The organism is Paraburkholderia piptadeniae (assembly GCF_900007165.1).
GTDB lineage: Bacteria > Pseudomonadota > Gammaproteobacteria > Burkholderiales > Burkholderiaceae > Paraburkholderia > Paraburkholderia piptadeniae.
On the sequence record NZ_CYGY02000002.1, the window covers coordinates 1 to 57,121 of the forward strand.

General features: G+C 64.2%; 53 protein-coding genes (1 of these 53 cut by a window edge). 42 read left to right on the forward strand and 11 right to left on the reverse strand.

Going from position 1 to position 57,121, the window contains the following annotated elements; translation table 11 throughout:
* The first annotated feature begins 459 nt into the window (after positions 1-459).
* The 17 genes from BN2476_RS00350 to BN2476_RS00430 all read left to right on the forward strand — a co-directional run bounded on the left by BN2476_RS00350 (position 460) and on the right by BN2476_RS00430 (position 18,546).
* The gene (locus BN2476_RS00350) at positions 460-2,025 is read left to right on the forward strand and encodes a sugar ABC transporter ATP-binding protein (RefSeq protein ID WP_162849219.1); all 1,566 of its coding nucleotides are present in this window, start codon (positions 460-462) and stop codon (positions 2,023-2,025) included.
* Positions 2,015-3,037, forward strand: a complete 1,023-nt coding sequence (locus BN2476_RS00355) for an ABC transporter permease (protein ID WP_087732180.1) — start codon at positions 2,015-2,017, stop codon at positions 3,035-3,037. Before BN2476_RS00350 ends, BN2476_RS00355 begins: the two co-directional genes overlap by 11 nt.
* A gap of 34 nt (positions 3,038-3,071) precedes the next feature.
* Positions 3,072-4,064, forward strand: a complete 993-nt coding sequence (locus BN2476_RS00360) for an ABC transporter permease (RefSeq protein WP_087732181.1) — start codon at positions 3,072-3,074, stop codon at positions 4,062-4,064.
* A 100-nt stretch (positions 4,065-4,164) separates the two neighbouring features.
* Complete coding sequence (locus BN2476_RS00365; protein WP_087732282.1) at positions 4,165-4,806, forward strand: LysE family translocator; 642 nt, start codon at positions 4,165-4,167, stop codon at positions 4,804-4,806.
* A gap of 495 nt (positions 4,807-5,301) precedes the next feature.
* A complete protein-coding gene (locus BN2476_RS00370; RefSeq protein ID WP_087732182.1) occupies positions 5,302-6,072 on the forward strand; it encodes a ferredoxin--NADP reductase in 771 nt (256 codons plus the stop codon).
* 514 nt (positions 6,073-6,586) lie between these two features.
* Positions 6,587-7,480 (forward strand): sensor histidine kinase, encoded by an 894-nt coding sequence (locus BN2476_RS00375; protein ID WP_087732183.1) that lies wholly within the window; start codon positions 6,587-6,589, stop codon positions 7,478-7,480.
* Positions 7,481-7,496: 16 nt separating this feature from the next.
* Positions 7,497-8,153 carry a response regulator transcription factor RqpR gene (gene rqpR, locus BN2476_RS00380; RefSeq protein ID WP_087732184.1) on the forward strand — a complete coding sequence of 219 codons (657 nt, stop codon included), beginning with the start codon at positions 7,497-7,499 and terminating at the stop codon, positions 8,151-8,153.
* A gap of 160 nt (positions 8,154-8,313) precedes the next feature.
* The gene (gene bcaP, locus BN2476_RS00385; protein WP_087732185.1) at positions 8,314-9,711 is read left to right on the forward strand and encodes a branched-chain amino acid transporter BcaP; all 1,398 of its coding nucleotides are present in this window, start codon (positions 8,314-8,316) and stop codon (positions 9,709-9,711) included.
* Positions 9,712-10,089: 378 nt separating this feature from the next.
* A complete protein-coding gene (locus tag BN2476_RS00390) occupies positions 10,090-10,590 on the forward strand; it encodes a (2Fe-2S)-binding protein (RefSeq protein ID WP_087732186.1) in 501 nt (166 codons plus the stop codon).
* 10 nt (positions 10,591-10,600) lie between these two features.
* Positions 10,601-12,994 (forward strand): xanthine dehydrogenase family protein molybdopterin-binding subunit, encoded by a 2,394-nt coding sequence (locus BN2476_RS00395; RefSeq protein WP_087732187.1) that lies wholly within the window; start codon positions 10,601-10,603, stop codon positions 12,992-12,994.
* Positions 12,995-13,007: 13 nt separating this feature from the next.
* Positions 13,008-13,805: an FAD binding domain-containing protein gene (locus BN2476_RS00400; protein ID WP_087732188.1), complete on the forward strand. Its 798-nt coding sequence runs from the start codon at positions 13,008-13,010 to the stop codon at positions 13,803-13,805.
* A 115-nt stretch (positions 13,806-13,920) separates the two neighbouring features.
* Positions 13,921-14,808, forward strand: coding sequence for an AAA family ATPase (locus tag BN2476_RS00405; protein ID WP_087732189.1), 888 nt, complete (start codon positions 13,921-13,923; stop codon positions 14,806-14,808).
* A 5-nt stretch (positions 14,809-14,813) separates the two neighbouring features.
* Positions 14,814-16,055 carry a vWA domain-containing protein gene (locus BN2476_RS00410; RefSeq protein ID WP_087732190.1) on the forward strand — a complete coding sequence of 414 codons (1,242 nt, stop codon included), beginning with the start codon at positions 14,814-14,816 and terminating at the stop codon, positions 16,053-16,055.
* A complete protein-coding gene (locus BN2476_RS00415) occupies positions 16,046-16,633 on the forward strand; it encodes an SRPBCC family protein (protein WP_087732191.1) in 588 nt (195 codons plus the stop codon). The genes BN2476_RS00410 and BN2476_RS00415 overlap by 10 nt, the downstream gene beginning before the upstream one ends.
* Positions 16,606-17,634 carry an XdhC family protein gene (locus BN2476_RS00420; protein WP_087732192.1) on the forward strand — a complete coding sequence of 343 codons (1,029 nt, stop codon included), beginning with the start codon at positions 16,606-16,608 and terminating at the stop codon, positions 17,632-17,634. Before BN2476_RS00415 ends, BN2476_RS00420 begins: the two co-directional genes overlap by 28 nt.
* A 212-nt stretch (positions 17,635-17,846) precedes the next feature.
* Positions 17,847-18,221: a type II toxin-antitoxin system RelE/ParE family toxin gene (locus BN2476_RS00425; RefSeq protein WP_087732193.1), complete on the forward strand. Its 375-nt coding sequence runs from the start codon at positions 17,847-17,849 to the stop codon at positions 18,219-18,221.
* Entirely contained in the window at positions 18,205-18,546 is a 342-nt protein-coding gene (locus BN2476_RS00430) for an XRE family transcriptional regulator (protein WP_087732194.1), read from the forward strand. Before BN2476_RS00425 ends, BN2476_RS00430 begins: the two co-directional genes overlap by 17 nt.
* Before the next feature lie 28 nt (positions 18,547-18,574).
* Here the strand turns inward: BN2476_RS00430 and BN2476_RS00435 are convergent, their stop codons facing one another.
* A complete protein-coding gene (locus BN2476_RS00435; RefSeq protein WP_087732195.1) occupies positions 18,575-19,297 on the reverse strand; it encodes a PepSY-associated TM helix domain-containing protein in 723 nt (240 codons plus the stop codon).
* 93 nt (positions 19,298-19,390) lie between these two features.
* Between BN2476_RS00435 and BN2476_RS49240 the strand changes: the two genes are divergently transcribed.
* Positions 19,391-19,525 carry a hypothetical protein gene (locus tag BN2476_RS49240; protein WP_268957842.1) on the forward strand — a complete coding sequence of 45 codons (135 nt, stop codon included), beginning with the start codon at positions 19,391-19,393 and terminating at the stop codon, positions 19,523-19,525.
* 62 nt (positions 19,526-19,587) lie between these two features.
* Here the strand turns inward: BN2476_RS49240 and BN2476_RS00440 are convergent, their stop codons facing one another.
* Together BN2476_RS00440 and BN2476_RS00445 are read right to left on the reverse strand one after the other, a co-directional pair.
* The gene (locus BN2476_RS00440; protein ID WP_087732283.1) at positions 19,588-20,610 is read right to left on the reverse strand and encodes a serine/threonine protein kinase; all 1,023 of its coding nucleotides are present in this window, start codon (positions 20,608-20,610) and stop codon (positions 19,588-19,590) included.
* Between the two features lie 133 nt (positions 20,611-20,743).
* Entirely contained in the window at positions 20,744-20,956 is a 213-nt protein-coding gene (locus tag BN2476_RS00445; RefSeq protein ID WP_087732196.1) for a hypothetical protein, read from the reverse strand.
* Between the two features lie 431 nt (positions 20,957-21,387).
* On the opposite strand from BN2476_RS00445, the gene BN2476_RS00450 reads away from it, so the two are divergent.
* The 5 genes from BN2476_RS00450 to BN2476_RS00470 all read left to right on the forward strand — a co-directional run bounded on the left by BN2476_RS00450 (position 21,388) and on the right by BN2476_RS00470 (position 29,417).
* Positions 21,388-24,567, forward strand: coding sequence for an efflux RND transporter permease subunit (locus tag BN2476_RS00450; protein WP_087732197.1), 3,180 nt, complete (start codon positions 21,388-21,390; stop codon positions 24,565-24,567).
* A gap of 50 nt (positions 24,568-24,617) precedes the next feature.
* Positions 24,618-25,895: an efflux RND transporter periplasmic adaptor subunit gene (locus BN2476_RS00455; protein WP_087732198.1), complete on the forward strand. Its 1,278-nt coding sequence runs from the start codon at positions 24,618-24,620 to the stop codon at positions 25,893-25,895.
* Positions 25,892-27,406, forward strand: a complete 1,515-nt coding sequence (locus tag BN2476_RS00460) for an efflux transporter outer membrane subunit (protein ID WP_087732199.1) — start codon at positions 25,892-25,894, stop codon at positions 27,404-27,406. The genes BN2476_RS00455 and BN2476_RS00460 overlap by 4 nt, the downstream gene beginning before the upstream one ends.
* A gap of 129 nt (positions 27,407-27,535) precedes the next feature.
* Positions 27,536-28,807, forward strand: coding sequence for an MFS transporter (locus tag BN2476_RS00465; protein ID WP_087732200.1), 1,272 nt, complete (start codon positions 27,536-27,538; stop codon positions 28,805-28,807).
* A 427-nt stretch (positions 28,808-29,234) separates the two neighbouring features.
* A complete protein-coding gene (locus BN2476_RS00470) occupies positions 29,235-29,417 on the forward strand; it encodes a hypothetical protein (RefSeq protein WP_007582094.1) in 183 nt (60 codons plus the stop codon).
* A gap of 135 nt (positions 29,418-29,552) precedes the next feature.
* Here the strand turns inward: BN2476_RS00470 and mgrA are convergent, their stop codons facing one another.
* The gene (gene mgrA, locus BN2476_RS00475; RefSeq protein WP_087732201.1) at positions 29,553-30,596 is read right to left on the reverse strand and encodes an L-glyceraldehyde 3-phosphate reductase; all 1,044 of its coding nucleotides are present in this window, start codon (positions 30,594-30,596) and stop codon (positions 29,553-29,555) included.
* A gap of 330 nt (positions 30,597-30,926) precedes the next feature.
* Here mgrA and BN2476_RS00480 point away from each other — a divergent pair, with 330 nt between their 5' ends.
* Positions 30,927-31,127 (forward strand): DUF3185 family protein, encoded by a 201-nt coding sequence (locus BN2476_RS00480; RefSeq protein ID WP_087732202.1) that lies wholly within the window; start codon positions 30,927-30,929, stop codon positions 31,125-31,127.
* A gap of 41 nt (positions 31,128-31,168) precedes the next feature.
* On the opposite strand, the gene BN2476_RS00485 is transcribed toward BN2476_RS00480, so the two are convergent.
* Positions 31,169-31,930 (reverse strand): phytanoyl-CoA dioxygenase family protein, encoded by a 762-nt coding sequence (locus tag BN2476_RS00485; RefSeq protein ID WP_087732203.1) that lies wholly within the window; start codon positions 31,928-31,930, stop codon positions 31,169-31,171.
* Positions 31,931-32,332: 402 nt separating this feature from the next.
* Here BN2476_RS00485 and BN2476_RS00490 point away from each other — a divergent pair, with 402 nt between their 5' ends.
* A complete protein-coding gene (locus BN2476_RS00490; protein WP_087732284.1) occupies positions 32,333-32,722 on the forward strand; it encodes a hypothetical protein in 390 nt (129 codons plus the stop codon).
* A gap of 295 nt (positions 32,723-33,017) precedes the next feature.
* On the opposite strand, the gene metK is transcribed toward BN2476_RS00490, so the two are convergent.
* Positions 33,018-34,205 carry a methionine adenosyltransferase gene (gene metK / locus BN2476_RS00495; RefSeq protein WP_087732204.1) on the reverse strand — a complete coding sequence of 396 codons (1,188 nt, stop codon included), beginning with the start codon at positions 34,203-34,205 and terminating at the stop codon, positions 33,018-33,020.
* A gap of 273 nt (positions 34,206-34,478) precedes the next feature.
* On the opposite strand from metK, the gene BN2476_RS00500 reads away from it, so the two are divergent.
* The 9 genes from BN2476_RS00500 to hslU all read left to right on the forward strand — a co-directional run bounded on the left by BN2476_RS00500 (position 34,479) and on the right by hslU (position 43,959).
* The gene (locus tag BN2476_RS00500; RefSeq protein ID WP_087732205.1) at positions 34,479-35,363 is read left to right on the forward strand and encodes a lipid A biosynthesis lauroyl acyltransferase; all 885 of its coding nucleotides are present in this window, start codon (positions 34,479-34,481) and stop codon (positions 35,361-35,363) included.
* A 53-nt stretch (positions 35,364-35,416) separates the two neighbouring features.
* Positions 35,417-36,277 carry a diaminopimelate epimerase gene (gene dapF, locus BN2476_RS00505; protein WP_087732206.1) on the forward strand — a complete coding sequence of 287 codons (861 nt, stop codon included), beginning with the start codon at positions 35,417-35,419 and terminating at the stop codon, positions 36,275-36,277.
* A gap of 92 nt (positions 36,278-36,369) precedes the next feature.
* Positions 36,370-37,092 carry a DUF484 family protein gene (locus BN2476_RS00510; protein WP_087732207.1) on the forward strand — a complete coding sequence of 241 codons (723 nt, stop codon included), beginning with the start codon at positions 36,370-36,372 and terminating at the stop codon, positions 37,090-37,092.
* A gap of 11 nt (positions 37,093-37,103) precedes the next feature.
* A complete protein-coding gene (gene xerC / locus BN2476_RS00515) occupies positions 37,104-38,027 on the forward strand; it encodes a tyrosine recombinase XerC (RefSeq protein ID WP_087732208.1) in 924 nt (307 codons plus the stop codon).
* 85 nt (positions 38,028-38,112) lie between these two features.
* Positions 38,113-39,342, forward strand: coding sequence for a class I SAM-dependent rRNA methyltransferase (locus BN2476_RS00520; protein WP_087732209.1), 1,230 nt, complete (start codon positions 38,113-38,115; stop codon positions 39,340-39,342).
* Positions 39,343-39,511: 169 nt separating this feature from the next.
* Entirely contained in the window at positions 39,512-40,591 is a 1,080-nt protein-coding gene (locus BN2476_RS00525) for a CobW family GTP-binding protein (protein WP_173819569.1), read from the forward strand.
* A gap of 610 nt (positions 40,592-41,201) precedes the next feature.
* Positions 41,202-41,621, forward strand: coding sequence for an RNA polymerase-binding protein DksA (dksA, locus tag BN2476_RS00530; RefSeq protein ID WP_085228454.1), 420 nt, complete (start codon positions 41,202-41,204; stop codon positions 41,619-41,621).
* Between the two features lie 451 nt (positions 41,622-42,072).
* Complete coding sequence (gene hslV / locus BN2476_RS00535) at positions 42,073-42,609, forward strand: ATP-dependent protease subunit HslV (protein WP_087732211.1); 537 nt, start codon at positions 42,073-42,075, stop codon at positions 42,607-42,609.
* Between the two features lie 9 nt (positions 42,610-42,618).
* On the forward strand, positions 42,619-43,959 hold the full coding sequence (hslU, locus tag BN2476_RS00540; protein ID WP_087732212.1) for an ATP-dependent protease ATPase subunit HslU: 1,341 nt from the start codon (positions 42,619-42,621) through the stop codon (positions 43,957-43,959).
* 129 nt (positions 43,960-44,088) lie between these two features.
* On the opposite strand, the gene BN2476_RS00545 is transcribed toward hslU, so the two are convergent.
* Both BN2476_RS00545 and BN2476_RS00550 read right to left on the reverse strand, forming a co-directional pair.
* Complete coding sequence (locus BN2476_RS00545) at positions 44,089-44,631, reverse strand: response regulator transcription factor (RefSeq protein WP_087732213.1); 543 nt, start codon at positions 44,629-44,631, stop codon at positions 44,089-44,091.
* A complete protein-coding gene (locus BN2476_RS00550) occupies positions 44,628-45,932 on the reverse strand; it encodes an ATP-binding protein (protein WP_087732214.1) in 1,305 nt (434 codons plus the stop codon). The genes BN2476_RS00545 and BN2476_RS00550 overlap by 4 nt, the downstream gene beginning before the upstream one ends.
* A 102-nt stretch (positions 45,933-46,034) precedes the next feature.
* Between BN2476_RS00550 and BN2476_RS00555 the strand changes: the two genes are divergently transcribed.
* Positions 46,035-47,669 (forward strand): tetratricopeptide repeat-containing glycosyltransferase family protein, encoded by a 1,635-nt coding sequence (locus BN2476_RS00555; RefSeq protein ID WP_087732215.1) that lies wholly within the window; start codon positions 46,035-46,037, stop codon positions 47,667-47,669.
* 5 nt (positions 47,670-47,674) lie between these two features.
* Here the strand turns inward: BN2476_RS00555 and BN2476_RS00560 are convergent, their stop codons facing one another.
* Positions 47,675-47,920: a cysteine-rich CWC family protein gene (locus BN2476_RS00560; RefSeq protein WP_087732216.1), complete on the reverse strand. Its 246-nt coding sequence runs from the start codon at positions 47,918-47,920 to the stop codon at positions 47,675-47,677.
* A gap of 347 nt (positions 47,921-48,267) precedes the next feature.
* Here BN2476_RS00560 and argB point away from each other — a divergent pair, with 347 nt between their 5' ends.
* The 7 genes from argB (at position 48,268) to BN2476_RS00595 (ending at position 55,518) form a co-directional block, all read left to right on the forward strand.
* Positions 48,268-49,167, forward strand: coding sequence for an acetylglutamate kinase (gene argB, locus BN2476_RS00565; RefSeq protein ID WP_087732217.1), 900 nt, complete (start codon positions 48,268-48,270; stop codon positions 49,165-49,167).
* A 243-nt stretch (positions 49,168-49,410) separates the two neighbouring features.
* Positions 49,411-50,214 (forward strand): pyrimidine 5'-nucleotidase, encoded by an 804-nt coding sequence (locus BN2476_RS00570; protein WP_087732218.1) that lies wholly within the window; start codon positions 49,411-49,413, stop codon positions 50,212-50,214.
* Positions 50,181-50,846, forward strand: a complete 666-nt coding sequence (gene slmA / locus BN2476_RS00575) for a nucleoid occlusion factor SlmA (RefSeq protein WP_087732219.1) — start codon at positions 50,181-50,183, stop codon at positions 50,844-50,846. The genes BN2476_RS00570 and slmA overlap by 34 nt, the downstream gene beginning before the upstream one ends.
* Positions 50,847-51,154: 308 nt before the next feature.
* Positions 51,155-52,300 (forward strand): homoserine O-succinyltransferase MetX, encoded by a 1,146-nt coding sequence (metX, locus tag BN2476_RS00580; RefSeq protein WP_087732220.1) that lies wholly within the window; start codon positions 51,155-51,157, stop codon positions 52,298-52,300.
* A complete protein-coding gene (gene metW / locus BN2476_RS00585; protein WP_087732221.1) occupies positions 52,297-52,905 on the forward strand; it encodes a methionine biosynthesis protein MetW in 609 nt (202 codons plus the stop codon). The genes metX and metW overlap by 4 nt, the downstream gene beginning before the upstream one ends.
* A gap of 13 nt (positions 52,906-52,918) precedes the next feature.
* Positions 52,919-54,313: an AmpG family muropeptide MFS transporter gene (locus BN2476_RS00590; protein ID WP_087732222.1), complete on the forward strand. Its 1,395-nt coding sequence runs from the start codon at positions 52,919-52,921 to the stop codon at positions 54,311-54,313.
* On the forward strand, positions 54,313-55,518 hold the full coding sequence (locus tag BN2476_RS00595; protein WP_087732223.1) for a M48 family metallopeptidase: 1,206 nt from the start codon (positions 54,313-54,315) through the stop codon (positions 55,516-55,518). Before BN2476_RS00590 ends, BN2476_RS00595 begins: the two co-directional genes overlap by 1 nt.
* An 11-nt stretch (positions 55,519-55,529) precedes the next feature.
* Here the strand turns inward: BN2476_RS00595 and BN2476_RS00600 are convergent, their stop codons facing one another.
* Positions 55,530-56,309: an exodeoxyribonuclease III gene (locus tag BN2476_RS00600; RefSeq protein WP_087732224.1), complete on the reverse strand. Its 780-nt coding sequence runs from the start codon at positions 56,307-56,309 to the stop codon at positions 55,530-55,532.
* Positions 56,310-56,352: 43 nt separating this feature from the next.
* Positions 56,353-57,121, reverse strand: partial view of a PPK2 family polyphosphate kinase gene (locus tag BN2476_RS00605; RefSeq protein ID WP_087732285.1) — the 3' portion only. It continues 68 nt past the right edge of the window; 769 of the gene's 837 nt are visible here — the last part of the coding sequence; its start codon lies off the right edge, out of view; its stop codon occupies positions 56,353-56,355.

Below are 57,121 nucleotides of genomic sequence, written 5' to 3' on the forward strand. Positions count from 1 at the left end.
GGGAGGAACTTCGGGTTAATGAGCGGCTGGCGCTTATTGAGCAGTGACCCGGCCGCGCGTGCCTCGATCCATGCAGCGAGAGACGCACAGCAAGGCCGGACAGGCAGGGCCTCATCGAGGCGCACGCGCGCCCCGCTGACGGGAAGGGTTCGAAGCGACGTGTCCGTTGCGCGCGTTTTCGCGGTCGACGGGCCGTCGCTTCGCTTTGTCGGGCGTACCATGGACGTCGCGGCCTGACGGGCGGCCGTTCATCGACGCGCGCGCCGCCGTTCGTCGCCGGTACATCGAAGCCCTGGGCAACATATCAGTCGACACGCCAACTCCCGTCGACCGCTCTGCATGGGATGAGAGTAGGTGCTCAAGCGCCAACTCCCGTCGACACATAAGGAGACATATGTGACGCAAGCCGACGCGCATTCCAACGCTCAACAGTCTTCCGCCCGCGCCCCCCTGCTCGACATGCAGGGCATCGACATTTCGTTCGGCGGCGTGCCCGCGTTGCGCGGCGCGACTCTCACCGTCGCGGCGGGCGAAGTGCACGCGCTGATCGGCCAGAACGGCGCAGGCAAATCGACGATGATCAAGATCCTCACGGGCGCCTATCGGCGCTCGGGCGGCAGCGTGCGCTTCGAAGGCCGCGAGATCGACTTCCGCACGCCGAAGGAAGCGCGCGAAGCGGGCATCAGCACGATCTATCAGGAGATTAACCTGGTGCCGTTCCGCTCGGTCGCCGAAAACATCTTTCTCGGACGCGAGCCACGCCGCTTCGGTCTGATCGACTGGCGCGAAGTGCAGCGGCGCGCGTCGGCGCTGCTCGAATCGTTCGGCTTGCAGATCGACGTGAGAAAACCCGCGGGCAGCTATTCGACGGCGATTCAGCAGATGGTCGCGCTCGCGCGCGCCGTTTCGTCGGACGCGAAGATGGTCATCATGGACGAATCGACTTCGTCGCTCGACGAACGTGAAGTCGAGCTGCTGTTCAGCGTCGTGCGCAAGCTGCGCGACGACGGACGCGCGGTGATCTTCGTGTCGCATCGTCTCGACGAGCTGTACGCGCTGTGCGACCGCGTAACGGTGATGCGCGACGGTCAAACAGTCGCGCAAAGCACGATGAAGGACATCGACAAGCGCCAACTCGTCACGACGATGCTCGGCCGCACGCTCGCCGCCGTCGTGCAGGACGACAGCGCCGCGCGCGAAGCGAATCTCGCGCGTCGCGGCGACAAGGCGATCTCCGCGCACCATCTCGCCGCGCATCCGAAAGTGAGCGACGTGTCGCTCGACGTGCACGCGGGCGAAGCGGTCGGCCTCGCCGGCCTGCTCGGCTCCGGCCGCACGGAAACGATGCGCCTGCTGTTCGGCGCTGACCCGGCGGAACGCGGCGCGCTGTCGATCAACGGCGAAACGGTCGCGCTGAAGTCGCCACGGGACGCGATCGCGCGCGGTCTCGCCTACCTCACGGAAGACCGCAAGGCGGAAGGCATCGTGCCGGACCTGTCGGTGCGCGACAACCTCACGCTCGTCTGTTTGCGCACGCTATCGAAGCACGGCGTCGTCGATGTGAAGAAGCAGCAGGCGATCGTCGAGCGCTTCATCGCGTCGCTCGGCATCAAGCTGCGCTCGCCCGATCAGCCGATCCGCGAGCTGTCGGGCGGCAATCAGCAAAAGGTGCTGCTCGCGCGCTGGCTCGCCGCGCAGCCGTCGCTGCTGCTGCTCGACGAACCGACGCGCGGCATCGACGTCGGCGCGAAGGCAGATGTCGCGAAGATCGTGCGCGAGCTGCGCGACGAAGGCATGGCGGTGCTGCTGTCCGCATCTGAGCTTGAAGAGCTGACGGCCGTCGCCGATCGCGCCGTCGTGATCCGCGACGGACGCACGGTCGCCGAACTCGACGGCGCGCACATGAGCGAATCCGCGATCATGGACGCGATCGCCTGGGGCAGCGCGGGCACGTCGCAACTGGTGGAAGCGGCGCAGTCCGCGCACATCGGCGATGCACCGGAGGGCGGCCGTCATGGCTCATGAGTCGCTGCGCAACGACGCCGCGCGGATCGCTTCGAACGCAACGGCGCCCGGCGCATCGCAACCCGGTGCGTCGACGGTTAAGAAGAAACGGCGTCTCGCGATTCAGCGCGAAATCGTCGTGCTGCTCGCGATGCTCGTCTTCAATCTGCTGTTCACGCAGCACTTCTGGTCGCTGCAAACCTTCAACGTCAATCTGACGCAGGTCGTGACGATCGTGATCGTCGGCATCGGCATGACGCTGGTCGTGGCGACGGGCGGCATCGATCTGTCGGTGGGCGCATCGATGGCGATTGCGGGCGCGCTCGCGCCGATGCTCTTCATGCACATCGCCGGTCCGTCCGGCATCGCGCTCGCGTTCGTGCTGCCCGTGCTGGCCGCGGCGCTTTGCGGCGTGTTCAACGGCTTTCTCGTGACAAGGCTAGCCGTGCAGCCGATCGTCGCGACACTCGTCCTGTTCATCGCCGGGCGGGGTATCGCGCAGGTCGTCACCGACGGCAATCTCCAGGCCTTCAACAATCCCGCGTTCCAGTGGATCGCGCTCGGCAAGGTGGCGGGCATTCCGTTCCAGGTGCTGCTGATGTTCGCGCTCGTCGCGTTCTTTGCGTGGGTCGTGCGCAAGACGCTGTTCGGCCAGTATCTGCTCGTGACGGGCGGCAACGAGAAGTCCGCGTATCTGAGCGGCGTGCCGACCGCGCGCGTGAAGATGATCGCGTACACGCTGTGCGCGGCGCTGTCGGGGCTCGCGGGGCTGATTTCCATTTCGGTGAATTCGTCGTCGGATGCGAACGTCGTCGGGCTCGGCATCGAGCTCGACGCAATTGCCGCCGTCGCGGTCGGCGGCACGGCGCTGACGGGCGGCAAGGCGTATATCGGCGGCACGCTGATCGGCGCGCTGATCATCCAGCTGCTGCGCTACACGCTGCTCGCGCACGGCATCCCGGATGCGGCCGCGCTCGTCGTCAAGGCGGCCATCATCATCGCGGCGGTGTACGTGCAGCGGCGCTCGCGCTGAAGCGCTTTCGAACGATCTTGCGGAACACGATCCGATGAAAAAGAACCTGCCCATCCTGATCGCGCTCGGCGCGCTGATCGTGCTCGGCCTTGTGCGCTACGAGCACTTTGCGTCCGAGTACAACATCATGTCCTTCTGGCGCTACAACTCGATGTTCGCGCTGATCTCCGTCGGCATGGCCTTCGTGATCATCACGGGCGGCATCGATCTGTCCGTCGGCACGGTCGCGGCACTGGCGAGCGTCGTGTCGGCTCTCGCGAGTCCATACGGCGGCTGGATCGCGGTGATCGCGGGCGCTAGCGCGGGGTTGCTGGTCGGCGTGATCAACGGCGTCATCATCACGCGGATGAAGATTCTGCCGTTCATCACGACACTCGCGACGAGCCTCGGCGCGCATGGCCTCGCGCTGCTGCTCGGCAAGAACGACGCCGTGTCGGTTTCGTCGGATACGAACTTCGCCAACTTCGGTCAAGGCGATCTGTTCGGCCTGCCGATTCCCGGTCTGATCGCGCTCGTCGCAGCCGTCGCGGGCTGGCTCGCGCTGCGCAGCACCCGCTTTGGCCGGCATTCGCTGGCGATCGGCGGCAGCGAGGAAGCGGCGCGGCTGATGGGTCTGAACGTCAACCGCACGCTGGTCGCCGTGTACGCGGTGAGCGGCTTGCTGGCGGGGCTGGCGGGCGTGATCCTCGCCGCGCAGTTCGGCGCGGGGCAGCCGAACGAAGGCGTCGGCTGGGAGCTGTTCGCGATTTCCGCCGTCGTGCTGGGCGGCACGCTGCTGACGGGCGGCGAAGGATCGATCGCGATGACGATCGCGGGCGTGTTGCTGCTCGGCCTCGTGTTCAACCTGCTGAACTTCGAGAACGGGCTCGGCTACATCAGCCTGTCGGCGTACTGGCAGTCGGTGATTCGCGGCGTGTTCCTGCTGCTCGTGATCGTGCTGCAGGCGCGCGTGCTCAAGCAGCGCGCACACAAGTGCCCGCTCGCGGAAGCAGGCGCGGACGCGGGCGCGGGACCGGCAGCGGGTTGAAATCCGTGCGTGGCCGGCATTCAAACGTGCGTTGGCCAGAGTAAGATCGCGGTTCCCTTTCCGCCCAATGCGCCGCCGACTGGTGCGGCATATCGTCGCCATGCATCACTACCTGCCGATCCTGCTGCAAATCGCCATCGTCTATCTGGTCGCGCTCGTGAGTCCCGGCCCCAACTTCTTCATGATCACGCAGCTGTCGCTGGCGGGACGGCGCGGACTCGGCGCAGCGTCGGCGCTGGGCGTCGGCACCGCATCGACGATCTGGGCCTCGCTCGCGATGCTCGGCTTTGCCACTGTGTTGCAGCGGATCGACTGGCTGTACAACGGCATCCGCATCGCGGGCGCGGTGTATCTCGTGTGGTTCGGCTTCAAGCTGCTGCGTTCGAGCGCGAAGCGCGGCGACGCCGCCACCGCTGTGGTCGAGACGCCGTCCGCGAGCGACCGAGGCGCATATTTCCGCGCGTGGCGCTCGGGGCTGCTCACATGTCTGACGAATCCGAAGTCGTGCGCGTTCTGGACCAGCGTGTTCGCGACGATGTTTCCCGCGCATCCGCCGACGTGGTTCTACGGTGTCGCGCTCGCGATGATCGCGACGATGTCGGCAAGCTGGTACAGCAGCGTCGCACTGATGTTCGCGACGGAGCGCACGCAACGCGGCTATCGACGCCTGCGCCGGCCGATCGACGGCCTGTGCGGCGCGGTGCTCGTTGGGCTTGGCGCGAAGCTCGCGGCGGAAAGCTGACGGCACACGCGGCGCCTCTCGGTTCCAGCTTCGCCAGAAGGGTCAATGCTGCGGTGCGTAATCCGTTTCCGGTATTATCGCGAAATAGCGCTTACCAGCGCCCTGTGGAGCGGCTGGCGTCATTCGACGACTATGGGCAAGCGCCCGTCACGCGGGCGTGGTCCGGAGCCCACCGCGGTGGGCAAGACCCGAAGGGCAACACCCGCGACGGTCGGCAGCCGGGCACAGGACCCAGTTCCGCACCACCTCAGCAGTGCGCTCTAGCCGCGCCGCAGTCGTCCGTTCCGGCGAAATCGAACGACAGCCGCGCCGGCGCTGGACAGATCCCCGGTTCACCGTCCAACCGCCGCGGCAATGCCCGGTGTGCTGACGCGCTAAAATAGCGGATTGCGCATCATGCCCACGTCGCTGCCGACTGGGGACGATGCATCGCCTTTGCCGTGCCGGCCCCGCTTTTTGTGTGGCCGACCTTGTTTTCGCACCATCGAAGAAGCCATGAGCAACCTGAATCCACAAACCGTCCTGAGCGTCCATCACTGGACCGATACGCTTTTCAGCTTCACCTGCACGCGCGATGCGTCGTTCCGCTTCGAGAATGGCCAGTTCACGATGGTCGGCCTCGAAGTCGACGGCAAGCCGCTGATCCGCGCCTACAGCATGGCGAGCGCGAACTACGAAGAGAACCTCGAATTCCTGAGCATCAAGGTGCAGGACGGTCCGCTGACGTCGCGTCTGCAGCACCTGAAGGTCGGTGATCAGGTCCTGATCGGCAAGAAGCCGACGGGCACGCTGATGGCCGACAACCTCTTGCCCGGCAAGACGCTGTGGCTGCTGTCGACGGGCACGGGCCTGGCTCCTTTCATGTCGATCATCAAGGACCCGGACATCTACGATCGCTACGAAAAGGTCGTGCTGACGCACACCTGCCGTTTCGTCGACGAACTGGCGTACAAGGAATACATCACGGATCACCTGCCGGCGCACGAGCATATCGGCGAACTCATCCGCGACAAGCTGGTGTACTACCCGACCGTCACGCGCGAGGCGTTTGCGAACCGTGGCCGCATTACGGATCTGATCGAAACGAAGAAGCTGTTCGACGACCTCGACCTGCCGCACTTCTCGCTGGAAAACGACCGCGTGATGCTCTGCGGCAGCCCGCACATGCTGCGCGACACGCGTGAACTGCTCGATAGCATGGGCTTCCAGGAAGGCAGTAACAACTCGCCTGGTCACTACGTCGTCGAAAAGGCGTTCGTCGGTTAAGCATTTAGCCGTACGAGACGCGGCGCGACCCTTCGTCGCGGCCGCGCAAGCCGCATCACCCGAAACCGGAGCCTTCGCGCTCCGGTTTTTCTTTTGACGCGCCCTTTCCTCGTAGAACGGCTCGCGGATCGCGCGTCACCGCCTGGCAACCCAGTCGGACGCGCGGTTACAAATTCCATGGCAGTCGATCCATTTTCCGTGTAGGTATTTTTCTGACACAAAAGGCCGCCGACCTGATCCACTGCGTGAAAAATACGCGGCAAACCACCATGGACAGCCACTTTTTCTTTTTTTAAGATATGATCGCAGCGCGGCGTCATTTGACAGACTATTAACAAAACTGCCGTCTTTTTGTTACCGAATGTAAATTTCGTTACGCCACGGCGTAGCGTTTTTCCGTCGCGGATCATGCTGCGGCGGGCACATCTGGGGATCAGGTTCGCATGCGTTCTTTCGTCTATGTGCTGTCGATATCTGGCTGCCGTTTCGGCCCATCCATTTCGTGAGCGGGTCCATGGATACGTCGATCGTCGTCCCGTTGCACGCGCACAGCGCGGCCGCGCTCGCGAGCGACGCGCAGCAGCCGGAACCGCGCCCGTCCGATCGTCTCGCGAGCCGTTCCCGCACCGCCCGCAAGCCGGCGGCTCCCGCCACGCATGCGGCATCGCGCGATGAGGTCGCGCGTCTGCAGGCGCGCGTGCGAGAACTCGCCGCTGAACTGACCCGCACGCAGGAAGCCACGCGCCGCCAGGTCGCGCATGAACTGCACGACAGCGTCGGCGCGGAACTGACGGCCGCGCGCTTCGCGCTGGCCGGCATCGAAACGTGGCTGCCCGCCGACGCGCCGGCGCAATGCGCGACCGCGCTCGCAACGGCGCAACGCTCGCTCGACGCCGTGACGGAAGCCGCCCAGCACGCCGTCGCCGACCTGCACGCGCCGACCCTCGACAAAGGCATCGTCAACGCGCTGTCGCACTGGACCCACAGCTTCGCTGCGCGCACGGGCCTGCGCATGAGCTTCGTGTGCGCCGCCGATGCGCGCCTCACGCGACTTTCCGCCGATGCGTCGCTGGCCGTGTTCCGCGTGGCGCAGGAAGCGCTCAACAACGTCGCGAAACACGCGCGCGCGGCGGGTGCCGACATGCGCATCGAAACCACGCCCACCCATCTGAGCATCGTCGTCAGCGACGACGGCATCGGCATTCCGCCGCACGCGGGCCAGGACGAGCGCCAGTTCGGCCTCGCGGGCATGCGCGCGCGCTGCAATGCGTTCGACGGCGAACTGCGCATCGCCGCCGCTTCCGCCCGTCAGCCGCGCGGCACCACCGTGCAAGCCCGTTTCGCGTGGAAAGCGCTGCTCGGCAACGCGTCGCGCCCGCGCGCGCGGCGCACCGCGATCCGTCTGTGAATACCGGTATTTCCTCATGAGCTTGCGCATTCTGATTGCCGAAGATCACGCCGTCGTTCGCGAGGGCGTGCGGCAACTGCTGATCGACCGAGGCGTCGCCGATGATGTCGACGAGGCGCAGACGGGCGCCGAGGCGCTCACGCAGGCGTCGAAGCATGTGTACGACGTGATCCTGCTCGACATCTCTCTGCCGGACATGAATGGCGTCGAGGTGTTGAAGCGCCTGAAGCGCAAGGTGCCGCGCATCCCCGTGCTGATGTTCTCGATGTATCGCGAGGACCAGTACGCGGTGCGCGCATTGAAGGCGGGCGCGGCCGGCTATCTGTCGAAGACGGTCGACACCGTGCAGATGATCTCCGCGATCCAGCAGGTCGCGGCGGGCCGCAAGTACGTGAGCCCCGCGATGGCGGAAGCGCTCGCCGACTACGTGTCATATGACGGCGAGCAGATGCCGCACGAAAAGCTCTCCGACCGCGAATACCAGACGCTGTGCATGCTCGCGTCCGGCAAACGTCTGACGGACATTGCGGTCGCACTGTCGCTGTCGGTGAAGACGGTGAGCGTCTACCGCACGCGGCTGCTCGAAAAGATGAAGCTGCGCAACAACGCCGAGCTCACCTTCTATGTGATGAGCAACCGCCTCGTCGACCTGAATCCGGCGATGACGGCCTGATCGATCGCACGGCGACCCTATGCGACGCCGCGCCGCGACCGCAGGTCGCGCGTGCCCGTTGCGCGCCAGAAAGGGCTCACCAGTCCATTTCCGCTAAAATTGCGGGTTTTCCCGACATTGGCCGCGCCCCACACGCGTGCTTCACAGGAGACCCCGCCAGATGTCCCTTTTTCGTAAGAAGAACGTCGAGCACATGATCGCCGGCGCGCAGGCCGCCGGCCTGAAGAAAGCGCTCGGCGCGCTCGACCTCACCTTTCTCGGCGTCGGCGCCATCATCGGCACCGGCATCTTCGTGCTCACGGGCACGGGCGCCGTGCAGGCCGGCCCGGCGCTGATGGTGTCGTTCATCATCGCCGCCATCGCGTGCGGCTTTGCGGCGCTCGCCTACGCCGAATTCGCGTCGACGATTCCCGTCGCCGGCTCGATCTACACCTATTCGTACGCGACGCTCGGCGAACTGGCCGCGTGGATCATCGGCTGGGATCTGATGCTCGAATACGGCCTCGCGACATCGGCGGTGTCGGTCGGCTGGTCCGGCTATCTGCAATCGCTGCTGTCGGGCTTCGGCATCTCGTTGCCCGTCGCGCTGACGGCGGCGCCCGGCGCGCTGCCCGGCCACGAGACGCTCTTCAACCTGCCCGCCTTCCTCGTGATGATAGCGATCACCACGCTGTTGTCGGTCGGCGTGCGCGAATCGACGCGTGTGAACAACCTGATGGTCGCGATCAAGGTGACGGTCGTGCTGCTGGTGATCGCCGTCGGCGCGTTCCATGTGACGCCCGCAAAATGGCATCCGTTCATGCCGAACGGCTGGAACGGCGTGTTCGGCGCGGCGGCCGTGATGTTCTTCGCGTTCATCGGCTTCGACTCGGTGTCGTCGGCGGCGGAGGAAGTGAAGAACCCGAAGCGCGATCTGCCCATCGGCATCATTGCGTCGCTCGGCGTGTGCGCGGTGCTGTATGTCGCAGTGGCCGCCGTCGTGACGGGCATCGTGCCATTTGCACAGTTCGCGAACGTCTCGCACCCGGTGTCGTACGCGTTGCAGGTCGCGGGGCAGAACTGGGTCGCCGGCTTCATCGATCTCGGCGCCGTGCTCGGCATGCTGACCGTGATTCTCGTGATGGCATACGGCCAGACGCGCGTGATCTTCGCGATGTCGCGCGACGGCCTGCTGCCCGCTGCGCTGTCGAAAGTCCACCCGCGCTTCGCGACGCCGTTCGCGACGACGTGGCTCGTCGGCATCGTCTTCGGTCTGATCGGCGCGCTCGTGCCGCTCAACGTGCTGGCCGAGCTGATCAACATCGGCACGCTCGCGGCGTTCTCGATGGTGTCGATCGCCGTGCTCGTTCTGCGCCGCACGCATCCCGACCTGCCGCGCGCGTTCCGCTGCCCGGGCGTGCCCGTCCTGCCCGTGCTCGCCGTCGCATCGTGCCTGTTCCTGATGGTCAACCTGAGCGCCGTCACGTGGATCGCGTTCGTGATCTGGCTCGTGATCGGCATGGTCGTGTACTTCGGCTACTCGCGCCGTCATTCGAAACTGGCACACGGTCAGCATTGATCGCCAACACTCGCGCCGCAAGAGCAAGAACAAAGGCGCATTGAACGAAACGGCACGCGCGGCGTGCCGTTTTGCATTTCAGGCATCAAGGCGTCAAGGCGTCAATCGGGACGCGTGCCGCGCGACAAGTGCAAGAGCGCAAGCGCAATGCAAGCACGTGCACCGCAGCATCTTCTCAAACTCAACGATCTGTCATTCCCTGTGCGGTTCGCCCCATAGCCTGCTACCCTTTTTTGTGTTTTACTTTTTGGCACAAAGATAAAAGCACCAACCGAACCGGACCCTCACAGCAGGCAGGCGGTAGGTAGTGAAGGCGGGCCCGAGCCGGTTTCGCCCCATCCGGGGCTCATTCCAAGGGCGTCCCCAAGGAGACAGTTCATGGCGATCAGCATCAGTCTGACGGTGAACGGTTCACCCGTCACCGCGAACGTCGAGCCACACACCCTGCTTGTCCAGTTTCTACGCGAACAGTTGCGGTTGACGGGTACGCACGTCGGCTGCGACACCGCACAATGCGGCGCGTGCACGGTTCATCTGAACGGCCGCGCGATCAAGTCCTGCAACATGCTCGCCGTGCAGGCCGAAGGCCAGCAGGTCACGACAATCGAAGGGCTGTCGAAGAACGGCGAGCTGCATCCGATGCAAGCCGCTTTCCGCGAATGCCACGGCCTGCAATGCGGCTTCTGCACGCCGGGCATGGTGATGAGCGCGACCGCGCTCGCCGAAGCGAATCCGGACCTCACTGAAGACGACGTGCGCCATCAGCTGGTCGGCAACCTGTGCCGCTGCACGGGCTATCACAACATCGTCAAGGCCGTCGTTCAGGGCGCGGCCGGCATGAAAGCCGGCGCGTCGTCAACAGCCGGCGCGAACGCCTGAGGAGCCCGCCATGAATGCACCCGATACGCAGCGCATGGTGGGCATGCCCGTCAAGCGCAAGGAAGACTATCGTTTCCTGACGGGCAACGGCCAGTACACCGACGACATCGTTCTGCCTGGCCAGACCTACGCCATATTCCTGCGCTCGCCGCATGCGCACGCGCGCATCAAGAGCATCGACACCGAAGCGGCGAAGCAGTCGCCCGGCGTGGTCGCGATCTTCACAGGCGCCGATCTCGCCGCTGAAAACGTCGGCGGGCTGCCGTGCGGCTGGCTGATTCACAGCGTCGACGGCAAGCCGATGAACGAGCCGCCGCACCCGGTGATTGCGCATACGAAAGTGCGCCACGTCGGAGATCAGGTCGCGCTCGTAATCGCCGATTCGGTGAAAGCGGCGAAAGACGCCGCCGAGCTGATCGACGTGATCTACGATGAGCTGCCCGCCGTCGTCGATACCGCGCACGCCGCCGATCCGGGCCAGTCCGCCGTGCACGACGAAGTGCCCGACAACACCTGCTACACATGGGGCCACGGCGACAAGGCGGCCACGGATGCCGCATTCGCGAAAGCCCATCACGTGACGACGCTCGACATCGTCAACAACCGCCTCGTGCCGAACGCGATCGAGCCGCGCGCGGTCAACGCGAGCTATTCCGCGCAGGACGACAGCTACACCGTCTATGTCGCGAATCAGAATCCGCACGTCGAACGGCTGTTGATGGCGGCGTTCGTGCTCTCGCTGCCGGAATCGAAGGTGCGCGTAGTCGCGCCCGATGTCGGTGGCGGCTTCGGCTCGAAGATTTTCCTGTACGCGGAAGACGTCGCGCTGACGTGGGCCTCGAAGAAAATCCGCCGTCCGGTGAAGTGGACGGCCGAGCGCTCCGAAGCGTTTCTGTCGGATGCGCACGGCCGCGATCACGTGACGAAAGCCGAGCTCGCGATGGACGCCGACGGCAAGTTCCTCGCGATGCGCGTGCATACGATCGCGAACATGGGCGCGTATCTGTCGACGTTCGCCTCCAGCGTGCCGACCATCCTCTACGCGACACTGCTCGCGGGTCAGTACGCGACGCCCGCGATCTACGCCGAAGTGAAAGCGGTATTCACGAACACGGTGCCCGTCGATGCATATCGCGGCGCGGGCCGCCCCGAAGCGACGTATGTCGTCGAGCGGCTCGTCGAAACGGCCGCGCGCGAAATGAACATCGAGCCCGCCGAAATCCGCCGGCGCAATTTCATCCGCTCGTTCCCGTATGCAACGCCCGTCGGCCTCACCTACGACACGGGTGACTACGAAGCCTGCCTGAGTCGCGCGCTGGAACTCGCGGACGTGAAAGGCTTCGACGCGCGCCGGCAGGAATCGGAAAAGAACGGCAAGCGCCGCGGCCTCGGCTATTCGTGCTACATCGAAGCATGCGGCCTCGCGCCGTCGAACATCGCGGGCGCGCTCGGCGCGCGCGCAGGCCTGTTCGAAGCGGGCGAAGTGCGCGTGCATCCGACGGGCTCCGTCACCGTCTTCACCGGCTCGCACAGTCACGGCCAGGGCCACGAGACGACGTTCGCGCAGGTCGTGTCGGACCGCCTCGGCGTGCCGCTCGACAACATCGAGATCGTGCACGGCGACACCGGGCGCATTCCGTTCGGCATGGGCACGTATGGCTCGCGTTCGATTGCCGTCGGCGGCTCGGCGATCGTGAAGGCGCTCGACAAGATCGAATCGAAGGCGAAGAAGATCGCCGCGCATCTGCTCGAAGCATCGGCCGACGACATCGAGTTCAAGGACGGCACGTTCCGCGTCGCGGGCACGGACCGCACGAAGACATTCGCGGACGTCTCGCTCGCGGCTTATGTGCCGCACAACTATCCGCTCGACAAGCTCGAGCCGGGTCTCGACGAAAGCGCGTTCTACGATCCGTCGAACTTCACGTATCCGTCGGGTGCGTATATCTGCGAAGTCGAAGTGGACGTCGATACGGGCGAGACGCGCATCGAGCGCTTCACGGCCGTCGACGACTTCGGCAACGTGATCAATCCGATGATCGTCGAAGGACAGGTGCATGGCGGTCTCGGCCAGGGCATCGGCCAGGCGATGCTGGAGCGCTGCGTGTACGACAACGAAAGCGGCCAGCTGCTGTCCGGCTCGTACATGGACTACGCGATGCCGCACGCGTCGGATTTGCCGTCGTTCACCGTCGAGACCGCGAAAGGCACGCCATGCACGCATAATCCGCTCGGCGTGAAGGGCTGCGGCGAAGCGGGCGCGATCGGCTCGCCGCCCGCCGTGATCAACGCGATCATCGACGCGCTCGCGCCGCTCGGCGTCAAGGACATCCAGATGCCGGCCACGCCGCATCGCGTGTGGTCCGCGATCCACGCTGCACAAAGCGCACAAGCGCGTCCTTAAGCGGAGGCCGACAATGTATTCATTCGACTATCAACGTGCAGCCGATCCGAAGAGCGCCGTATCCGCGCTGACCGCCGACAGTGAAGCGAAGTTTCTGGCGGGCGGGCAAAGCCTGTTGCCGACGATGCGCCTGCGTCTCGCGCAGCCGTCGAAGCTGATCGACGTGACGCGCATTCCGCAACTGAAGGAGATTCGCGTCGAGCCGCAGAAGGTGACGATCGGCGCGGCCGTGTGTCATGCGGACGTGGCGAACAACGCGGACGTGCAGCGCGTGTTGCCCGCGCTCGCGCTTCTCGCCGGAGATATCGGCGACCGGCAGGTGCGCACGCTCGGCACGATCGGCGGATCGATCGCGAACAACGATCCCGCGGCGGACTATCCCGCTGCCGTGCTCGGACTCGATGGAACCGTCGTGACGGACCGGCGCAGCATCCCCGCTGCCGACTTTTTCGTCGGCATGTACGAGACCGCGTTGCACGCCGATGAACTGATCGTCGCCGTCGAGTTTTCCGTGCCGGAAAAAGCGGCGTATGAGAAGTTCAAGAATCCCGCGTCGCACTTCGCGCTGACAGGCGTGTTCGTGGCGAAGACGGCGGGCGGCGTGCGCGTAGCGATCACGGGCGCGGCGCCGTCGGTGTTCCGCGCGACCGAGTTGGAGAACGCGCTGACCGCAAACTTCACCGAAGCGGCCGCGCGCGGCGTGACGATCGCACCCGACGACCTCAACACCGACCTGCACGCGAGCGCCGAATATCGCGCGCATCTGATACCGGTGCTGACGGCGCGCGCGGTGCGAACGGCATTGGGCTAGCGGGCAAGCGATGCCGCAAAGCGTTTGAGCATGCAGAGGCCCGGCGCGTCCGGGCCATTTCGTTTATCGGCGTCGTTTGTTTTAGGCCATGCGAGCCGACGCGTCCGGGAGAACCATGCAGCCAGCTTCAATCGACGACACACTCGCGCTGCTCAGCGCGCAGGGCTACTACGCGAGCCGCGACCTCGCGACCGCGCTCTATCTCGCGCTGCGCATGGAGCGGCCGCTCTTCGTCGAAGGCGAGCCGGGCGTCGGCAAGACAGAGCTGGCGAAGGCGGCAGCGGGCATGCTCGGCACGTCGATGCTGCGGCTGCAATGCTACGAAGGGCTCGATACGGCGAGCGCGTTGTACGAATGGGACTATCCGCGGCAGATCATGGCGCTGCGCCTCGCCGAAGCGGCCGGCGAAAAGCCCGACAACAGTACGCTATATCGCGGCGAGTTCTTGCTGAAGCGCCCTCTGCTGCAAGCGCTGTTGCCCGATGAAAATCATCCGGGCGCGCGGCGCGTGCTGCTGATCGACGAGATCGATCGCGCCGACGAACCGTTCGAAGCGTTCCTGCTCGAACTGCTGTCGGACTTTCAGGTGTCGATTCCCGAATACGGCACCGTGCGCGCCGACCATCCGCCCCTCGTCGTGATGACGTCGAACCGCACGCGCGAAGTACACGATGCTTTGAAGCGCCGTTGCCTGTATCAGTGGATCGGTTATCCCGAGCGCGAACGCGAGCTGGCAATCGTCGCGGCGCGCGCGCCGGAAACAGGTGAAGCGCTGCAACGCCGTGCCGTCGATTTCGTGCATCGTCTGCGCGGAATGGATCTGTTCAAGGCGCCCGGCATTGCCGAAACGATCGACTGGTGCCGCGCGCTCGCGGCGCTCAGCGTGACGGAGCTCGATCCGCAATCCGTGCAGAACACGCTGGGCGTGCTGCTCAAGTATCAGGACGATCTCGCGCGTTTCGACGCCGCGCAGATCCAGCAATGTCTTGAGGCGACGGAGTAGCGTCGATGATGCCCGACTGCGATCCCGGCTCACCGACGCTCGCGCGCAACGTCGTGCACTTCGTGCGGCTGTTGCGCGGCGCGGGCCTGCCGATGTCGCCGGCGCAGGCCGTCGATGCGCTCGAAGCGCTGCACTTCATCGAACTCGATCGCCGCGACGACGTGCGTGCGGCACTCGCTGCGCTGCTCGTGCGCGCGCCCGATGAACGCGAGCTCTTCAACGCCGCGTTCGATCTTTTCTGGCGCGATCCCGATTGGGAAGGCAAGCTGCGCGCACTGCTGTTGCCCAAAGTGACAAGCGGCGTGCCGCCGCCGAAGCGCAACAACCGGCTCGCCGATGCGCTCGCCGTGCATCACGCGAACCAGCGCAAGCAGGCCGCGCAATCCGACGACAAGGACAAGCTCGAATTGCACGCACATGTGACGTTCAGCGCCGAAGAGCGCTTGCGTCATCGCGATTTCGACACGCTCACAGCGGAAGAATGGCGCACGCTGCGCCATCTGATTCGCGCGCAGCGTTTGCCGCTTGCGATGGAACCGACACGTCGATTGAAAGCGGCGTCGCATGGCACGCATGCCGATTTGCGCGCGAGCGCGCGGCATGCGGTGCGCGCGGGCGGCGACTGGACCGTGTGGAAGTATCGCGCCGTCGTCGCGCGCAAGCCGCCGCTCGTGTTGCTGCTCGACATTTCGGGGTCGATGAGCAGCTATTCGCGCGCCGTGCTTTACTTCTGTCATGCGCTCTTGCAATCGCGTGAACGCTTGCAGGTGTTTCTGTTCGGCACGCGCCTCACGAACGCGACGCGCGCGCTGAAGGAACGCGACCCCGATGTGGCGATTGCGGCGCTCGCGGATCAGGTCGTCGACTGGTCGGGCGGCACGCGGATCGGCGCGGCGCTCGCCGAATTCAACCGGCGCTGGGCACGCAGAGTGCTGACGGGCAGAGCGACCGTGCTGCTCGTCACCGACGGCCTCGATCACGAAGCGATCGACGTGCTGGAAACCGAAATGGCCCGCTTGCGCCGCTTCGCGCATCGGATCGTGTGGCTCAATCCGCTGCTGCGGTACAGCGAGTTTGCGCCGAAGGCGCGCGGCGTTCAGGCGATGCTGCCGTTCGTCGATGCCCACAAGCCTGTCCACAATCTCGACAGCCTGGCTGCGTTCGGCCGCGATCTCGCGCAATTGACGCGCGTGCCCCGCGATGCCGCGCGCGCCGCCCTATCTGGAGGAGCAACGTCATGGAGTTGACTGAAACCTACACGCTGGCGGTGTCGCAGCAGCAGGCATGGGACGCGCTGAACGACACGGAGATCCTGCGCGCGTCGATTCCCGGCTGCGACAGCATCGAGCCCGATGGCGAGAATGCGTACGCAGTCACGCTGAGCGCGGCCGTCGGTCCTGTGAAAGCGCGCTTCAAGGGCCGCATGGAACTCACCGATATCGACGCGCCTCACACCTATACGATCGTGTTCGAAGGCCAGGGCGGCGCAGCAGGCTTCGGCAAAGGCCAGACGCACGTGACGCTCGAACCCGACGGCGACGACGCGACGAAGCTCACCTATACGGCCCACGCGCAGGTCGGCGGCAAGCTCGCGCAGATCGGCTCGCGGCTCGTCGACGGCGCGGCGCGCAAGCTCGCCGGCGAGTTCTTCAGACGCTTCAGCGAGCAGGTGACGGGCGGCAGTGGCGCTGCGCAAGCAGAATCCGGCGACTCGGGCGACACTGTAAGTGAAGCCGCTGACGGCGAAGCTGCCGCCAACGGCGGTGCTGAAGGCGAAGAACCGAAGAGGAAGAAATCATGGACAGCGTGGATCTCGAAGTCCTGAAGAGCAGCGCGCGCTGGCTCGATCAGGGACATCGCGCGCTTCTCGTGACGGTGGTGAAGACGTGGGGCTCGTCGCCGCGTCCCGAGGGCGCGATGCTCGTGGTGCGCGACGATGGCGCGGTGGTCGGCTCGGTATCGGGCGGCTGTATCGAAGACGATCTTATCGATCGCGTACGTCAGCGCGGCATCGAGCAGACGAAACCCGAAGCGGTGAAATACGGCATCACTGCTGAAGAAGCGCATCGTTTCGGTTTGCCGTGCGGCGGCACGATTCAACTCGTGCTGGAACCGCTGACGAAAGCGAGCGGTATCGCCGAACTATGCGAAGCCGTCGAAGCGGGCCGCCTCGTTGCGCGCACGCTCGATATCGAAACGGGCGTCGCAAATCTTACGCCCGCGCAGGCCACCGATGGCGTCGACTTCAACGAAAAGCGTCTGCTGACAATACACGGCCCGCGTTACCGGATGCTCGTGATCGGCGCGGGGCAGCTGTCGCGTTATCTGTGCAATATCGCGGTGGGGCTCGATTATCAGGTGACGGTGTGCGATCCGCGCGAAGAATATACGGATGAGTGGGACGTGCCGGGCACGAAAGTGGTCCGCACGATGCCCGACGATACGGTGCTCGACATGAAGCTCGACGAGCGCTGCGCGGTGATTGCACTCACGCATGATCCGAAGCTCGACGATCTTGCGTTGATGGAGGCACTGAAGACGCCCGCGTTTTACATCGGCGCTTTGGGCTCGCGGCGCAATAACGCGGCACGGCGTGAACGGCTGAAAGAGTTCGATCTCACTGAAACCGAACTCGCGCGGCTGCATGGGCCTGTCGGGATTTATATCGGCAGCAGGACGCCGCCTGAAATCGCCGTGTCGATTCTTGCGGAAGTGACGGCGGCGAAGAACGGCGTGTCGCTGCCGACCTTGCTGCAAGTCGAAGGCGCCAAAGCAGCGCGTGAGATCGCGGCAAGCGGCGGAGCGACTTGTAGTATTCCGGATTAGTTTTTGCTGTGTTCGGCCGCGAGATGAGATGTCGCTCGTGGTCGATTTCTCTTGCCCGGCATCGGCCATTCGGCTGACTGTCGCCGGGTCTCCCTGATTCCCTAGCATCGAATTTTCGCGGACTGCTGGTGCGAGCTTCGCGCTCGCGTCGCAACAGGTCCGCAGCCGCCATTATTCCCTTGACGGAATATTCCATCGGAGGTATATTTTCGATGCCATGGGACGTTGAGTACACCGATGCATTTCAGGCCTGGTGGGAAGGACTGCGAGAGTCCGAACAGGAATCCATCGACGCGACGGTCCGCTTGCTGGAAGAATGCGGTCCGGCTTTGTCCTTCCCGCATTCGAGCCGGATCGTTCGCTCGCAGTTCGGCAACCTGCGCGAGTTGAGAATTCAACATCGCGGCAGACCCTACCGCGTGCTGTATGCGTTCGACCCACGGCGCGTCGCCATTCTGCTCGCAGGCGGCGACAAGACAGGGCATGACCGTTGGTATGAACAGAACGTTCCGCGAGCGGAAATTCTTTATCGGTTGCATCTCATGCAGCTAGCGCACGGAGAAACAAGAGATGGCGAGAAAATTTGAAGAACTGCGGGCAAGCATGTCGCCTGAATCGCGTGACCGCGCAAAGGCACTGGCGAACAAACTCCGCGCCGAAATGCCTTTGCATGAACTACGTCATGCGCGCGGTTTGTCACAGGAAGCGCTCGCAAAGCGGCTCAACGTCAAGCAACCGAGCATCGCAAAACTCGAACAGCGCACCGATATGTACATTTCGACGCTGCGCGATCATATTCGCGCGCTCGGCGGCGAACTTGAGATCATCGCGCGCTTTCCTGAAGGCGACGTGAAGATCACGAACTTCGCGCAACTCGATGAACCCGTACGCGAAATCGCACAAGACGACTAAACGGGCGTCACAAACAAGCGCCCGCTCGTCACATCAATCCACAAGCCACAGCCGCCGCGATCGACCCTAGCACTAGCACAACCCCGACCGTGCGGCGCCGGTTCAACTCCGTCCACAACAGCACACCCGTCAGCGACAGCAGAATGAGGCCGCCCGCGATCGTATCGACGAGCAGCACCCAGCCGACACTCATTCCCACGCCTTTGTGCAGGTTGTTCATCGTGCCCAGAAACGAGTTCTGCGTGCGCTTCACCGACACGAAACCGTTGCCCACCCAGTACTCGGCCTGCACGTTCTGATACGGACCGGCAATGCCCACCTGCCAGAACTCCGGCTGCACCGCACTATGGTCGCCCCACGCCACAGGATGCGCCGGCTCTCGGCGCGGCTTGCCGGACTTGCCGTCGATATGCAGTTCGTCCTTCAGCCAGCGCGTCATATCGGCGGGCGACTTGAAGCCGAGCTGCGGCAACGCGATCTGCAACTGCTCGACCTGCGGCTCACCCGACGACACTCGCAGCGGCCCTCCGCGATGATTCAGCAGAAACCCCGTCGTGCCGAACAGCAGGCCCAGCACGGCGCCCCATAGGCCGACCCAGCCGTGCACCTTGCGCAGCCACTTGATGAAATTCGCGCGCCGCGAGCGATGCCGCCGCGCGGCGAGTTCGTCCGCGTCCATCGGGTGCACGCTCGCAGGCATGACGCCGGCACGGACGGCAGGCTTCAGTTCGATCGATTCGGGCGCGTTCAAGTCGGGCTCCTGGCAAAACGGGTCGTACGTCGCCGGCGCGCGGCAACGCGGTCAATTGAAAACGGGACGTGTCGTTCCGGACAGGAAAGACGGATGCCCGGCGCGCATGCGCTCACCGTCCGTCAGACGGCGGCGGCGAATGCGCGGGACGAAGCAGGGCGACCATCGAAAGGCTGGCTGGCGATCACCGAGGAGAAAGATGACAAAAAGCTGGCGACGCCTTTCTGATGAGAATGACTATCATTACATAGAAAGGCGTTTTTCTCAATCACGCAGATTGCGCGCGCGAGTCACACGGGCCAGAGCGGCCCTTCCTGCATTGCGCCGATCTGCTCGCGCAATTCGAGAATGCGGTCTTCCCAATAGCGCTGCGTGTTGAACCACGGAAACGCGACAGGAAACGCGGGATCATCCCAGCGGCGCGCAAGCCACGCCGAGTAGTGGATCAGCCTCAACGTCCGCAACGCTTCGACCAGATGGAGTTCGCGCTGATCGAACTCGCAGAAGTCTTCATAGCCCGCGAGCAGATCGGTGAGCGCGCGCGACGCTTCTTTTCGCTCGCCCGGCAGTAGCAGCCACAGATCCTGAATGGCGGGGCCCATCCGGCTATCATCGAAATCGACGAAATGCGGGCCGGCGTCCGTCCACAGCACGTTGCTCGGATGGCAGTCGCCGTGCATGCGGATGCGCCGCACGTCGCCCGCCGCTTCGAATGCGCGCTCGACGCCCTCCAGCGCGAGATTGACAGCGGCTTCCCACGCGGCGCGCACATCGGCGGGCACGAAGCCTTGCGCGAGCAGATACTCGCGCGGCTCGTAACCAAAGGTGTGAATGTCGAGCACAGGACGCGCGGCATAGTCCACCGTTTGACCGACAGCGTGAATGCGCCCGATAAAGCGGCCCAGCCATTCGAGCGTGTCTTTGCGATCGAGCTCAGGCGCGCGGCCACCGCGCCGTTCGAATACCGAGAAGCGAAAACCGTCGAACGCGTGCAGCGTGCGGCCATCGAATGCGCGCGCGGGCACGGCGGGAATCTCACGCGCAGCCAGTTCAGCGACGAACGCGTGTTCTTCGAGAATCGCTTCGTCGGTCCAGCGCTCGGGGCGGTAGAACTTCGCGACGACAGGCGGTCCGTCCTCGACGCCTACCTGATAGACGCGATTCTCGTAACTGTTGAGCGGCAGCATGCGCCCGTCGGTGCGCACGCCGATGGTATCGAGCACGCTATCGAGCGCGTCGAGCACGACTTCCGGCGTGAGCCGTGCGAAAGGGACGGCGTGGCCGTCTTGCGGAAAGGGAATGTCTTCGATCATGCCCGCATTGTGCGCCGTGCCGCGCGCAAAGACGAGCGCCAGGACAAGCGGGAGCGCCACTCGCGCTGCGCCACCCGCCCGGCGCGGGCGCACATCGCCACAGACGGAAACGCGCGAGGCAGGCGCCCCGCGATCAATGTATCTGCGCGCCAGCGGGGCGGACGAATTCGCCCGTATCGATCAGATCCTCGAGGAAAAAGGGTTCTGTGTTCAACTGCTTCGACGTTCCGGGCTCGCCGGCGTACCAGGCCACCATCGCCATGTCGCCCAGAATGCGCATCACGATTCCGCGCGCGCCTTGTGGCACGGCGATATGCACGGATCGAACAATAGAACCGACTTGCATGATGTTTCCCCGTCCTCCCTATTGCCGGCTTGTTCGGGACTACGCCGGTCAATGTGCTGATAAAAGCGCCGCAACATACGAAGGTTGCGTGCGCACCTGGTTCGAAAAACGAAGCGTCCCTCAGGCCTTCGCATCGGGCACCCCGATGCGGACCGGAGTCCATTGTTGCCTGTTTGGGCACTTTGGCAAAGTAAAAAGTAGCGCCTCGCGAGGCCGCCGTTCGGTCAATTCGACTTACGAAACCCTGACTGTAACCTCCCGTAACAGGGCCATCATAAACCGCGCCGCACACGCGTCTCAAAAATGTCGATGTAAGCTACGATACGCGTTATATTCCTGTCGCGCACGGCCGGCCGGGCCGTAGTAGTCCGCGCAACGCTCGCTGCCACGAGAAGCAGCCGCTCCCCGCCCTCACCGGACCGCACCTTTTCATGTGGATCGTTCGTCTCGCGCTGCGGCGCCCCTATACGTTCGTCGTCCTCGCGCTGTTGCTGCTGATCATCGGCCCGCTGACGATCCTGCGCACGCCTACCGATATCTTCCCGAACATCGACATCCCGGTGCTGTCCGTCATCTGGGCATATAACGGCCTGCCCGCCGACGAGATGGAACGGCGCATCGTGTTGAACTACGAGCGCGGGCTCTCCGTCGCGGTGAACGATATCGAGCATGTCGAATCGACTTCGCTGAACGGCATCGCCGTCGTCAAGATCTTCTTCCAGCCGCACGCGAACATCAGCGAGGCGCTCGCCCAGGTCACCGCACTGTCGCAATCGCAACTGCGTTCACTGCCGCCCGGCATCACGCCGCCGTTCATCCTGCGCTACAACGCATCGACGGTGCCGATTCTGCGGCTCTCGCTGTCGTCGCCATCGCTCACCGAGCAAGAGCTGTTCGACTACGGTAACAACTTCCTGAAGACGCAGCTCGCGACGGTCCCGGGCGCGTCGGCGCCGTTGCCTTATGGTGGCAAGCAGCGGCAGATCATGGTCGACATCGACTCGCGCAAGCTGCAGGAGCGCAACCTGTCGCCGATGGACGTCGTGAACTCGATCACCGCGCAAAACCTGATTGTGCCGACGGGCACCGCGAAAATCGGCTCGACCGAATACTCGGTGCAGATGAATTCGAGCCCGGATTCGCTCGCCGGCCTGAACAACATCCCGATCAAGTCGGGGCCCAACGGCACGATCTATATCCGCGATGTCGCGCATGTGCGCGACGGTTATCAGCCGCAGACGAATATCGTGCGCGTGAACGGGCAGCGCGCGTCGCTGCTGACGATCAACAAGAGCGGCAACACGTCGACGCTCGAAATCGTCGATCGCATCAAGAACATGATGCCGGCGCTGCACAATCTTGTGCCTGAGTCGCTGAACATCGACCCCGTCGCGGATCAGTCGCTGTTCGTGCGTGCTTCGGTGCAGGGCGTGCTGCGCGAGGCGCTGATCGCCGCGTGCCTGACGGGCCTGATGATCCTGCTGTTCCTCGGCAACTGGCGTGCGACGCTGATCATCGCCGTGTCGATTCCGCTGTCGATGATCACGTCGATCATCGCGCTCTCCGCGCTCGGCGAGACGATCAACATCATGACGCTCGGCGGGCTCGCGCTCGCTGTCGGCATTCTCGTCGACGACGCGACCGTTGCAATCGAGAACATCAGTCATCAGCTCGAACAGGGCAAGAACCTCGAACAGGCGATTCTCGACGGCGCGCATCAGATCGCGATTCCGACGCTCGTGTCCACGCTGTCGATCTGCATCGTGTTCGTGCCGATGTTCCTGCTGACGGGCGTCGCGCACTATCTGTTCATCCCGCTCGCCGAAGCCGTCGTGTTCGCGATGCTCGCGTCGTACTTCTTTTCGCGGACGCTCGTGCCGACGCTCGCGAAGTATCTGCTGCGCTATCACCACCGGCCCGCCGACTTCCATCATACGAACACGCGCAATCCGTTCATGCGCATTCACCTCGCGTTCGAGCGCGGCTTCGCGAACGTGCGCGAGCGCTATCGCGACTTTCTCGTTGCGCGCATCGCGCGGCCCGGTATCTTCGTGACGGTCTTTCTGTTGTGCTGCGGCCTGTCGCTTCTGCTGATGCCGTTCCTTGGACGCGACTTCTTCCCTTCCGTCGATGCCGGCACGATCGCGCTGCATCTGCGCGCGAAGACGGGCATGCGCGTCGAAGAAACGGCCGTGGTCACGGATCGCGTCGACGCGCGCATCCGCCAGCTCATTCCGCCCGGCGAGCTGCATTCGATCATCGACAACATCGGCTTGCCCGTATCCGGTATCAACCTGTCGTACAGCAACACGGGCACGATCGGCACGTCGGATGCCGACGTGCTGATCAGCCTGAACCCGGACCATCATCCGACGGCCGGCTACGTGCGCAAGCTGCGCCGCACGCTCACCGACGAATTCCCCGGCGTCCAGTTCGCTTTCCTGCCCGCCGACATCGTCAGTCAGACGTTGAACTTCGGCATGCCGTCGCCGATCGACATTCAGATCGTCGGGCGCGACGTGCAGGGCAATCGCGCGTTCGCGGCGATGCTGCTCGACAAGCTGCGCGCGATACCCGGCCTCGCCGACGCGCGCATTCAACAGCCTTCGGACCTGCCGCGCATCTTCGTCGACATCGACCGCACGCGCGCGCAACAGGCGGGCTTCTCGCAACGCGACATCGCGAGCAACCTGCTGATCACGCTATCCGGCAGCCAGCAGACGACGCCGACGTTCTGGCTCAATCCGCGCAACGGCGTGAGCTACAACGTGATCACGGAAGCGCCGCAATACACGATGGATTCGCTGCAATCGCTCGCCAACATTCCACTGAACGCGAACGGCCACACGAACATTCTCGGCGCGCTCTCGACGATGCAGCGCACGTCGGGCAACGCCGTGCTCACGCACTACAACGCACAGACCACGATCGACATCTACGGCACCGCCGATGGCCGCGATCTCGGCGCGGTTTCCGACGACATCAAGAAAGCGATCGCCGACACCAGGGCGCAATTGCCGAAGAGCTCGACGATCGAACTGCGCGGCCAGGTGCAGACGATGAACGATTCGTTCTCCGGCCTGTTCGCGGGCCTGATCTTCGCGATCGTGCTCGTGTATCTGCTGATCGTCGTGAACTTCCAGTCGTGGCTCGATCCGTTCATCATCGTCACGGGCTTGCCGGGCGCCATGGCGGGCATCGTGTGGATGCTGTTCCTCACGCACACCACGCTGTCGATTCCCTCGTTGACGGGCGCGATCATGTGTATCGGCATCGCGACGGCCAACTCGATTCTCGTCGTCAGCTTCGCGCGCGAGCAGTTGCTCGAACATGGCGACGCGACGCGCGCCGCAATCGAAGCGGGCTTCACGCGCTTTCGCCCCGTGCTGATGACGGCGCTCGCGATGGTGATCGGCATGGTGCCGATGGCAATCGGCCTCGGCGAAGGCGGCGAGCAGAACGCGCCGCTCGGACGCGCGGTGATCGGCGGCCTCGCCATCGGCACGGTCGCGACGCTCGTGTTCGTGCCCGTGGTGTTTTCGATGATCTATCGACGGCTGTCGGACCGGCGCGCACGCGCGGCCGCGCACGTCATCCACCGACCGCAGTGATGCGGCCGCAGCCATAACAACGATGCACAAGCACAGGATCTGGAGTGCCGATGGAAGGGAAACGTCCTGATGAGTCCGCGCCGCACGGGGAAGGCCCGCGCGCCTCATCGAAACGCTCACGCTGGATCGCGGCAGGCGCGGCCATCGTCGTGATCGCGCTCGCGGCGCAGGGCATCTGGTCGCGACACGACGCGCAGGCCGCGCTCGAACGCGACGCGCAACATGCCGCGCAACTGAGCGTCGAAGTCGTGAAGCCGCAGAAGTCGACGGCGGCGCTCGACCTCGTGCTGCCCGGCAACGTGCAGGCGTTTCTCGACACGCCGATCTACGCGCGCACCAACGGCTATCTGAAGAAGTGGTACGCGGATATCGGCGCGCGCGTAAAAGCGGGTCAACTGCTTGCGGAAATCGACACGCCCGAAGTCGACGATCAATTGAAGGCCGCGCGCGCCGATCTCGCGAACGCCGAAGCGAATTACGCGCTCGCGAAAAGCACGGCGGAGCGCTGGACGGAAATGCTGAAAAGCAACTCCGTCTCGAAGCAGGAAACCGACGAAAAGGTCGGCGACATGCTCGCGAAGAAAGGCTCGCTCGATGCCGCCCGTTTCAACGTCGCGCGGCTCGAAAAGACGCAGTCGTTCCAGAAGGTCTTCGCGCCGTTCGACGGCATCGTGACGGCGCGCAACGTCGACGTCGGCGCGCTGATCGACGCGGGCAGCGCGGGCGGTCCTGCGAAGGAACTGTTCCATGTCGCGCAGGCGGACAAGCTGCGCGTCTACGTGAACGTGCCGCAGGCCTACGCGCAGGAGGTGAAGGCGCGGCAGACCGCGTATCTGACGCTGACGGAAGCGCCGTCGAAGCATTATCCCGGCACGGTCGCGCGTGCGTCGGGCGCCGTCGATCCTCAACAGCGCACGATGCTCGTCGAAGTGGACGTCGATAACAGCAGCGGCGATCTGCTGCCGGGCGCGTATGCGCAGGTTCACTTCGCGCTGAGCGGGCAAGCCACGCCGTTCACACTGCCCGGCAACGCGTTTCTGTTCCGCCCGGACGGCGTGAAAGTCGCGACCGTCGACGCGCAACAGCACGTGAAGCTCGTCAAGGTCGCGCTCGGCACCGATTACGGCACGCGCGTCGCCGTCGCGTCGGGTCTGAAGGGCGACGAACTGGTGATCCTGAATCCGCAGGATTCGATCGTCGATGGCGCGTCGGTGCGCATCGTGCATCCGAAGGCGAGTGGCGCGGCTGGCGCATCAGGCGCTTCCGGTGCTTCCGCTGCGGCCGGCAGTTCGGGCGCGGACGAGCAGACCGCGAAGGCGCAAGAATGAACACGCGGCACATCCGTCTTCGTTCAACGGTTCTCGTGCTTGCGTGCGCCGGTCTCGTCGCCGCGTGCACGATGGGTCCCGACTACGAGCGGCCCGCCACGGTGACGGCCGCCACGTACAAGGAACTCGAAGGCAGCGGCTGGAAGAACGCGCAGCCCGCCGATACGCAGATCCGCAGCGCCTGGTGGGAGGTCTACGACGATCCCGCGGTGAACGCGCTCGAACAGCAGGTCGCGAGCGCGAACCAGAATGTGCAGGCCGCGCAGGCGCGCTTTCGCGCGGCTCGCGCGCAGGTCGCGCAGTTCCGCTCGCAATTCTTCCCCGTCGTCACCGCAAGCGGCGGCTATTCACGCTCGCGCTCGTCGGAGAACGTGAAGTTCAAGTCGTCGGCGGGCAAGACGCTCGACGACTGGGTCGTCGGCGCGGACGCGACATGGGAGCCCGATCTGTGGGGCCGCGTGTCGCGCAGCGTCGAAGGCGCGAAGGCGAGCGCGCAGGCCAGCGCCGCCGATGCGCAAAGCGCGCTGCTGTCGATGCAGGCCGAGCTCGCCACCGACTACTTCGAATTGCGCGGCATCGACCGCGAGCGGCAACTGCTCGACGACACGATCTCCGCGTACAAGGAAGCCGTCGAGCTCACGCAGAACCGCTACAAAGGCGGCATCGCCACGGATGCCGACGTCGCCCAGGCGCAGACGCAATTGCGCACGACGCAGGCCCAATCGATCGATCTCGGCGTGCAGCGCTCGCAGCTCGAACACGCGATCGCGATCCTGATCGGCCAGACGCCGTCGACGTTCTCGCTGCCCGTCGCGCCGCTCGTCGCCGTGCCCGTGATCGCGCCCGTCGGCTTGCCGTCGGCGCTGCTCGAGCGGCGGCCCGACATCGCCGCCGCCGAACGGCATGTCGTCGATCTGAATGCGCAGATCGGCGTGGCGACGGCGGCGTACTTTCCGAATCTGATCCTGTCGGTGACGGGCGGTCTGGAAGCGACCAACTTCAGCCAGTGGCTGCTTGCGCCGAGCCGCTTCTGGTCGCTCGGGCCGACGCTCGCGGGCACGCTGCTCGACTTCGGCGCGCGCGCCGCGCAAAAGGCGCGGGCGCAGGCGAACTACGACGAAGGCGTCGCGCAGTATCGTCAGACGGTGCTCACGGCGTTCGGCCAGGTCGAGGACAACATCGCCGCGCTGCGCGTGCTCGAACAGGAAGCGCAAGCGCAGAACGACGCCGTCGCGGCGGCGGAGCGGTCGCTCGCGATCGTCACGAACCGCTACAAGAACGGCGCGATCACGTACCTCGATGTCGTCGTCGCGCAGACGACAGCGCTCACCAACGAGCGCGATGCCGTCTCGATCGCGCGCCGCCGGATAGCCGCGAGCGTCGCGCTGGTGAAGGCGCTCGGCGGCGGCTGGGACGCGTCGGCGCTGCCCACCGACGAGCAGCTCACACATCCCGATACCGCCCGCCAGCCCGCGAACGAGCCGGACACTCAAAACGTGTCGCCCAGCTGACGCACATCCAGACGGAAACCAGACTGCCCGACTCGACGACGCCGACCACTCAACCAGCGTATCGTTGAGCCTTTGCACGCGTTCCAGCGCGTTCTACGCGTCGTTTGTCATCGTTCCGGGAGTTTTGTTGTGACCGCATCGTCGGACCCGTGCCGGGCCGCTGCTTCATCCTCTTCCGCTTCATCCACGTCCTCTGCCAACGGTGTGCCGTATCTCGAACGCGGCACGCGCGCGTACTGGCGCGCGAGTCTCGCGCTGCTGTTCGCCGGTTACGCAACTTTCTCGCTCCTCTACTGCGTGCAGCCGCTTCTGCCCGCGTTCTCGACATCGTTCGATGTCAGCCCCGCGCAGAGCAGTCTTTCACTGTCGCTGACGACGGCGGCGCTCGCGCTCGCGATCTTCGTCGCCGGATTCGTATCGGAAGGATGGAGCCGTCACCGGCTGATGACGGCTTCGCTCACCGCGTCTTCGCTGCTGACGCTCGCTGTCGCCTTCACGCCGCAATGGCATGCGCTGCTGCTGTTGCGCACGCTCGAAGGGCTCGCGCTCGGCGGCGTGCCCGCCGTCGCGATGGCCTATCTCGCGGAGGAGGCGCACCCCGACGGCCTGGGTCTCGCGATGGGCCTCTATGTCGGCGGCACGGCGATCGGCGGAATGGCCGGGCGCGTGATCACGGGCGTCGTCGCCGATCTGTTCTCATGGCGCGTCGCGATCGGCACGATCGGCGTGCTCGGCATCCTGTCGATGCTCGCGTTCCGTTCGCTGCTGCCGCCGTCGCGCCATTTCGTGCCGCGCCGCGGCCTCGGCTTTTCGCATCATCGCGCGGCGCTGCTGAAGCATCTCCGGCGTCCCGGCCTGCCGCTGCTGTTCCTGATGGCGTTCGTGCTGATGGGCAGCTTCGTCACGCTCTACAACTACATCGGCTACCGGCTGCTCGCGGCGCCTTTCCATCTGAGCCAGACGGCGATCGGCGGCATCTTCGTCGTGTATCTGACGGGCGTCGTCGCGTCGCCGTGGTCGGGTCGCATGGCGGACAGCTTCGGACGCGGACGCGTGCTGACCGGCAGCATCGTCGTCATGCTGTGCGGCCTGCTGCTGACCACGACCCAATCGCTCACGCTGATCGCGTGCGGCATCGCCTGCGTGACGTTCGGTTTCTTCGCCGGACATGCGGTCGCAAGCGGCTGGGTCGGGCGGATCGCGAAGGAAGCCAAGGGCCAGGCGGCCGCGCTGTATCTGCTCGCCTACTACCTCGGGTCGAGCATCGTCGGATCGTATGGCGGGCGCGTGTGGACCGCGTACGCGTGGACGGGCATCGCCGCCCTCGTCGGCGGACTGCTGCTGATCGGCCTCGTCGCCTCGGCTCGCCTGCGCGCACGCGAACGCATCGGTGCGGCGTGACGGGCGCGCGTCAGCCAATCCGTGGACGCGACGGGCGCAATCGACCATAAAAGCAGCCCGCGCCGCTGGTTCGACAGGCAAAACGCATATTCAGAAAGGCCTGTGTAAGAGAAAGTCCCGCAACGCGAAGGAATGCACGGACAGCGGGCACGGCACGCCGAGCCTTGCACCGCTTTGGTTTGCCGCGCTGGGGACAGAAGCGCGCATGAGCCGCATCCCACACATTGCCTCGGCACCGTCGCCTATACTCGTTGCAGGCGCGCCGCATGCAGTCGATCGATCCCGACGCCGCGCGTCCGACGAGTACAAATGCAACTATCTTGCATGGGACGGGAGTAAGTACTGAAGCGCCAACTCTGGTCGACCGCCGTGCATGGGACGGGAGTAGGCGCTGAAGCGCCAACTCCCGTCGACATAGGAGACGAGCATGCACTATTTCACGATCGGTGATTTCATTCTGGTCATCCCGATGGCATTGGCCGGGGCTCTCTTTCTCGGCGCTCTGCCCTGCAAAACCGAGTTCAGGCACAACACATTGCGCGTGTTAGGCGCGCTGCTCGGAGTCGTGTTTGCAGTCGTGCTGGTCGAAGGTCTCCCCGCACTCGTCTAGCGAACTGCCCGCTCTGCATCCATGACGAGCGGCGAGTCGCCGTCTTCCGATGTTCGATAAAAAGCCGCCTTCACAGGCGGCTTTTCCATTTTGCGCCGGGCTAGTTTGCCCAGTGATCCTGTGCAAGAACGTGGATCAGATGTGCTGGTCCGTCGACGGCTTTTCCCACAGATTCACGCCGCCTTCCGTCGCATGGCGGTCGATTTCCGCGAGTTCTTCCGCCGTGAACGACAGGTTCTTCAGCGCCGCGACGTTCTCGCGCACCTGCTCGGCCTTGCTCGCGCCGATCAGCGCCGATGTCACGCGCGGATCGCGCAGCGTCCACGCGAGCGCCATCTGCGCGAGGCTCTGACCGCGACGCTGAGCGATGTCGTTGAGCTTGCGTACGCGCTCGATGTTCTGCGCGCCGAGGTGCTCCTGCTTCAGCGAGCCGCCGCCCGCCTTGTTGACGCGCGCATCCACGGGCACGCCGTTCAGGTACTTGCTCGTCAACAGACCTTGCGCGAGCGGCGTGAACGCGATGGCGCCCGAGCCGGTTTCTTCGAGCGCACCGAGCAGATCCTTTTCGATCCAGCGGTTCAGCATGTTGTACGACGGCTGATGGATCAGCAGCGGCACCTTGTATTCGGCGAGCAGCTTCGCCATTTCGCGCGTCTTTTGCGCCGAGTACGACGAGATGCCGATATACAGCGCCTTGCCCTGCTGCACCGCGCTTGCCAGCGCGCCCGCCGTTTCTTCGAGCGGCGTGTCGATGTCGAAGCGGTGCGAATAGAAGATGTCGACGTAGTCGAGACCCATGCGTTGCAGGCTTTGATCGAGACTCGCGAGGATGTACTTGCGCGAGCCGCCGCCCTGGCCGTACGGACCGGGCCACATGTCCCAGCCCGCCTTCGACGAGATCAGCAGTTCATCGCGGTACGGCTTGAAGTCGTCCTTGAAGATGCGGCCGAAGTTCGCTTCCGCGCTGCCGTACGGCGGGCCGTAGTTGTTCGCGAGATCGAAGTGCGTGATGCCGAGATCGAACGACGTGCGCAGGATTTCGCGTTGCGTCGAGATCGGCGTGGTGTCGCCGAAGTTGTGCCACAGGCCAAGCGACAGCGCCGGCAGTTTGAGACCTGACTTGCCGCAAACGCGGTACTGCATGTCCGAATAGCGTGCTGAAGCTGCTTCGTAAGCCATTGATGGAGTCCTTGTCGAGAACAGGAGTGAAGTCCGCGATGCGCGGCTGCGCATCGCGTGATGAAGGGTGTTCCTGGTGGCGTCGGGTTTCCCGCGTGCCGTTCACTATCGGGCGCCGACACTACGTTTTTGATACCGGTATCAAGCGACGGTTCCAGAAACCCGACGCGCACGGTACACGGCGTGCAATCACGCGGCAACGGCCCAGCACGTTATGTTAGCCAATCGCCGCGCATGCTGCAGTTGCTCATATTGCGAGACGGAGCCTAGACTCGGCGGTGTCGGTCACATAGACTTCGGCCCACTTTCATTCATCGAAGAGGATCGTTCATGACCAAAGCGATTTCGCTCGCATTGATCGTCGGCGGCGTCGTGCTGCTGTACTTCGGCGGCCAGTCGTTTCATTCGTTCAGCAACGACGTGTCGCGCGTGTTCACGGGCGCGCCGACCAACAAGACCATCTTTCTGATTGCAGGCGGGATCGTCGCGACGATCGCGGGATTGATCGGGCTCGCGTCGTCGAAGCGCTGATCAGACGCTGATCAGGCGCGGTCCGCTCTCGACGGCCCGCCTCAGAACGCCACTTCGGGCTTCGACGCGGAGCGCGAGCCCGGCAGCGGCACGTTGCTCGCGCCGTGATAGGTGAAGACCAGCGAGAACTTCACCTGATCGGAGAGATTCTTGCCCGCCGAATGCAGCGTGTTGCAGTGGAAGAACACCACATCCCCCGCCTTCAGCGCGGGCGACACCGCCTTCTGGATCAGCAACTGATTCTCCGGCAGATCGGAGCGGAAAAATTTCGCTTCGTCGAAGCGCTCCGACGTGAAGGCCGCTGTGTGCGAGCCCGGCACGAACCATAGCGCGCCGTTGTCGACGGTCTCGTCGCCGAGCGCGAGCCACACCGACACCAGATCGTCCCGTTCGAACGACCAGTACCGCACGTCGCGATGCCAGCCCGTGAGGCTGCCATACGCGGGATGCTTGGTCATCATGCAGTTGTGATGCGCGCGCGACAGGCGCGGCTCCTCGCCGAAATACAGCTCCATCCAGCCGCGGATTTCGGGCGCCGTCGCCCATTCGGCAAAGCGCGGATGACGCGCGTACGCATCGAGCAGCCGCCGCACCGTGTGGCCACCCGGCGCGTGCTTCGACTCGGGCGCGCCCGGATAGCGCAGGTCTGCTTCGAATTCGATGGGCGCGGCAGCTTCATGCAACTGCTCGCGCACGATCCGTTTCATCTCTTCGCACCGCTCGGGCGCAATGAGATCCGGCACCACGACAAAACCCTGTTCCCGCAGCACCTGAATCTGTTCTTTCTTCGAATGGACTGACATGGACGTTCCGCTCAACTAGTGTTCTTCGAAAACCCGGTAGTCATTGTAAAACGGGCACGATCGTACTGTGCGCCGCCGCGTGTCCGGCATGCGATGCGAACGGGCGGCATTGCACGCGGCATGGGCAGCCGTGCACGTTCGTCGAGCGCAAAGGGCGCAATCAGGCGGACTTCATCCTCGTAAAAACCCTGAGCACGCCGGACTTTCGACGGTCATCAATCACGTGTAGCCTTGCACGCATGTCGATTGCACCACACGCCTCATCGCCGTCGGCACGGCCATTCGCCGCCGCTGCCGCCACATACCGCCTTTCCTCAGGCTATTGCGTCCCAACCGTTGGCATAAATGGTGCTGTTTTCGCAGCACTCTTCGTCGCGCGTCACGCCGCCTGATCCTAATGCCATGCACAGTCCATTGAGCACTCGACTCACCCGCGCGTTCAACGCCGCGCGTCCCGCACGCCGCCACGTGGTACGTGCGCTTCGTCATCATTCCGCACGCACGCGCGCGCTCGCTGCACAACTGCGCGACGCGAGGCCCGTCGATAGCGTGCGCGTGTGGTTTCGCTCCTTCTTCAGCGCATTGCGCATGCAGGACGCCTCGCGCCGCTTGTCGCTGCGCACGCTGCTGCGCAACCCGTCGTCCGTGCGCATGCTCGGCGTTTCGCCGCGCGCCGCGAAGCAGGTCGGGCTGGCAGGCGCCGCCAAGCCCGCGAGTTCACCGCATGGCACGAGCCGCCGTCCACGCCGCGTATCGGCGACGAGCGAAGGCTGGTTCGCGTTCGCGCACTGAGGTCGGCTCTCTCGGGATTGCGTCGGCGGGATTGAGTCGCTGGGATTGCGTCGGCAGGTTTGCGTCGTTTGATGATCGCGTTTGCGCGCGATCGCGCCTGATGCCCGACGCCGACACGAGCGTTGCCCGGCTTTCCCTACGCCAGGCGTGTTACGCGCAAAAAGCGCGCACCAAAGACACAAAGGACAACGCCCTGCATGCGCTTCACAGCGCATGCAGGGCGTTTTCTGCTCCGGTCCTGGGACCTGATCGAACCGCGCGGCTTTTAGCCGCGCGAGTCATTCGCTGAACCGGCTCAGGCGAGCGCCGCAACCGGCTCCGTGCCAGCGGCCTCGGCCAGCACGAGCGCCTTGTCGGCGGCTTCCCACGAGAATTCCGGCTCTTCACGGCCAAAGTGGCCATACGCAGCCGTCTTTTCGTAGATCGGGCGCAGCAGGTCGAGCATCTGGATGATGCCCTTCGGACGCAGGTCGAAGTGTTCCTGGACGAGACGCGTGATCGTCGCATCCGACACGCGGCCCGTACCGAACGTGTTGACCATCACCGACGTCGGCTGAGCAACGCCGATCGCGTACGACACCTGGATCAGCGCGCGCGATGCGAGGCCCGCCGCGACGATGTTCTTCGCGACATAGCGACCAGCGTACGCAGCCGAGCGGTCGACCTTCGACGGGTCCTTGCCCGAGAACGCGCCGCCGCCGTGCGGAGCCGCGCCGCCGTACGTATCGACGATGATCTTGCGGCCCGTCAGGCCGCAGTCGCCCTGCGGGCCGCCGATCACGAACCGGCCGGTCGGGTTCACGAGGAACTTGATGTCGCCCTTGATCAGGTCGGCGGGCATCGTCGGCTTGATGATCTCTTCGATCACGGCTTCGCGCAGCGTCGACAGCTCGATTTCCGGCGCGTGCTGCGTCGACAGAACGACGGTGTCGATCGAATGCGGCTTGCCGTCGACATAGCGGACGGTGACTTGCGACTTCGCGTCCGGACGCAGCCACGGCAGACGGCCATCGCGGCGCAGATTGGCCTGGCGCTCGACGAGACGGTGCGACAGGTGAATCGGCAGCGGCATCAGCTCGGGCGTTTCGTCACATGCGTAGCCGAACATCAGGCCCTGGTCGCCCGCGCCCTGATCGAGGTTGTTGTCGTGCGCGCGGTCGACGCCTTGCGCGATATCCGGCGATTGCTTGTCGTACGCGACGAGCACCGCGCAGCCGCGATAGTCGATGCCGTAGTCGGTGTTGTCGTAGCCGATGCGCTTGATGGTTTCGCGCGCGACCTGGATGTAGTCGACGTTGGCCGTCGTGGTGATTTCGCCGGCGAGGACGACGAGACCCGTGTTGCACAGCGTTTCCGCTGCGACACGCGAGTATTTGTCCTGCGCGAGGATCGCGTCGAGAATGGCGTCCGAGATCTGGTCCGCGACCTTGTCCGGATGACCTTCGGAAACGGATTCGGAGGTAAAGAGGTAATCGTTAGCCACGTTGCAGGCTCCTTTTTTGGTTACGGTTGAGTTTCACGTAGCCTGCCTCGAGCCTGAAGCGGCGACGCTTTAGCGGATTTCTGTACCACCGGACGACGATCTGAAGGATCACCGCCCGCCGGCTTCGCCCCGCAAGTTGTCTATTAACTCGGCGAAGCCCTTATTATAGCGACTTCTTTCATTTGTCACAGAGTGTTTGCGCGTGCGGTTCATCGACTCTTTCGCCGTTTTTCCTTGCCCAGCGCGGTCTCGCGCGCACACGGGAGCCGCCGCATGCTGAGCCGCCTGGGCGTCACGTTCGCAATTGGCCTTCTCAAGCTGTTCGCCCTGCTGCCCTATGGCTTCGTCGCGCGCCTCGGCGACGGCCTCGGCTGGCTGCTCTACCAGATTCCGAGCCGCCGCCGGCGCATCGTCCATATCAACCTCAAACTGTGCTTTCCCGAGTGGAGCGACGAGCGCCGCGAGGAAGTCGCGCAAAAGCACTTCCGGCATGCGATCCGCAGCTACCTGGAGCGCAGCGTGCAATGGTTCGGTTCGGCAAAGAAGCTCGAGAAACTGATTCAGCTCGACAGCGAAATCGATCTCACCGATCCCAATCTGCCGCCAACGCTGCTTCTCGGCTTCCATTTCGTCGGTATCGAGGCTGGCTCGATTTTTCTGAACTATTCGCTGAAGCGCACATGCGGTTCGCTGTATCAGCCGATGTCGAACCAGCAACTGGATGAAGTCGCGAAAGCGCAACGCGCCCGGTTCGACGCCGAAATGGCGAGCCGCGCGGACAGCGCGCGCATCGTGCTGCGCTGGCTGCGCGAGCGCAAGCCCGTGATGCTCGGCGCGGACATGGACTACGGGATGCGCAATTCGACGTTCGTGCCGTTCTTCGGCGTGCCGACGTGCACGCTGACGGCCGTCGGCCGGCTGGCGAAAGTCGGGCGCGCGCAGGTGGTGCCGTTCATCGGCGAAGTGCTGCCGAACTACAAGGGCTATCGGCTGAAGGTGTTCAAGCCGTGGGACAACTATCCGACGGGCGATGACGACACTGACGCGCGCCGCATGAACGAATTCCTCGAAGAGCACATTCCCGACATGCCCGAGCAATATTACTGGGTGCACAAGCGCTTCAAGACGCGTCCGCCGGGCGATCCGAGCTTTTACTGAACGCGTCTGCACGCAGCGGGCGAGACGGACGGCCAGTCACTTACAATATCGGCATGAAACTGAAATTCACCAAGATGCATGGCGCGGGCAACGACTTCGTCGTGCTCGACGGCTACACGCAGCCGCTCTCGCTGACGCAAGCGCAGGTGCGCGCGCTCGCGAACCGGCACTTCGGCGTCGGCGCGGACCAGTTGCTCGTCGTCGAGAAGCCGACCGTCGAAGGCGTCGATTTCAGATATCGCATCTTCAATTGCGACGGCGGCGAGGTCGAGCACTGCGGCAACGGCGCGCGCTGCTTCGTGAAGTTCGTGCGCGACACACGCCTCACCGACAAGCGCAGCGTCCGCGTGCAGGTGCAAAAGGGCGTCATCACGCTGACCATGCAGGACAACGGCGAAGTCGTCGTCGACATGGGCGCGCCTGTGTTCGAGCCGGCTCAAGTGCCGTTCGACGCAAGCGGCCTCGACGCGCGCCACGAAGGCAACGACTCGCTCTATCCGCTCGACGTCAACGGCGCGACGCGCTGGGTGTCGGTCGTGTCGATGGGCAATCCGCACGCGGTGCAGGTGGTGGACGACGTCGAGGCGTTTCCTGTGCTCGTCGACGGTCCCGTGATCGAACATCACCCGCGCTTTCCGGAACGGGTCAACGCAGGCTTCATGCAGATCGTGAGCCGCAACGAGATCAGGCTGCGCGTCTACGAACGCGGCGCGGGCGAAACGCTCGCATGCGGCACGGGCGCGTGCGCGGCCGTTGCAGCGGGCATCCGTCGCGGGCTGCTCGACGCGCCCGTGAAAGTGCACACGCACGGCGGAATGCTCACGATCACGTGGAGCGGCGAACCCACGTCGCCGCTGATGATGGCGGGCCCCGCGGCGACGGTGTTCGAAGGCGAAATCGAAATAGCCGATTGAATCTGATCGAATCTCTTACCGCTGCGCGGCCTATAGACGGCAGCAGCCCAGCAGCAAGACAGCACGCAAGCGCGCAACCCAAAGCCGAAATCATGAACGATCGCGAAGTCGCCGACTATCTGCTAGCCAACCCCGAATTCTTCGCCGAACACGCGGAACTGCTCGCGTCCGTGCGGCTCGCGAATCCGCATGGCAAGGCCGCCGTGTCGCTGCAAGAGCGTCAGATGGACATGCTGCGCGAGAAGAACAAGCATCTCGAACGGCGTCTCGCCGAGTTGCTGCGCTATGGGCACGAGAACGACAGCATCGCGTCGAAGTTCGGCCGCTGGACGACGCGCGTGATGGCCGAGCGCGATCCGGGCGCGCTGCCGCGCACGATCGCCAACGGGCTGCGCGACGTATTCGATGTGCCGCAGGCCGCGCTGCGCGTGTGGGACGTGTCCGAGCCGTATTCGCAGGCGGACTTCACGCGTCACGTAGGCGAGGAAGTGCGGATCTTCGCGAACAGCCTCGCCACGCCTTACTGCGGAGCGAACACGGGGTTCGAGGCCGCGCAATGGCTGACGTCCGCCGTGTCGACGGTTTCCAGCGACGCCGCGACGACGGCCGAAGGCACGCCGCCCGCCAACGGCACGAAATCGATCGCGCTCATTGCGCTGCGCGATCCCGAGGCCAAAGACGAAGCCGCTGCGTTCGGCCTGCTGGTGATGGGCTCGCCCGATTCGCGCCGCTTCCACGACGGCATGGCCACCGACTTCCTCACGCAGATCGGCGCGCTCGCCAGCGCGGCGCTGAGCCGTCTGCTGCCGCGTTAAGCGCTCGCCACGTGACATCCGCCGATCCGATCGCCATCTATCTGTCGAGCCTCGAGCACGAGCGGCGGTTGTCGGCGCACACGCTGCGCGCCTACACGCACGAACTCGACGAACTGAAGAAGCTCGCCAACGGACGGCCGTTCGAAAGCCTCACGGCCACCGACATCCGCGGCGCCGTCGCACGCGCGCATTCAGGCGGCCTGTCGGCGCGCTCGATCGGACATCGGCTGTCGGCGTGGCGCGCGTTCTATCGCTGGCTCGCGGGAAGGATCGATTTACCCGCGAACCCCGTCGCCACCGTGCGCGCGCCGAAGCGCGCGAAAACGCTGCCGAAAGCGTTGTCCGTCGACGACGCGCACACGCTGATGGAATCCCCCGCGACGGCCACGGCCGAAGGGCTGCGCGATCACGCGATGCTCGAGCTGTTCTACTCGTCGGGCTTGCGGCTCTCGGAACTGGTCGGCCTCGACGTGCATTTCGTGGATGCCGACGGCTACCGCTCGGCGGGCTGGCTCAAGCTCAACGATGCGGAAGTCGAAGTGCTCGGCAAGGGCAACCGGCGGCGCTCGGTGCCTGTCGGCAGCAAGGCGCTCGATGCGCTGCGCGCGTGGCTTGCCGTGCGCGGCGAGCTGGTGAAGCACGATCCGCATCCGCTGTTTCTGTCGGCGCGCGGCAACCGGATGTCGCCGAACGTCGTGCGCGAACGCGTGAAGCGCGCGGCGCTCACAGCGGGCATTCCGGCGAACGTCCATCCGCACGTGCTGCGCCATTCGTTCGCGACGCACGTGCTGCAATCGAGCGGCGATCTGCGCGCCGTGCAGGAACTGCTCGGTCACGCGAGCATTGCCGCTACCCAGGTGTACACGGGGCTCGATTTCCAGCACCTCGCGCGAATCTACGACCAGGCGCATCCGCGCGCAAAAAAACGCGACTGACGCGGCTGGCGCTTTGCCGGCAACCAGTCATATCCGCTTTGCCGCTTCGCGCGGCACATTGTTCCGCTGAAATTCTCACGAAGTCATGAATACCGTTACGCTGAAACCGTCGAAAGAGAAATCGCTCCTGCGCCGCCATCCGTGGGTCTACGCGAATGCGATCGATCGCGTCGACGGCAAGCCCGCCCCCGGCGCGACCGTGCTGGTGCGCGCGCACGACGGCCGCTTCCTCGCGCGCGCCGCGTGGAGCCCGCATTCGCAGATCCGCGCGCGCGTTTGGAGCTTCGACGAAAACGAACCCGTTGATCACGCGTTCTTCAAGCGCCGCGTGCAGCGCGCGCTTGCGCATCGTCAGGCGATGGTGCGCGGCACGGGCGCGGTGCGGTTGATCTTCGGCGAGGCGGACGGCCTGCCGGGGCTGATCGTCGATTACTACATCGCAGATGACGCAACGAACCCGGTCGCGTTGGCGGATGCGGGCAAGCGCGGCCAGATCGTCTGCCAGTTCATGGCGGCGGGCGTCGAAGCGTGGAAGGATGCGATCGTGCAGGCGCTGACGGGCGCGACGGGATGCCCGAACGTCTATGAGCGCTCCGACGTGTCGATCCGCCAAAAGGAAGGGCTCGACCAGACGACGGGCGTGCTCGCCGGCGACGCGCCACCCGAAACGATGATCGTCAGCGAGAACGGCGTGCGCTATCACGTCGACGTGCGCAACGGCCACAAGACGGGCTTCTACGTCGATCAACGCGACAACCGCGCACTGGTGCAGGATCTGTCGAACGATCGCGACGTGCTGAACTGCTTCTGCTACACGGGCGGCTTTTCGCTCGCGGCGCTCAAGGGCGGCGCGAAGCGCGTCGTGTCGATCGACTCGTCGGGCGAAGCGCTGGCAGTCGCGAAGCAGAACGTGGCGGCCAACGGCTTTGACGCGCAGCGCGCCACATGGCTCGACGCAGACGCGTTCAAGACGCTGCGCCGCCTGTACGACGACGGCGAGCGTTTCGACCTCGTCGTGCTCGATCCGCCGAAGTTCGCGCCGTCGCGCGAGCACGTGGACCGCGCCGCGCGTGCATACAAGGACATCAACCTGACAGGGCTCAAGCTGCTGCGGCCGGGCGGGCTGCTGTTCACGTATTCGTGCTCGGGCGCGATCGATGCTGAACTGTTCCAGAAGATCGTCGCGGGCGCGGCCGCCGATGCGCGCGTCGATGCGCGCATCCTCAAGCGGCTGGGCGCGGGCGTCGATCATCCGCTGCTGACGGCGTTCCCCGAAGGCGAATATCTGAAAGGCCTATTGTTGCAAACCGCCTGATCGCCCATAGTTAGGCGTTTATTTCCCTGGCAGCGACGGGGCTTTAACGGCCCGGCAGCGGCGCCCCGGCAGTTATGCTTCAATATTCCGCTGAATTCCTGCGGTTCGGGCCGTGCGCGGTCCGCACTCCAGATTGACGAACACAAGGCGACTTCACATGGCGAACAACATGATCCCAGTCACTATCCTGACCGGCTTCCTCGGCAGCGGCAAAACCACGCTGCTCAAGCGCATCCTGAACGAGAAGCACGGCATGAAGATCGCCGTGATCGAGAACGAGTTCGGCGAAGAGAACATCGACAACGACATCCTCGTTCAGGACACGGGCGAGCAGATCATCCAGATGAGCAACGGCTGCATCTGCTGCACGATTCGCGGCGACCTGTCGCGCGTGCTCGGCGACCTCGCCGCGCAGAAGCAGGAAGGCAAGCTCGATTTCGACCGCGTCGTGATCGAGACGACGGGCCTCGCCAATCCGGGCCCCGTCGCGCAGACGTTCTTCATGGATAACCAGATCGCCGACGAATTCCTGCTCGACGCGATCATCACGCTCGTCGATGCGAAGCACGGCGATCAGCAGCTCGACGAGCACGAAGTCGTGCAGCGCCAGGTCGGCTTCGCGGACCGCCTGTTCTTGACGAAGGCCGATCTCGTCGACGACGCGACGCTCGGCGATCTGCGTCACCGCCTGCTGCACATGAATCCGAAGGCGCAGATTCGCGTGGTGAACTTCGGCGAAGCGGACATCAAGGAAGTCTTCGATCTGCGCGGCTTCAACCTGAACGCGAAGCTGGAAATCGACCCGGACTTCCTCGCGGAGGACGAGCACGGCCACGCGCATGATCACGACCACGACCACGATCATGATCACGCGAACTGCGATCACGATCATGACCACTGCAATCACGAAGGTCACGATCACGGGCATCACCACCATCACGCGCATCACGACGACAAGATCAAGTCGTTCGTTTTCCGCAGCGATCGCCCGTTCGATCCGAACAAGCTCGAAGACTTCCTCGGCGGCATTCTGCAGATTTATGGCGAGCGTCTGCTGCGCTACAAGGGCGTCCTTTACATGAAGGGCGTCGATCGCAAGGTCGTGTTCCAGGGCGTGCATCAGATGATGGGCAGCGATCTCGCGGCCAAGTGGCAGCCCATTGAGAAGAAGACGAACAAGATGGTGTTCATCGGCATCGAGTTGCCGCAAGATCTGATCACCGACGGGCTCGAAGCCTGCCTCGTCTAAGCCGGTCTTATCGTTCTCTTGCGCGGGGCAGGCGTTTTAGGTCTGCCCCAACCGCCATTTCCTCGCCGCTGGCGCACGAAAATCGATTCAAACGTGCAGGCACGGCAATTAAACAGCCGGTTCCCGGTCAAAGCACGTGAAAACCCTGTTGTGAGAATACGTGTACGACCATCGCTTTTTAGTGAACAGCGCGTTATATTTTCACGATAAGTGGAGTTTGCGGCAGGGATTTCCCCCGCTTGCGGTTTCGTATTGTGATTCAGTTACAATACGGCCCCACTGGAGAAAGAGAACGATTTTGCCCGGTCTAAAACGCGTAGCCGCGTCGCAGCCGTGCCGGGCCTGAAAACGGCGCCGGAAAATCTCATCCGGGGATATCGCCGATAGCCGGCCGGCACACTCCGGCTCATAACGCGCTGCCGGGAAGCATTGCCTCAGGAGCATTTGAAGAATCGGTTTCCAGAGGAGTTCGGCCCCGCAACGGCGCTTCGGCGTCACGACAGCCCACCGTCCGTGTTCGCCGGCGCTCAATCGAGCGTCATCGAGGCGCCTTTGCGGGCAACACGAAAGTGCGGGCAATGATTTGCCTCACATTGAAGAAGCAAGCCAGATGACGACGAAACGACTCTTGACCGAAGCCGAAATCCTGAAGATGAGCGACAAGGATTACATGAATGAGGATCAGCTCGCTTTCTTCAAGAACCGGCTCGAACAGCTGCAGGCGGAAATCCTCCGCAACGCCGGCCAGACCACCGAAAATCTGCGCGAAACCGTGATCGTGCCGGACCCGGCCGACCGCGCGACGATCGAGGAAGAGCATGCGCTGGAACTGCGCACGCGCGACCGCGAGCGCAAGCTGCTGAAGAAGGTTCAGCAGTCGCTTGCGCGCATCGAATCGGGCGAATACGGCTGGTGCGAGGAAACGGGCGAGCCGATCGGGATTCCGCGCCTGCTTGCGCGGCCGACGGCGACCCTGTCGCTCGAAGCGCAGGAACGCCGCGAATTGCGCCAGAAGCTGTTCGGCGACTGATCGCCCGACGGCGCGGTTTTCGGGGTCCGCGCCCCATAGACGCTTCGTGAGAGGCGCACGGTGACCGTGCGCCTCTTTTCTTTTGTAAAGCCGATCTTTCACGATGTCTGCGCCCATATCGACTCGCCATTCATGCGGCAATCGGTAAATGCGCATCGCATCGACCGTGATGCCAAGCGACGCCAGCACCTTTTACCGCTGAATCGGCCGGGCTCTTTTTCTGCTTTTCTCAAGCTGTCGAGACTTCCGCTCTTGATATGGCAGCGCCCGCCCTAAAATAAATCGGACATGCGTTGCACGCGCGCGCGGCACCTGGCATCGCGCGGCGTCCGCTCCCGGATTCCGTGGTGGCGCATCGGCGCCTCCGCGTCCTCTCTGTCGGCCGAAGTCGGTGCTTTGGCGCTTGCTTCGGCCCCACGCAATTAATTGCGGTTTTGCAAAAGGAACGCATATGGAGCAATTTCACGGCACGACGATCGTTTCCGTGCGTCGCGGCGACAAGGTCGCGCTCGGCGGCGACGGCCAGGTCACGCTGGGCAACATCGTCATGAAAGGCGGCGCGAAGAAAGTCCGGCGCATCTACAACGGCAAGGTGCTGGTCGGCTTCGCGGGCGGCACGGCCGACGCCTTCTCGCTGCTCGACCGCTTCGAAGCGAAGCTCGAAAAGCATCAGGGCAATCTCACGCGCGCAGCCGTCGAGCTGGCGAAAGACTGGCGCACCGACCGGATGCTGCGCCGTCTCGAAGCGATGCTGATCACGGCCGACGCGACCACAACGCTAGTCATCACCGGCAACGGCGACGTGCTCGATCCCGAGGGCGGCATCTGCGCGATCGGCTCGGGCGGCGCGTACGCGCAGGCCGCAGCGAGGGCGCTCGCGGACAATACGGATCTTTCGCCGCGCGACATCGTCGAAAAGGCGCTGGTGATTGCCGGCGACATGTGTATCTACACGAACCACAACCGCGTCATCGAGACGATCGAGTAAGGACACACGATGAGCACCATGACTCCCGCCGAGATCGTCTCGGAACTCGACAAGCACATCATCGGCCAGCATCGCGCGAAGAAAGCCGTCGCGGTGGCGCTGCGCAACCGCTGGCGCCGCCAGCAGGTCGCCGAGCCACTGCGCCAGGAAATCACGCCGAAGAACATTCTGATGATCGGGCCGACGGGCGTCGGCAAGACGGAAATCGCGCGGCGTCTCGCGAAGCTCGCGGACGCGCCGTTCATCAAGATCGAAGCGACCAAGTTCACGGAGGTCGGTTATGTCGGCCGCGACGTCGACAGCATCGTGCGAGACCTGATGGAAATCGCTGTCAAGCAGACGCGCGAGACCGAAATGCGCAAGGTCCGCACGAAGGCCGAAGACCTCGCCGAAGACCGCATCCTCGATATCCTGCTGCCGGGCGCACGCACGGTCGGCTTCGGCTCGGGCCACGAAGCGAGCGGCGACGAATCGAACACGACGCGTCAGACGTTCCGCAAGCGCCTGCGCGAAGGGCAGCTCGATGACAAGGAGCTCGAGCTCGATATCGAGATGCCACAACCGGCGATGGACATCATGGGACCGCCGGGCATGGAAGACATGACCGAGCAGATCCGTTCGATGTTCGCGAATCTCGGCGGCGGCAAGAAGACGCGCCGCAAGGTGAAGGTGAAAGAAGCGCTGAAGCTCCTCACCGACGAAGAAGCCGCGAAGATGCTGAACGACGAAGAGGTCAAGGCGAGGGCCGTGCAGAACGTCGAGCAGAACGGCATCGTGTTCCTCGATGAAATCGACAAGATCGCGTCGCGCAGCGAAGCAGGCGGCGGCGAAGTCTCGCGTCAGGGCGTGCAGCGCGATCTGCTGCCGCTCGTCGAAGGCACGACGATCAGCACGAAGTATGGGATGGTGAAGACCGATCACATCCTGTTCATCGCGAGCGGCGCGTTCCATCTCGCGAAGCCGAGCGACCTGATCCCCGAACTGCAAGGCCGCTTCCCGATTCGCGTTGAACTCGATTCGCTGTCGGTGAAGGACTTCGAATCTATTCTCGTCGCCACCGATGCAAGCCTCGTCAAGCAATACCAGGCGTTGCTCGAGACGGAAGACGTGCACCTCGAATTCGCCGACGACGGCATCCGCCGTCTCGCGGAAATCGCCTACTCGGTGAACGAGAAGACGGAAAACATCGGTGCGCGCCGTCTCTATACGGTGATCGAGAAGCTGCTCGAAGATGTGTCGTTCTCGGCGGGCAACCACGCGGGCAAGAGCGTCGTGATCGACGCGACGTATGTCGATCGCGCGCTGAACGACGTCGCGCAAGACGAGGATCTGTCGCGCTACGTGCTCTGATTCGCGCGCGTCTCGTCGGCAAGCACGCGAGCGAAGAACCAGGCGAAACGGGCGGCGCTCCGCGAGGAGCGTCGCCCGTTTTCACATGCGCAGCAGCTATCTATCGAGCTCGATGCAACTGCGAAGGCATCATTGCTTGACGGGCCGCTTCGCCAGCTTGCGCTGCAACGTGCGTCGATGCATGTTCAACGCGCGCGCCGTCGCCGAAATGTTGCCGCCGTTTTCCGCGAGCACGCGCTGGATGTGCTCCCACTCGAGCCGCGCCACCGACAGCGGCACCGGCTTCTCGATGGCCTCTTCGGCTTGCAGCACGCTTGCTTCCGTTTGCAGCGCGGAGAGAATCGTCTCGACGTTCGCGGGCTTCGCCAGATAGTTGTCCGCGCCATCCTTCACCGCCTGCACCGCCGTCGCGATGCTCGCGTAGCCCGTCAGCACCAGCATTCTCGCGTCGGGCTGCAGGTCGCGCAGCGGCGCGACGAGATTCAGACCCGAGTCGTTGCCCAGATGCAGGTCGACCGTGATCTGCCCGAACTTCTGCTGATTCGCGAGGCGGATCGCTTCGTCGGCATTGTGCGCTTCGGACACCGTGAAGCCCCGGCGCGTCAAACCGCGTGCGAGGATGCCGGAGAACACTTCGTCGTCGTCGATCACCAGAAAATTCTTGTCGCTCATGCTTGTTTCTCCGTATTGGACGACGCGGCGCCGTGCCGGCCCGCGCCCGTTTGCTCGCGGGCCAGAGGCAACCGCAACACTGCGCGCGTTCCGCGCGGCTTGATTTCACTGACATCGGTGAGCTCGATCGATCCGCCGAGCCGCGCCGCCGCCGAAAACGCCAGATACAGCCCGACGCCATGCCCGCCTTGCGTGCTGTCGACGGGCGCCGCGCCGAGCACGCTGCGCAACGACGCCGGCACGCCCGGCCCCGCGTCGCAGACTTCGAACTCGATCGAATCATGCGGAGCGAGCTTCGCGGCCAGCGTCACATGATCGCGGCTCGCGCGCGCGGCGTTGTCGAGCAGGATCGTGAGAATCTGGCTGACGGCAACCGTGTCGTCGATAGAGACGTCGGCGGGCGGCTCGACCAGGCGCTCGAATTTGACGTGCGGATGGCGCAGCCGCCACTGATCGGCGAACGAGCCAAGCCACTCGTCGACACGCTGGCGGCTGCCTTGCGTCGACGCGCGGCTGCGCAGACGCGCGAGCGCCGATTTGCACAAGGCCATCTGCTGGTCGAGGATGTCGAGATCGGCGATGTAGGGCTCGAGGCCGGCGTCGGTGCGCGCGGCATCGCGCAGTTCCTCGGTGAGCATCGCGATCGTCGAAAGCGGCGTGCCGATCTCGTGCGCAACCGTCGCGGCCTGCACGCCGAGCGCCACGGCGCGCTCGTCGCGCAGCAGACGCTGTTGCGCATCGCCGAGCGCGGTATCGCGCTGACGCAGCGCGCGCGACATGCGCGCCACGAACCACGCGATCAGGCCGACGCTCACCATGAAGTTCACCCACATGCCGGCGCGGTAGTAGTCGAACAGGTTCGCGGGATTGTCGAGATTGAGCGGCACCGATTCGAAGCCGAGCACGGCATAACAGGCGACCGCGAACGCCGCGAGCCATGCCATCAGATGCCATGGCAACACGGCGGCAGCAATCGCCAGCGACGGTAGATACAGCGAGACGAACGGATTGGTCGTGCCGCCCGAGAGAAACAGCAGCGCCGACAGCGCGCCGAGATCGACCCATAGCTGCCCGAACAATTCGAGGCTCGACTCGGGCTTCTGACGCGACACGCGCAGCCACGTGAGGCCGTTGAAGACCACTTCGAGACCGATGACGAGGAGCATTGCCGGCAACGGCAGCTTCACGCCGACAAAGATCTGGACGAACGCGATCGTCACGAGCTGGCCAATGATGGCGAGACTGCGTAGCCAGAAGAGATGTCCGAGGTTGACCCGGCCGGTGAGGGTTATGCGCTGCATCCTGCAAGTTTACCTGTTGGGATCGGTCCGATACATCGCTCGGACTTCCGGAACTATAGTTTCCAGTGTCGTTTAACGTGCGCTCGCCACTCTTTACTGATAATGCTTAAAACGTCCCTTGATCCAGATCAAGTTCTTTTGGAATCCTTCCAGACATTCGTGCGTCATGCGGCCGCCGCGCAACAGCAAGGCGATCAAGCCGCGCATGACATCTGGCTTCAGGCCGCCTCTCATCTGTTTCCGACCGATCCCGACTCGGTAGACGCGATGTGCCAGCAGTTGACGGCGCGACAACGTGCCGCCCAGGCCGAATCCATTGCCCGTGCCTTCGTCGCACTTGCCCCCGGCGACGCGCGAGCGCTCTTTCGCCTTGGCTACACGCTGCAATGGATGAACCGCCACGCCGATGCTATTGCGCCGTACCGCGCGGCGCTCGCCATCGCTCCCGATTTGCACAGCCTGCGCAACAATCTGGCGGGCGCGCTGATGTCGGCCGATCCGGCGTCGACGGAGGCGCTCACGTTGCTCAGTACCGCGCTCGAACAGAATCCGGCCGACGCGAATGCGTGGATCAACCTCGGCAAAACGCACCTCGCCCGCTTCGAACTCGACAGCGCCCTCGAAGCCGAACAGCGCGCGCTCGAACTTCAGCCCGACAATCCCGTCGCGTTGGGCAATCACGGGCAGACGTTGCGGGAAGCCCAGCAGTGGGACGACGCGGAACGCTTCACATCGGCCGCGCATCGCATGGCACCGGATAACCCGTCGTACCTGTCCAATCTCAGCATGATCCACCTTCTGCGCGGCAACTATGCCGACGGCTGGCGAGAGCACGAAGCACGCTGGGACGGCTCGAAGGAACTGGCGGGAAGGCGGCCCGCGCTGCCTGGCCCCGCATGGCGCGGCGAGCCGCTCGCCGGCAAGACGCTGCTTCTCTGGGGCGAACAGGGCATGGGCGATCTGCTGCAATTCTGCCGCTACGTTCCGCTGCTCGCCGATCGCGTGCATCGCGAAGGCGGGCGCCTCGTCTGGAACTCGTTTCCGCAAATGGGCGCGCTGCTCGGCCGCACGCTCGCGCAGCACGCCGATGAGTTCACGCTGGGCGGTGGCGTCGAGATGCTGCCGAAGTTCGACTATGAAATCTCGCTGCTGTCGCTGCCCTTGCTGTTCGACACGCGAGAAGACACGATTCCGTCGACTGTTCCGTATCTGCAAGCCGATCCATCAGCCGTCGACGCATGGCGCAACCGGCTCGCGGGCGAAAAACGGCTGAAAGTAGGCCTCGTCTGGACGGGCAGCCACGGGCATCAACGTAATCCGTACCGCCGGGTCGGCCTCGAGCGTTACGTCGATTACTTCCGCGAACTCGACGACGTCGCATTCTTTTCGCTGCAACCAGGCGCAGGCGCCGATGTGGCCGCCGCGCGCACCGCGGGGCTCGATATCGCCGATCACACGGCGGCGTTCGAGACGTTCGACGACACCGCCGCGTACATCGCCGCGCTCGATCTGGTGATTACGGTGTGTACGTCGGTCGCTCATCTGAGCGGCGCGATCGGGCAGCGAACGTGGGTGCTGCTCGACGTCAATCCGCATTGGGTGTGGCTGCTCGATCGCACCGACAGCCCTTGGTATCCGACCGCGACCTTGTACCGGCAACCGCACTTCGCGCAGTGGGAACCCGTGTTCGACAAGCTGACGAGCGATCTCGCGGCGCTGGCCCGCGCGCTCCGGTAGCCGGCCTATTCGGGCGCGGCGGCCACGCCTTGCGCCGACGCGCGTTCGCGCGCGATCGCATCGGCGAGACATTCGGGGCACAAGCAGCCGGTGCCCGCCTTCAGCGCATCGGCGGGTAACTCGGGCATCGAGACGCACCAGCACGTCGACCTGTCGCCGCGCGCGCCGCAGTCGAACACGCGGCGGCAGCGCGGGCAGCGCGCGCTGGATGCTTCGGGGAATTCGGGCACTTTGGATGTGAACGGGCTCATGACAGCAGAATGAAACCGGTCGGTGACACAAACATGATGCCACTTCCGGCGAATGAGCAAAACGCCTGCCCCGTCGCGACGGGAATCGGGCCGCGCGCAGCGGTCCCGACGAACGTTCGGATCGAGTTCCATCAATCAGCACGAGAACTTCCCCGCCGGATCGCGGCCCAAAACCCTGTCCGGTGCCCGTCAGAAAGCGGTCGCTGGCCGCTCCGCAGCGCCCGTTTGCGCACTGCGGGAAAGCGGCCGCAAGCGTCGTGGCAGCACGCGTCGAAATCCCTGTTGCACCGCGCCAGTTGTGTACAATTCGGCCTTGTTTTAACCGTTTCCTCGTCCGAGCCGCCGCCATGTCCGAGATTCCCGACCTGTCCCAGATCGCACCCACGCTGAAGGCTGAAATTCTCGCCGAGGCTCTGCCCTATATTCGCCAGTACCACGGCAAGACCGTCGTCATCAAATACGGCGGCAACGCGATGACGGAAGAACGCCTGAAGCAGGGCTTCGCACGCGACGTGATCCTGTTGAAACTGGTCGGCATCAACCCGGTGATCGTGCACGGCGGCGGTCCGCAAATCGATCAGGCGTTGAAGAAAATCGGCAAGCAGGGCACGTTCATCCAGGGCATGCGCGTCACCGACGAAGAGACGATGGAAGTCGTCGAATGGGTACTGGGCGGCGAAGTGCAGCAGGACATCGTCACGCTGATCAATCACTTCGGCGGCCACGCGGTCGGTCTGACGGGCAAGGACGGCGGCCTGATCCACGCGCGCAAGCTGATGATGCCGGACCGCGACAACCCGGGCCAGTACGTCGACATCGGACAGGTCGGCGAAGTCGAGCAGATCAACCCTGCTGTGGTGAAAGCGCTGCAGGACGACGCGTTCATCCCCGTCATTTCGCCCATCGGCTTCGGTGAAGACGGTCTGTCGTACAACATCAACGCGGACCTGGTCGCAGGCAAGCTCGCCGTCGTGCTGAACGCCGAGAAGCTCGTGATGATGACGAACATCCCCGGCGTGATGGACAAGGAAGGCACGCTGCTGACGGATCTGTCGGCGCGCGAAATCGACGCGCTGTTCGCGGACGGCACGATCTCGGGCGGCATGCTGCCGAAGATCTCGTCGGCACTCGACGCCGCGAAGAGCGGCGTGCGTTCGGTGCACATCATCGACGGCCGCATCGAACATTCGGTGCTGCTCGAAATCCTGACGGAACAACCGTTCGGCACGATGATCCGCTCGCACTGAGCGCATCGCGCGTCGGTCGGGCCACCGCGTCTTTACGCGGCATCTGAGCTACAAAGTAAGGTACAAAACATCACGCGAAGCACGGCACGCTGGCCGCCGTGCTTCGCAGAAGGCATACTGGTCTTCGGTCTTTTCGCGCGGCACGCTGCGCTGTCTCACGCTTCTTCCCCGCACGCATCGCGCGGCGCCTGCTTCGCACCGCAGCCGTCGTTACCCTGCGCGCGACATATCACGCGTCACATCATGCGCACTTCCCGTCCGAAGCGTCGTCGGCCGCAGATTCACGCCGGCAATCCAGTCTGGCTGTTCGATCTCGACAACACGTTGCATCACGCGTCGCATGCGATCTTCCCGGCGATCAACACGGCGATGACGCAATACATCATCGATACACTGCAGGTGGAGCGTGACGAGGCGAACCGTCTGCGCACCGGCTACACGCAGCGCTACGGCGCGGCGCTGCTCGGGCTCACGCGCCATCATCCCGTCGATCCGCATGACTTCCTGAAAGTCGTTCATACGTTCCCCGATCTGCGCTCGATGCTTCGCGGCGAACGCGGCCTGAAGCGACTCGTCGATGCGCTGCCTGGCCGCAAGATCGTGCTGACCAACGCGCCCGAAGCGTATGCGCTCGACGTGCTGAAAGAGCTGGGCATCGAGCGGCTGTTCGAGCGCGTGATCGCGATCGAGCACATGCGGGACCAGCGCATGTGGCGCGCGAAGCCCGATCACGCGATGTTGCGCCGTGCGATGCGCGACGCGCACGTGCGTCTCGCCGATGCGATTCTCGTCGAAGACACGCGCAGCCATCTGAAGAACTATCGGCGGCTCGGCATCCGCACGGTGTGGATCGTCGGGCATTTGCCGCGTCCGAGGCGCGCGGACGGCAGCCTTGCGCGTCTGCCGGGAACGGGCCGCCCGCACTATGTCGACCGCCGGATTCGTTCGCTAAAATCATTGAGACTGGGCACCCGCGCGGGACGAGAGGCCGGCCTACAACAGGGACGACAGACATGCAGCCTATTCGCAAGCATGACGAGGACGTAACCGAAGAGCAGTCGACCACCGCGCGCGCCACGCGCATGAAGCCCGGCGAGCGGCGCGTGCACATCCTCCAGACGCTCGCCGCGATGCTGGAGGCCCCGAAGAACGAAAAGATCACCACAGCGGCACTCGCGGCGCGCATCGGCGTATCGGAGGCCGCGTTGTATCGTCATTTCGCGAGCAAGGCGCAGATGTTCGAAGGGCTGATCGAGTTCATCGAGCAGACGCTGTTCGGGCTCATCAACCAGATCGTCGCAAAGGAGCCCAACGGTGTGTTGCAGGCGCGCGCGATCGCGCTCACGCTGCTCAACTTTTCCGCGAAGAATCCGGGCATGACGCGCGTGCTGACGTGCGAAGCGCTTGTCGGCGAGCATGAGAGGCTCACCGAACGGGTCAACCAGCTGCTCGAACGCGTCGAGGCGTCACTCAAGCAATGTCTGCGGCTCGGGCTGATGGATGCGTCGAACCAGAACGAGCCAAACACGATACCGCTTCCCGCCGACTACGATCCCGTCGTGCGCGCGAACCTGCTGCTCAGCTACATCGTCGGACGTTGGCATCGCTATGTGCGCAGCGGCTTCGCGCGCGCACCCATCGAACAGGCCGACGCGCAGTTGCGGCTGATCCTCCAGTGAGTCGAGTTCAGTGATGATCGGGCATGTTAGGCCGGCGAACCCGCCGCAGCTCGCGTGTCCGTCGTTCCGCCGATTTTCCCGCGTATTTTCCGCTATACTTTGCGCTTGACCGTTTCTGACGGTCCAAATAAAGCAGTACAAGCGCGCCGATTTGCTGACTCGATTGCGGGCGCGCGAACCAGCAGATGTGATCTATCGGTCCTCGCGGTTCACTATAAATGCGGCTAAAGAGGTCGTCAGCCGCGCACATTCTTCCTCCGCGCAATCGCCGACACCATTTAGCCGCCCCATGTCAGAAGGCGGAATGAATGGAATCGATCGGGATCGTCGCTCCACAAACAATGCATTTCTCCGAGCCGCTGCGCCTGCAAAGCGGCAGCTCGCTCGCGAATTACGACCTCGTGGTCGAAACGTATGGCACGCTCAACGCCGCGCGCAGCAATGCCGTGCTCGTGTGCCACGCGCTCAACGCGTCGCATCACGTCGCGGGCGTCTATGCGGATGATCCGAAGAACGTCGGCTGGTGGGACAACATGGTCGGTCCCGGCAAGCCGCTGGATACGAACCGCTTCTTCGTGATCGGCGTGAACAACCTGGGCTCGTGTTTCGGCTCGACGGGCCCAATGAGCATCGATCCGTCGACGGGTCGCCCGTATGGCGCGAGCTTTCCCGTCGTGACCGTCGAAGACTGGGTGAACGCGCAAGCGCTCGTGGCCGACGCGTTCGGCATCGAGAAATTCGCCGCGGTGATGGGAGGCAGCCTCGGCGGCATGCAGGCGCTCGCGTGGAGCATGATGTATCCGGACCGGCTCGCGCATTGCATCGTGATTGCATCGACGCCAAAGCTGTCCGCGCAGAACATCGCGTTCAACGAGGTGGCGCGCTCGTCGATCCTGTCCGACCCTGACTTTCACGGCGGCGACTACTACGCGCACGGCGTAAAGCCGAAGCGCGGCCTGCGCGTCGCGCGGATGATCGGCCACATCACGTATCTGTCCGATGACGACATGGCCGCGAAGTTCGGCCGTGCGCTGCGCCGCGCAGAAGGCGCGGAGGACGTGTACAACTTCAACTTCGACGTCGAGTTCGAAGTGGAATCGTATCTGCGCTATCAGGGCGAGAAGTTCGCCGATTATTTCGACGCGAACACGTATCTGCTGATCACGCGTGCGCTCGACTATTTCGACCCCGCCAAGGCCTACGACGGCGACCTCACGGCCGCGCTCGCGCACACGAAGGCGAAGTACCTGATCGCGAGCTTCGCGACCGACTGGCGTTTCGCGCCCGCGCGCTCGCGCGAGCTGGTGAAGGCGCTGCTCGATCACAAGCGTCAGGTGACGTACGGCGAGATCGACGCGCCGCACGGCCACGACGCCTTCCTTCTCGACGACGCGCGCTATCACAACCTGATGCGCGCCTACTACGAACGCATTGCAGCAGAGGTGAACGCATGAACGAGCGCGCTTTCGATTATCTTGCGACGCGCCCCGATTTCCGCGCGATCGCCCGCTGGGTCGAACCACGCGCGACGGTGCTCGATCTGGGCTGCGGCGACGGCTCGCTGCTGTCTCTGCTCACCGAAGAACTCGAAGTCAGCGGCTACGGCATCGAGATCAACGATGCGGGCGTGCTTGCGTCGACGAAAAACGGCATCAACGTGATCCAGCAGAATCTGGAAGACGGCTTGCGTCTTTTCGAAGACGGCAGCTTCGATTTCGCGATCCTCTCCCAAACGCTGCAGACCATTCATCAGACGGCCGCGATCCTGCGCGAGACCGTGCGTGTCGGCAAGGAATGCATCGTTTCGTTCCCGAACTTCGGGTATTGGGCACACCGTCTGTCGGTATTGAAGGGACGCATGCCCGTGTCGAAGTCGCTGCCTTATCAGTGGCACAACACGCCGAACGTGCGCGTGCTGACGATCAAGGACTTCGAGGCGCTCGCGCCCGAAGTCGGTATCGAGATTCTCGATCGCGTGGTGCTGCACGGCGGACAGGCGGTGCGTTGGGGCGTGAACTGGCGTGGTAGTCTTGCGGTCTATCGCGTCAAGAAAAGCTAACGTCACTCAACTCATGTCGAACCCGCCACACGAGGCGCCCGCACTTACCGCTCACGAAGAACATCCAGGCTGGCGCGCGTTTCTCAACGCGCGCATGCTGATCTGCGTCTTCCTCGGCTTCACGTCGGGGTTGCCGCTCTTCACGCTCGTCTATCTCGTCCAGGCCTGGCTGCGCTCCGAAGGCGTGAACCTGAAGGAAATCGGCCTGTTCGCGCTGATCCAGTTTCCCTATACGTGGAAATTCGTCTGGGCGCCGCTGATGGACCGCTACGTACCGCGTCTGCCAGGCTGGCAACCGGGGCGCCGGCGCGGCTGGATGCTTGTCACGCAGATTCTCGTCGCCGTTGCGATTGCGTCGCTCGGCATCGTGTCGCCGCGCGATTCGATCTGGACGGTCGCCGCGCTGACAGCACTCGTCGCGTTCTTCGGGGCGAGCCAGGACATTTCCATCGACGCCTATCGGCGCGAACTGCTGCACGACACCGAGCAGGGCCTCGGCAACGCGGTGCATGTGAACGCGTACAAGGTCGCGGCGCTCGTGCCCGGTTCGCTCGCGCTGATTCTCTCCGATCATCTGCCGTGGGCGACCGTGTTCATCGTGACGGCGGCGTTCATGCTGCCCGGCATGGTCATGACGCTCGTCGTGCGCGAGCCCGAAGTGCACGGCGCGCCGCCGAAGAATCTGCGCGACGCCATCATCGAACCGTTTCATGAATTCATTCTGCGCGACGGCTGGCGCGGCGCGCTGTTCGTGCTCGGCTTCATCTTCCTGTACAAGCTCGGCGATACGATGGCGACCACGCTGTCCACGTCGTTCTTTCTCGACGTCGGTTTCTCGCGCACGCAGATCGGCGTGATCGCGAAAACGACGGCGTTCGGTGCAAGCCTCGCGGGCGGCATCATCGGCGGCATCGCGCTGATGCGCATCGGCATCGGCCGCGGGCTTTGGATCTTCGGCATCCTGCAGATGGTGTCGACGCTCGGCTTCGCGTGGCTTGCGCATGTCGGGCCGACGTCGCCGGGGCTGACCGTCGTCTACGACATCGCCGTCGCGCTGAGCGCGGCCACGACGAAGCTACTGTCGCTGCTCGGCATCGGTTGGACGGTGCAACTCGATCCGATGTCGGTTGCGCTTGCGCTCGTCTATGGCCTCGAAACGTTCGCGACGGGCCTGACACTTGCTGCGTTCACCGCATACATCGCGAGCACCACCGACCCACGCTATACGGCGACGCAATTCGCGCTCTTCACGTCGCTGGCTTCCGTGCCGCGCACGCTCGCATCAGCGGCGAGCGGCTTCCTCGTCGCGCGAATCGGCTGGTTCGACTACTTCATCGTCTGCACGGCGCTCGCTTTGCCCGGCATGCTACTGTTGTTCCGGATCGCCCCTTGGAGAAAGCAGTCGTGATGTTGTTCGCGTCACGGCGCGCAGCCAATCGATCGGCCCTGCGCGCCCGTTCCGCTCAGGCTCCTGCATATCGCGTGCTCGCGCGCGTGCATGCGTTGCATCTGGCCGTCGGCGCTGCGTGCGTGATGTTGGGCGCTGCGCCGTGGCAGGCGCGCGCCGCCGACACCGCGTCGAATGTCAGCGCGCCGCCCGCCGCGAATGCACCCTCCGCACCCGCTGCTCCTTCGGCGCCATCGGCACCGTCTGCGCCGTCAGCACCCAAGCCGGAATCGGCGGCATCCGCCGCGTCGGGCGCATCGGCGCCATCGACTACGGGCTCCGCGCCGCCGCCCGCGCCCGTCACGGCGCGCAATCCCGCGCCCGCTTCCGCGGCGTCGGCGCCGGCCGCGTTCCAGCCGAACCAGCAGTTGCGCTATGGCAACTACGCGGTGTTTCGCAATCTGATTCCATCGCCGATGCTGGAAGCCCAATCCGCTGAGGAATTCGATCAGATCGCGCGCGGCGCCGAACACATGAACCGGCTTTATCCGCCATCGGATGCGCGCGTGACTCGCGTGCAGTCGATCGTCGACAAGCTGATCCCCTTTTCGCTGAAGTGGAGCGATCGCGCGAAGAACTGGAAGTGGGACATCGCGGTGCTGCGCTCATCGGACATTCGTGCGTATTGCCTGCCGGGCGGCAAGATCGTCATTTATGGGGGCATGCTCGACAAGGTGCGCCTGAACGACAACGAACTCGGCGTGCTGCTCGGTCACGAGATCGCGCATGCGCTGCGCGAGCACGCGCGCGAGCGTCTCGGCGAACAGCAGGCCGCACAACTGGGCTCGGGGGCCATGCCGCCGCTCTTCGGCCTCGCGGATCTCGGCGAGGCGCCGCTCGGCATCGGCACGCAGCTGCTGGAAATGAAGTACGAACGCGCCGACGAAACGGAAGCGGATGTGATCGGCAGCGAGATTGCGTCGCGTGCGGGCTTCGATCCGCGCGCGGCGATCACACTATGGGACAAGCTCGCCGTCGCGACGCGCAATAACCGCGATCAGGGCTTCATCTACGTGCATCCGTACAACCCGGCGCGCCGCGCGGACATCATGAAGCGCCTGCCCGACATGCTGCCGCTGTACGCGAAGGCAATCGGCAAGACGGTCGATGCGCTGCCCGACTACGCGGGCATCGGCCGCCCGCGCCGTACGACCGCGAGCGACTGACGCGCGAGCGATTATTTCGCGAGCTTGTGGTTGTAGTCGATGGTCAGCGGCGCGTGATCGCTGAACTTGATGTCGCGGAAAATCGAGGTCTTTTTCGCGGTGGCCGCAATGCCCGGCGTCGCGATCTGATAGTCGATACGCCACCCGACGTTCTTCGCATACGCCTGGCCGCGATTGCTCCACCACGTGTATTGCTCGGGCCGCGGGTCGAGCGTGCGGAACACGTCGACGTAACCGACGTCGTCGAAGAGCTTCGTGAGCCAAGCGCGTTCTTCCGGCAGACAGCCCGAATTCTTCTGGTTGCCCTTCCAGTTCTTGATGTCGATTTCCTTGTGCACGATGTTCACGTCGCCGCACAGGATCACTTCGCGCTCCTGCGACAGCTCGGAGAGATGCGGCATGAACACGTCCATGAAACGGTACTTGGCCTGCTGACGGTCGTCGCCGCTCGACCCCGACGGCACATACACCGAAATCACCGACAGATTGCCGAAACGCGCCTCCACGTAGCGCCCTTCGGGATCGAACTCTTCGCTGCCGAATCCGATCACGACTTCGTCCGGCTCGTGACGCGTATAAACGCCCGCTCCGCTATAGCCCTTCTTCACCGCATGCTGGAAATAGCCGGTAAAGCCGTGCGGCGCGAGGAATTCCGGCGTCATGTCGTCCTGCGAGCATTTGATTTCCTGCACGCACACGACATCGGCCTTCTGCTCGCCGAACCACTCGAAAAAGCCTTTCTTGGCTGCCGAACGAATGCCGTTCAGGTTGGCGGTGATCACACGCAACATGTTTTTCCTTCGTTATGTTTTCGTTTATTCGGCGACGTGAAGCTCATTCGACTATCACGCCTTTCAGCGATTCTTTGGCGGGCGGGAATTCCAGCTTCAGCGACTCGAATGTGCGCAGCAGCAGCTCGCCGACCATCACGTTGCGATGCGTCTTCGAGTCGGCGGGTATCACATACCACGGCGCGTATTCCGTCGATGTCGCCTCGAGTGCCTCCTCGTACGCGACCTGATACTTGTCCCACAGCTTGCGTGCGTCGAGATCGGACACATCGAATTTCCAGTGCTTCGTCGGATCGTCGATGCGCGCCTGCAACCGCTCGCGCTGCTCGTCCTTCGATATGTGCAGCATGCACTTGACGATCGTCGTGCCGCTTTCCGCAAGCATCCGCTCGAAGTCGCGAATGTGCGCGTAGCGGCGAAGGCGTTCGTCCTTGTCCAGCGAGCCGAGAACATACGGCACGAGCACGTCTTCGTAGTGGCTGCGATTGAAGATCGTCAGTTCGCCGGCAGCGGGCGCCTGCGCGTGCACGCGCCACAGAAAGTCGTGCGCGAGCTCGATCGGCGTCGGCGCCTTGAACGGCACGATGCGCAAGCCGAGCGGATCGACTTCATGAAACACGGCGCGTATCGTGCCGTCCTTGCCGCTCGTGTCCATCCCTTGCAGCACCAGCAGCACGCGCTGAACGCGCTGCGCATGCAGACGCTCCTGCTGCGCGTCGAGCAGCACGCCGATTTCAGCGAGACGTTCGCGATCGGTCTCCTTCGAGCCCGTTGAAAACGGCTTCGACGACGGATCGATGCTGGCGAGAGAA

Coding starts and splice junctions, on each gene's coding strand:
- BN2476_RS00400 (WP_087732188.1), top strand. CDS start 13,008: ATGTATTCATTCGACTATCAACGTGCAGCCGATCCGAAGAGCGCCGTA.
- BN2476_RS00430 (WP_087732194.1), top strand. CDS start 18,205: ATGGCGAGAAAATTTGAAGAACTGCGGGCAAGCATGTCGCCTGAATCG.
- BN2476_RS00490 (WP_087732284.1), top strand. CDS start 32,333: ATGCACAGTCCATTGAGCACTCGACTCACCCGCGCGTTCAACGCCGCG.
- BN2476_RS00520 (WP_087732209.1), top strand. CDS start 38,113: ATGAATACCGTTACGCTGAAACCGTCGAAAGAGAAATCGCTCCTGCGC.
- BN2476_RS00360 (WP_087732181.1), top strand. CDS start 3,072: ATGAAAAAGAACCTGCCCATCCTGATCGCGCTCGGCGCGCTGATCGTG.
- BN2476_RS00545 (WP_087732213.1), bottom strand. CDS start 44,631: ATGAGCGACAAGAATTTTCTGGTGATCGACGACGACGAAGTGTTCTCC.
- BN2476_RS00355 (WP_087732180.1), top strand. CDS start 2,015: ATGGCTCATGAGTCGCTGCGCAACGACGCCGCGCGGATCGCTTCGAAC.
- BN2476_RS00390 (WP_087732186.1), top strand. CDS start 10,090: ATGGCGATCAGCATCAGTCTGACGGTGAACGGTTCACCCGTCACCGCG.
- BN2476_RS00440 (WP_087732283.1), bottom strand. CDS start 20,610: ATGATCGAAGACATTCCCTTTCCGCAAGACGGCCACGCCGTCCCTTTC.
- BN2476_RS00350 (WP_162849219.1), top strand. CDS start 460: ATGCAGGGCATCGACATTTCGTTCGGCGGCGTGCCCGCGTTGCGCGGC.
- mgrA (WP_087732201.1), bottom strand. CDS start 30,596: ATGGCTTACGAAGCAGCTTCAGCACGCTATTCGGACATGCAGTACCGC.
- BN2476_RS00455 (WP_087732198.1), top strand. CDS start 24,618: ATGGAAGGGAAACGTCCTGATGAGTCCGCGCCGCACGGGGAAGGCCCG.
- BN2476_RS00395 (WP_087732187.1), top strand. CDS start 10,601: ATGAATGCACCCGATACGCAGCGCATGGTGGGCATGCCCGTCAAGCGC.
- BN2476_RS00420 (WP_087732192.1), top strand. CDS start 16,606: ATGGACAGCGTGGATCTCGAAGTCCTGAAGAGCAGCGCGCGCTGGCTC.
- BN2476_RS00555 (WP_087732215.1), top strand. CDS start 46,035: ATGCTTAAAACGTCCCTTGATCCAGATCAAGTTCTTTTGGAATCCTTC.
- BN2476_RS00500 (WP_087732205.1), top strand. CDS start 34,479: ATGCTGAGCCGCCTGGGCGTCACGTTCGCAATTGGCCTTCTCAAGCTG.
- BN2476_RS00410 (WP_087732190.1), top strand. CDS start 14,814: ATGATGCCCGACTGCGATCCCGGCTCACCGACGCTCGCGCGCAACGTC.
- BN2476_RS00525 (WP_173819569.1), top strand. CDS start 39,512: ATGATCCCAGTCACTATCCTGACCGGCTTCCTCGGCAGCGGCAAAACC.
- BN2476_RS00485 (WP_087732203.1), bottom strand. CDS start 31,930: ATGTCAGTCCATTCGAAGAAAGAACAGATTCAGGTGCTGCGGGAACAG.
- BN2476_RS00460 (WP_087732199.1), top strand. CDS start 25,892: ATGAACACGCGGCACATCCGTCTTCGTTCAACGGTTCTCGTGCTTGCG.
- metW (WP_087732221.1), top strand. CDS start 52,297: ATGAACGAGCGCGCTTTCGATTATCTTGCGACGCGCCCCGATTTCCGC.
- slmA (WP_087732219.1), top strand. CDS start 50,181: ATGCAGCCTATTCGCAAGCATGACGAGGACGTAACCGAAGAGCAGTCG.
- BN2476_RS00595 (WP_087732223.1), top strand. CDS start 54,313: ATGTTGTTCGCGTCACGGCGCGCAGCCAATCGATCGGCCCTGCGCGCC.
- BN2476_RS00415 (WP_087732191.1), top strand. CDS start 16,046: ATGGAGTTGACTGAAACCTACACGCTGGCGGTGTCGCAGCAGCAGGCA.
- BN2476_RS00510 (WP_087732207.1), top strand. CDS start 36,370: ATGAACGATCGCGAAGTCGCCGACTATCTGCTAGCCAACCCCGAATTC.
- BN2476_RS00560 (WP_087732216.1), bottom strand. CDS start 47,920: ATGAGCCCGTTCACATCCAAAGTGCCCGAATTCCCCGAAGCATCCAGC.
- BN2476_RS00550 (WP_087732214.1), bottom strand. CDS start 45,932: ATGCAGCGCATAACCCTCACCGGCCGGGTCAACCTCGGACATCTCTTC.
- BN2476_RS00375 (WP_087732183.1), top strand. CDS start 6,587: ATGGATACGTCGATCGTCGTCCCGTTGCACGCGCACAGCGCGGCCGCG.
- BN2476_RS00600 (WP_087732224.1), bottom strand. CDS start 56,309: ATGTTGCGTGTGATCACCGCCAACCTGAACGGCATTCGTTCGGCAGCC.
- BN2476_RS00590 (WP_087732222.1), top strand. CDS start 52,919: ATGTCGAACCCGCCACACGAGGCGCCCGCACTTACCGCTCACGAAGAA.
- BN2476_RS00445 (WP_087732196.1), bottom strand. CDS start 20,956: ATGCAAGTCGGTTCTATTGTTCGATCCGTGCATATCGCCGTGCCACAA.
- BN2476_RS00425 (WP_087732193.1), top strand. CDS start 17,847: ATGCCATGGGACGTTGAGTACACCGATGCATTTCAGGCCTGGTGGGAA.
- dapF (WP_087732206.1), top strand. CDS start 35,417: ATGAAACTGAAATTCACCAAGATGCATGGCGCGGGCAACGACTTCGTC.
- metX (WP_087732220.1), top strand. CDS start 51,155: ATGGAATCGATCGGGATCGTCGCTCCACAAACAATGCATTTCTCCGAG.
- BN2476_RS00405 (WP_087732189.1), top strand. CDS start 13,921: ATGCAGCCAGCTTCAATCGACGACACACTCGCGCTGCTCAGCGCGCAG.
- BN2476_RS00450 (WP_087732197.1), top strand. CDS start 21,388: ATGTGGATCGTTCGTCTCGCGCTGCGGCGCCCCTATACGTTCGTCGTC.
- dksA (WP_085228454.1), top strand. CDS start 41,202: ATGACGACGAAACGACTCTTGACCGAAGCCGAAATCCTGAAGATGAGC.
- BN2476_RS00470 (WP_007582094.1), top strand. CDS start 29,235: ATGCACTATTTCACGATCGGTGATTTCATTCTGGTCATCCCGATGGCA.
- BN2476_RS00570 (WP_087732218.1), top strand. CDS start 49,411: ATGCGCACTTCCCGTCCGAAGCGTCGTCGGCCGCAGATTCACGCCGGC.
- bcaP (WP_087732185.1), top strand. CDS start 8,314: ATGTCCCTTTTTCGTAAGAAGAACGTCGAGCACATGATCGCCGGCGCG.
- BN2476_RS00365 (WP_087732282.1), top strand. CDS start 4,165: ATGCATCACTACCTGCCGATCCTGCTGCAAATCGCCATCGTCTATCTG.
- BN2476_RS00480 (WP_087732202.1), top strand. CDS start 30,927: ATGACCAAAGCGATTTCGCTCGCATTGATCGTCGGCGGCGTCGTGCTG.
- argB (WP_087732217.1), top strand. CDS start 48,268: ATGTCCGAGATTCCCGACCTGTCCCAGATCGCACCCACGCTGAAGGCT.
- hslV (WP_087732211.1), top strand. CDS start 42,073: ATGGAGCAATTTCACGGCACGACGATCGTTTCCGTGCGTCGCGGCGAC.
- BN2476_RS49240 (WP_268957842.1), top strand. CDS start 19,391: ATGCCCGGCGCGCATGCGCTCACCGTCCGTCAGACGGCGGCGGCGAAT.
- hslU (WP_087732212.1), top strand. CDS start 42,619: ATGAGCACCATGACTCCCGCCGAGATCGTCTCGGAACTCGACAAGCAC.
- BN2476_RS00370 (WP_087732182.1), top strand. CDS start 5,302: ATGAGCAACCTGAATCCACAAACCGTCCTGAGCGTCCATCACTGGACC.
- rqpR (WP_087732184.1), top strand. CDS start 7,497: ATGAGCTTGCGCATTCTGATTGCCGAAGATCACGCCGTCGTTCGCGAG.